This window comes from Sulfitobacter sp. 1A12157 (assembly GCF_043557345.1).
In the GTDB taxonomy this organism is placed as follows: domain Bacteria; phylum Pseudomonadota; class Alphaproteobacteria; order Rhodobacterales; family Rhodobacteraceae; genus Sulfitobacter.
The window spans coordinates 1-57,165 of record NZ_JBIFFV010000007.1 but is presented as its reverse complement, the minus strand read 5'-3'; the positions used below and the strand labels follow the sequence as shown (position 1 = coordinate 57,165).

Sequence of the window (57,165 nt, the reverse complement as noted above, 5' to 3'; positions counted from 1 at the left end):
GGCCAGCGGCATGTCGGGCGCGAGGGCCATGTCGGTCGTCACCACGGCCAGACCGAAGCGCGGGCCGATCCATGGCGCCTGCAGGATGTCGTCCTCCATCACAGCCAGCCCCGCCGCCACGGCCAGTTGCCCGAGGCTCACGTCGGAGGTGGTGGCCGAATGCACCTTGGCCGCGAAGCCCAACTGGCGGATGTATTCGGCAAGCACGGTGGCGTTCTCGGTGCTGCGCAGGCAGGCGCGCTCGACTTGCGCGTCCATGATCCAGTCGCTGCCCGGCTCGCCCGCGCGCGGATCGCGGGGGTAGGCGGTGAGGATCACCAGCGCATGACTGTGGCCGTCGATCGGGGTTTCTGGCGCATCCACGGCGTCGCGCAGGTTGGCCATGATGACATCGACGCCCGCCGCCAGCGTCTTGGTCTGGCGGCTGCGCAGACCTTCGGCCAATTGCGCGGTGCCTTGGCTGCGGCGCGGGCAGGGCAGCACCGCTTCGCGCGGCAGGGCGCAGACGCCCATCATCGAGGCATCGTTGTAATAGCCAAAGGATTTCAGATGGTTGGCCCGCTCCTCCGGGCTGTCGGGGATCACTGCGCCCGCCCTATTGACCGGCCCGTCGCGCAGCAGGTCCATCATGGCCTGAAAGGGCGCCATGGCGTTGCAGATGCTCTGCGGCGTCTCGGGCCGCTCGAACCGCAGTTCCGGCTCGGGCGTCTTGGGCAGCCGGTCATGCGGTGCCTGCAACCGGCGCAACCGTTCCAGCGGAAAGGGGCCGAGATGCATGGGGCGGGTCTTGGACGAAAAGAGCTTCATGGGCAAATCGATGCCACGCTTTGGGGCGATATGCCAGTCTTGGTTGTATTGGTAAGCTCCGCTCTCGCTTGACTTTTTGCGCCGCCGCCGCCCATGCTGCGGCAAAATTGGAGGAGTAAGATCATGACCCTGTTCACCCGCCGTCAGGCCATCGCAACTCTGGGCGCCGCAACGGCTGTGGGGCTGGCAGCACCGGCTCTGGCGCAGAACCGCAAGATCACCCTGGGCGCGCTGCGTTTCACCAGCCACGCAGGCAGCTTCGTCGGCTTTGAACGGGACTATTTCAAAGAGGCCGGTCTGGATGTCGAACTGCGTTTCTTCGAGGCCGCGCAGCCGATGGCCGTGGCGATTGCCAGCGGCGATGTGGACTATGCGATCACGGCAATTTCCGGCGGGCTGGTGTCGCTGGCGCAAAAGGGCGCGGTCAAGGTGATCGGCGGCGGTCTGCAAGAAGAGCAGGGCATCGACGGGCAGAAATTCCTCGTCTCCGACGCCGCCTATCAAGCGGGCATCACCGCGCCGGGCATGTTGGACGGCAAAAGCTTTGGCATGACGCAGGCGGGGTCGTCCTTCCACTACATGGGCTCCAAAATGGCCGCGGCCGAGGGGATCGACCTCAAGTTCAAGCCGCTGCAAAAGGTCGGCGCGGTGATCGGCGCACTGAAGTCGGGCCAGATCGACGCATGGTCGATCGTGCCGCATATCGCCAAGCCTCTGGCCGGGTCGGGTGCAGTGCATATCATCGGCGATGTGGCGACCTATCTGCCGGATTATCAGGTGACCACGGTCTTCACCTCGACCAAGAACGCCACGGATGAGCAGGAGATGACCAAGAATTTCCTTGCCGGTTATTCCAAAGGCGTTGCCGATTACAACGCGGCGATGATCGCCAAGGAAGGCGGCGATGCGGGCGTCGACGAGATGGTCGACCTGATCCACAAATATGTATACACCGACCGCCCGCGCGACAAGGCGGCACCGTCGATCATCAACGGCACCATGCGCCTGAACGAAGGGGCCAAGCTGAACGTCGCCTCGGTCCGCGATCAGTTGGAGTGGTTCCAGTCTGAAGGGTTGGTCGATGCCGACATCACCTTGGAAACGCTGATCGACACCTCCTATGTCGAGACGGTGGGCAGCTAAACGGTGGGCAGCTAAACGCCCGCCCTTCTGAATGCCACGCAGTGCAAGGCGCGCCCCCCACGGGCGCGCCTTTTGCTTTCAAGTCCGCGAGGGGATTTCCGCCGCGCATGACTGGCAATGCCGCCGTGCCAAGATACCTATGACACTGATAGGGGGCCAAGCCCCTGTGCAGAATATGGGAAACGACGGTGAGCGACGGCAGTTTTTTCGCCCTGAACGGCTATCATTTCGCATTGGGGGCCGTGGGTGCGGTGGTCATCCTTGCCCATTGGCTGCCCCGCTTTTTCAGCCGTCGTGAGCCTGCGGCCTCGGGGTTGTTGATTCTGTTGGGCATGGCGGTCTTTGCCCTTGTCCCCGGTATGCCGAGTTTCCCTGACCCCCGCGCGACGCCCTTCCCATGGGAAGTCGTCTCGGAGCTTTGCGTGATCGTCGCGCTTTTCGCGACGGGGCTGCGGATCGACCGGCTTTCGGATTGGTCCCGCTGGGGGCCGACGGCGCGGTTGCTGGCCCTGACCATGCCGTTGACGATCCTGTCGGTTGCGCTGATGGGCTGGGCCTTTGCGGGGATGACCGCGGCGGGCGCGATCCTCTTGGGGGCGGTCATGGCGCCGACCGATCCGGTTTTGGCCGCCGATGTGCAGGTTGGCCCGCCGCATGAGGGCGGCGAGCATCCGGTGCGTTTCGCCCTGACCACCGAGGCGGCGCTGAATGACGGTTTGGCTTTTCCTTTCGTCTACCTTGGTATTCTGGTCGCGGCCGAGGGGTTGGCCCCGGCGTCTTGGGGCGTGGAATGGCTGGCGCGCGACGTCTTTTGGCGCATCGCCGTGGGTGCCGCCATGGGGGCTGCGGGGGGCTGGGCCTTGGGGCAGGTTCTCTTCGCCGTGCCGCGCAATGCGGTACTGGCGGAAACCTCCTCGGGCGTGGTGGCCTTGGCCGGGGTGCTCTTGTGCTATGGCACCACGGAATTGGCCGAGGGCTATGGCTTTATCGCCGTGGCGATGGCCGGTCTGGTGATCCGGCGGGTCGAGGCCGATCACGCATTTCACCGCCGTTTGCACGACTTCACTACCGCTGTCGAACATGCGCTGACGGCGCTTTTGCTGGTGGCGATCGGTGCCGTGCTGCCTGCCTTGCTGAGCGATCTGACCCTTGCGGGCGCGGTGATCGTGCTGGCGCTGATCTTTGTCGTACGCCCCTTGGCGGGGTGGCTGTCGCTTATGGGCACGCCACTTGAGACCCGCCCCCGCTGGGTTGTCGCGCTCTATGGCATACGGGGGATCGGGTCGATCTACTACCTTGCCTATGCGGCGGGGAAGGTTGAGTTTCTGGATGAGGAGCCGCTTTGGGCGATGGTGGGTTTTGCCATCCTTCTGTCGACCTTGGTGCATGGGTTCACTGCCGGGATTGCGGTGGATGGGCTGCGCGGCAAGGAAGGGTCGCCCTCCTAACCGGCACGGGCGGGCAGGGGAGGGCGCGCCCTCTTGCGGATCGCACATTGCGCGCGGGGCAATTTTGCTGAAAAAGGGCGGCATGGACCTCAAGCTTTCCTCCGTCAGCCATTACTATGGCGATACCCAAGTGCTGCGTGACATCACGCTCGACATTCCTTCCGGCCAGATCGTTTGCATCGTCGGCCCGTCGGGCTGTGGCAAATCCACCCTGCTTCGGATGCTGGGCGGGTTGGAACGCCCCAGCGAAGGCCGCGTGTTGCAAATGGGCGATGCGCCTGAAGGCTGTCTGAACCCACTGACCTATATCTTTCAGGACTTCGCCCTGCTGCCGTGGCGCAGCGTGCGCGGCAATGTGGCGCTGGTGCTGGAGGGGCATGGGCTGGGCAAAGCGCGGCGCGAGGCGATCATCGCCGATGTCTTGGCGCGCACGAAGCTCACCGATTTCGCCGATGCGCTGCCCAAGCAGTTGTCGGGCGGGATGAAACAGCGGGTGGCGATTGCCCGGGCGCTGGCGGTGAACCCTGCCGTGATGCTGATGGACGAGCCGTTGAGCGCGCTCGACAGCCAGACCCGCGAATTGCTGATGGATGACCTCGTGGCGCTTTGGACGCGCCAGCCCTTCACGGCGGTCTATGTGACCCACAACCTCGCCGAGGCGGTGCGGCTGGGGCATAAGATCGTCGTCCTGTCGCGCCGTCCGGGCGAGCTGCGCGAGGTGGTGGAACTGGACATGCCGCTGGCCGAGCGGCGCCACGGCGATCCGGTATTGGAGGCGCAGCAACAGCACCTTTGGGGCTTGATGCGTGATGAGGCCGCGGCGGCGGATGCGGAGTTGATCGATGGCTGAAATGACGGATGCAAATGCCCGCGAGGTGACCTTTCGCGGCGGCGGCTTCCGGCCCGGCACGCGGCGCGGCGTGGGGCTTGCGGTTTTCGTGGTGCTGATCCTGCTGGCGGAATGGGGCACGCGCAGCGGTTTCATCTCCCCTCTGACCCTGCCGCGGCCCAGCGATGTCTTGCTGACCTTTCAAGAGCTTTACCAGTCGGGGATGCTGTTCAAACACCTCGGCCCCTCGCTGACCCGTCTGGCGGTCGGCGCGTTGATCGGTGCGTCCTTGGGGATCGGCATCGGCGTGTTGATCGGGTTGTTCTCCTTGGTCCGCGCGGGGCTGGTGCCGCTGGTGGCGGCGATCTTCCCCATCCCCAAGATCGCGCTGCTGCCGCTCTTCGTGATTTGGTTCGGTATTGATGAGGCCAGCAAATACGCGCTGATCGCCTTTGGCACCTTCACGCCCACGGTGGTGGCGACCTATGCGGCGGTGGACAATGTGGACCGGGTGCTGATCCGCATGGGGCAGAGTTTCGGCCTCGGCTGGTGGTCGATCGTGTCCAAGATCGTGGTGCCCGGCGCGATGCCGGGGATTCTGTCCGGCTTGCGTATTTCGCTGACCATTGCGATCATTCTGCTGGTGGCGGCCGAGATGCTGGGCGCGGAATATGGGATCGGGGCGTATATCCTACAGGCCGGGAGCCTGTATGATCTGGAGCGGCTGTTTGCAGGGGTGGTGATCTTGTCGCTGCTGGGCGTGGCGGTGTCTGCTGCTGTGGCCTTTGTGGAGCGGCGCGTGTTGAGCTGGCGGGTATAACACAAGGGCCATCGCCTGCCCGCGGGTGGGCGATCCAAACGGCGGTTCATGCCACTTTATGGCTCAACCGTGATAAGACCTCGCCAGGGCGGGCCTAGCCTCACCAAATCGCCTACCCGTCCGGGCGGGCAGGCGATGGCCCGGCGCCTGCGGCTTGATTCCGGGCTTGGGGTGGTAGTCAATACCGGGGGAGGGCCGGGCGCCAAACACTCAGTTCCGGGCCGGGGTGGTAAGAGCGCATCATTTGCGTATGAATACCGCAACCGCCCTCACCAACGGACCCCCACCATGACCGAACACACCACCACCCACGCCGCCGACGAAGACGCGCGCAACCGCGACATCAAGATCTACGTCAATGGCGACATCGTACACCGCGACGAAGCCAAGGTCTCGGTCTATGACGCGGGCTTCATGTTGGGCGACGGCATCTGGGAGGGTATGCGCCTCTACAACGGTACATGGGCCTTCTTCGATGAGCATATGGACCGCTTCTTCAACTCCTGCAAAGCGATCTCGCTCGACGTGGGGATGGATAAGGCCGGGATCGCCGACGCCCTGCGCCGCACGGCGGAGGCCAATGACATGCACGAGGACGTGCACTGCCGCCTGATGCTGACCCGCGGGATCAAGGACAAACCCTTTCAGCACCCCTCGCTCAGCACCACCGGGCCGACGCTGGTGATTATCATGGAGCATTCCAAACCCGTCGACCGGCTGCAATCCAAGGGCATCCGTTTGGCTTCGGTCCCACAGGTCCGGGGCCTGCCGCACAGTCAAGACCCGAAGCTCAACAGTCACTCCAAGCTCAACTGCATCATCGCCTGCCTTCAGGCCGAGGAAGCGGGCGCGGATGAAGCCCTGATGCTCGACCCGCATGGCTTCGTGAACACCACCAATGCCTGCAACTTCTTCATCGTGCGCCGGGGCGAGGTTTGGACCTCGACCGGGGACTACTGCATGAACGGCGTGACGCGGCAGAAGGTCATCGACCTCTGCCATGAAAACGGCATTCCGATGCGGGAGAAGAACTTCTCGCTCTACGAGGCTTACGGCGCGGATGAGGCTTTCCTCACGGGCACCTTTGGCGCGCAGACCCCGGTGGCCGAGATCGACGGCAAACCTATCGGTACGGGCGAGCGGCCTGTCACCAAACGCATCCAAGCGCTGTACAAAGAGCTGATCAAACAGCACACGGCCTGAACGCCGCGAGGGTGCCCGCCCCCGCAAAGGGGCGGGCGGCATCTTAGGAGACCATGCGCTTCAGCGCCGGCACGCGGCGCAGCAAGAGCCAATCCAGCAGACCCACGACCAGCAGGGTGACCCCCGCCATCGGAAAGGCCAGCGCCACGGCCAGACCGACCACAACCGCGCCTTTCCACAGGGTCATATTGCGCGGGGCAGGCGGGGCCGAAAGCCAACCGGCAGGGTTTGCCGGGCGGCGTTTCCACCACATCACCACGCCCGAGACGCAAAGAAAGATCACCGACAGACAAAACAGCGTATTGGCCACAACGCTCGGCCAACCCAAGGTGCCCATATGCAGCGCGATGCCCACGGCCATCGCCTTCCCGGCCAGCGAATAATCCGCATAGCGCACATCGGCGAGGATCTTGCCCGTGTGCCGGTCGATATGCACCGTCCGGTCGCTGGTGGGGTCTTCGGCATCGGTGTTCATCGAATCCCGGCTCAGCGTCCAAACACCGTCTTCACCGCGCGGCAGGTTCATCTGATAGCGCGCGTCAAAGCCGATCTGCCGGGCCAGCGCGTCGATACTGTCGAGCGTGGCGGGCATGCCTTCGGCCAGCCCTGCGACACCGGCATCGCTGCCCGAGGCGGGCATCGGGGTCTGCTCCAGCGCCCATGGCACCTCCTTGGGGCCGTGGTTCATGTCAGCGTGGATGTCATCCGACAGCGGGGCCTCCCATTTCTCCGCCGGGAACTGGCTCCATGCCTGCACGATCTTTTCACCCCAGATACCGGCCCAAGAGAGGCCCGAGATCAGGAAGAAGATTAGCACGACAGAGACCCAAAGCCCGATCGCCCCGTGCAGGGATTTCCACAGCGCCCGCCCACGGCCCAGTCGCGGCAGCAGCGCCGCCCGCAAACCGGTGCCGCGTGGCCACCAGAGGTAGAGCCCCGTGGCGATCAGCACCATGCCAAGCGAGGCCGCAATCTCGATCATGCGGTCGCCGGTGACGCCCAGCAGCAGGTTGGCGTGAATGTTGTCGGCCATGTCATACCAGCCGCTGCGGCGCGGGAAACTGGCGAGGACTTCGGCCGTATAGGGATCGACGGCGACCATGGTCGCCACGTCATGCGCGTCCACCCGAAAGATCGCGGCCAGATCATCGGCGCGGGGGGCGACATATTGCACAAGGATGCCGCCTTCGATGCTGGCCTGCGCGGCGGCGGCCTGATCGGAGAGGGCGAGGGGCGCGTCTTGGGGCGTGACGGCTATTCGCTCTCCGTCCCGCCCGCCGATAAAGGCGATCCAGAGCATCACAAGCCCGGTCAGGGCGAGCATGATGAAGAAGGGGATGACGTAGACCCCGGCATAGAAATGCCAGCGCCAAGCGGCGCGGTAAAAGCTGTTCGCACGTTGCGTGTTGTCGTTTTGCAGGGCTGTCGCGCCTGCAGGATCGATGGAAACCATATGTTTGGTCCTCTGACTGAATTGATAAGGGATTTGGAGGTCAGAGAACCCGTGGCGGCGCCCTTGCGCGTTTGACTGAGGCGCGGCGCTGTTTGGGCTCTGTGGCAGGGGCAGGGGGCGGCGCTGGCGCCGGGTGAAAGGTGACGGCCAAGGGCTGCACCGCCAGCCCCCGGCGTAGGGCCACGAGGGAGTGTTGGTTCCAGTCGCAGGGCTTGTGCTCGGGCTGCTCCGGTTCGCCATCCGGTCCGATTGTCACTGTCTCCACCCCGTGGCCCGTGCACAGCACCATGGTCAGCGCGCCCTGTTGGCGCTCTGGCATGGTTCCGGGCGCGAGCGCCGAGAACGCCCCAAACAACAACACCACCGCCCAGAGGCAGAGGTGTTGAAGCGGGCCGGTCAACGCCTTGCGGCCCATCCTGCGATGGGCTGGAGCTTAGTGTTTAGGCGCGTGTGAGGAGTGATCCATTCCGCCCGCGTCATGCCCGCGGCGGCTTTCCACCTTGAACGTCACATTCAATGTCCCGGCCTTTTCGAATGTCAGGGTGGCAGGGATTTTCTCGCCTTCCTCAAAGGGGTCACCGTCGAGGCCCATGAACATCACATGCAGCCCCCCGGGTTTGAGGGTGACGGTCTCGCCCGCGGGCAGGTCGATGCCGTCCACATGCGACATGCGCGCGACGCCCATGTCATCGGTTGTGGTCTCATGGAGAGAGACTTCGTCGAAGCCCTCGGCGCTGATGCTGACAAGGCGGTCGGCGGTGTCGCCGTCATTGGTGATCGTCAGATAGCCGCCGCCCACCCGGGCGGTTTTCGGGGTCTCATAGGCCATCGGGTGATCGACGGTCAAAGCGCCCGCGGTATATTCATGCGCGGCGGCGGGCAGGGCGAGAAGGGCAGCCAAGGCTGCGGTATAGAGAGATTTCATTATCATGTTCCATTGTCTGAGAATTGCAAGATGGTGGTGGCTCAGACGAAGGGAGGCCCCCGGACAGGCGGTGGCGCCCCGGCGGGGCTGCGCGGTGCGCCCAAGGCAAGGGCGACGCGGGGCGTGGCAAAGCGGAGCGCCGCGCGCGGCAGCAAGACCTCCGCCGGGCTGGGCAAGATCAGCGCGTTGACGATCCGGCAGGCTTCGCAATCCAATGCCCCGTGGCTCTGCCCCTCGAGCGGCCCGTCGCAAAGATCGCTCATGGCGCCGCCAGCTTGAATAAAGGCGATGAACGCTGGATCTTGCTGCACCTGCGCTGTCGCCCGATGCGCGAAAGGCAAGCTGGCAAGGGCCAGCAACAGCAAAAGGGTCAGGCTGACCCGAAGCGAGGATATGCGCGAAACGGCGGACATGCGCCCTGATACCCCGGCTGTCGCGGCAAAGCTATAGGGCGCTTTGATCTGCGACGCGATGTCGTAGCCTTGGCGCTGCGCGGGGGTTTTTAACTAGCGGGGGGGGGAGTGTTGGCTGGGATGGTAGGATTCGAACCTACGGTACACTGTACCAAAAACAGTTGCCTTACCACTTGGCTACATCCCAACACAGGGCGCTAACTAAAGTTCTCTGGCCCCGGGTGCAAGACCCGTTTTCAAGAAATTATCCTATTCTTCGGCCGCATCAACAGAGAGCAGGTCTTCGCTGGGCAATTCGGCACGTTCCTGCGCGACGATGCGGGTCAATTCACGCTCGGTTTGGGGCTCGACGGGCTGTACGGTGGCGGGATTCGTCTGTGCGGCTGCCGTTTGGGGCGAATCGACGGGCGCGTCGGAGGGCGATTCGCTGTGAGAGATCAAGTGATAGGCCGGTGGCCCAGCAGTGAGGCCCGCCGCGTCGAAGGCCGAGAGGGTCAGGCGAATCGCTTCGCTGCGGGCGGCGACCAGATCGGTGCTCTCTTGGTTGATCCAACCGGCGAATTGCATGTTGATCCAGTGATCTGCCACTTCCTCGACCCAAGCGGCGGCTTCGGGGCTGGACAGAACGAAGGGAAGACCGTTCAGCACCTCCAGCGCCAGATCACGGGCGCGGGTTAGATCGGCGTCGCTGGCCACGGAGAGGGTAAAGGTGAACCGCCGCTCGGCGTTGCGCGAAAAGTTGATGATCCGGCTTTTAAAGACAGTGGCATTGGGGATGCGCAGGTGGTTGCCGTCGAAGGTCAGCAGGATCGTGGCGCGGCTGGTCAGACGGATCACCTTGCCGGTGTCGCCGTCGATCTCGACCGTGTCGTTGGGGCGAAAGGGCTGGCGGATCGACAGCATGACCGAGGCGATGAAATTCTCGACCGTGTCGCGCACTGCGAAACCGATGGCGAGGCCGACGATCCCCGCCGCGCCGAGGATGCCCGACAGCAGCGCCGTGGCGCCGAGGATATCCAGCGCCACCACGAGGGCTGCGATGACAAAGGCCAGCCGGATGATCTGGCGGTAAATGTCAGCGATAAAGGCATTGGGGGCGAGCCGATCCCACGGGTTGCGCAGCCGCGCCAGCGCCAGTCCGGCGACGACAATCAGGCCAAAGACACCAAGCGCCACCAAGGCCAGCGGCAGGAAGGCCACGGCCTGCGCCATCCGGTCGCGGAAGCGCTCTACGGCGGGGTTGAGCCGCTCGGCCACATCGGTGCTTTCGCGCACCTCGTTGCGGATCGCCACCACCCCTTCGACGCGGCCCGCCAAATCGTTCAGCCGCGCGGCGCTGGCGGTGTCGAGCGTGGTGCCGGTCAGCGTGACGATGCCGGAGGCGACAGAGACGCGGACCTTCTCGAACCCCTCAAGCTCGCGCAGGATGGCGCGGATGCGTTTGGCGATGGCCGCGTCCTCTGTGGCATCGCCTTCAATGGCGATGGTGCCTTCGGGTTGGTCGCTGGTTTGCGCAAAGGCCGGGGTGAGGGGAAGTGCGCAGCTCAGCAGCAGGCAGAGGAGCAGGCGGGGCAGGGCGGCGGTGAGGCGCATGGTGGGAACTCCGTCAGCGGGATGGGCCGCCGCCCTCGGGCGTCGGGGGCGGCAGCTTGGCCACTTAGCGCGCTACCCCCGACAATCGAGCAGCACCGCCCCGCTGCGCTGTCCGGCCTCGACCAATTCATGGGCGCGGGCGGCCTCAGAAAGCGGCAGGACCGTGTCGACGGGGCAGCGCAGGGCGCCGTCCTCCAACGCGTGGTGTAACCGGTTGATCGCCTGTTTGCGCGGCCCTGCGGGCAGCAGGTAGATTAGGATGATGTCGATGGTGACCGCTTTGAACAGCAGCGGATAGAAGGGCAGTGTGGGCGACATTTCCGCCGCCGAGCCATAGGCGGCGATGCGGCCATTGGGGGCGATGACCTCGGTGTCGGTGGTGATGTTCAGGCCAAACTCCGTCTCGACGATGGTGTCGACCGGCTTGCCGCCATTGGCATAGAGCACGGCGGCGGCGAGATCGGGGTCGGCGTAGTTGAACACGGCATCGGCGCCTGCGTCGCGGACCAGATCGCTGTCGCGGGGGCTACAGGTGGCGATCACCTTGGCCCCGCCCCATTTCGCCAGTTGAACGGCGAGATAGCCGACCGTGCCTGCGCCGCCTTGGATCAGCACCGTCTCCCCAGCCACCCCGCCGCCGCCAAAGACGGCGTGGCAGGCGGTCAGCCCCGGGATGCCAAGCTGCGCGCCGACCTCGGGCGAGACGCCTTTGGGCAGGGGCACGGCCTGATGCGCGGGCAGGGTGATCTGCTCAGCCGCCGTGCCAAAGGCGCGTTGCCACTGGCCGTTCCAAATCCAGACCTTCTGGCCCACCCGGCCCGCATCGACGCCCGCGCCCACGGCGACGATCTCTCCCGCGCCGTCGCTATGGGGGATGACCTGCGGGAAGGGCGGTTTGCTGACGCCGGGGCGGGTGCCCGCGCGGGCTTTGACGTCCGAGGGGTTCACGCCGGAATGGCTGAGCGCCACGCAGACTTCTCCGGCTTGCGGAGCGGGGTTGGCGATCTCCGACAGGCGCAGCACGTCGGCGGCGGCTCCGAATTGGTCATAGGTGATGGCTTGCATGGCGCACTCTCCGGCTTGGGCTTTGCGGGCAGAGTGGCGCATGCGCCGGGATCATGCAATTGCGGCGCGGGCGGGCGCTACTCGCGCAGTTCCTTGGGGCCGACGCCCCAGAGCCGCACCTTGGGCGCCCAGCCGGTAAAGCCGCCCGAGCGCAGCTCGCACCATTCCAGCGTGCATTCGCCCAGCCGTGCTACGACGCCCAGTTCCAACCGTGCCACCACGGCGGCTTTGGGGTCGGGATTGATGCGCAATTGCAGCATGTCCTGTTCGACCAGCACCGTGCGGGTGCCCGACAAAAGCGAGTAGTGGACCCAGCCGCCCATGCCGTCGCGGTCTTCGACCCGGCGCCAATGGCCATGTTCGGCGGTGATCCTCAGCGGCAGGTCGCGGCGTTTGTAGACCCAGTCGATCCGGTGCGAGAGCGACGGGCCGCGGCGCACATTGCCTTCGGAGGCTTTCATCGAAACGAAACGGGGCAGGGGGAGGTTCGTGACCTGACCACGCGCCTCTTCTGCGACGCCGGCGGTCGGCTGTGCCAAAAGCAGCGCGCCCACAATCAGGGCGCTGCGAAAGAAAGCGGTTATCATTGAATTGCCTGCTATGCGGTTCACTGCTGTGGGTCGGTGCTGTGCAAATCTGCGGGTTATTGTTGCTCTTTTTCCGGCGCGAGTTCTTGTGCCTCGTCGCTGCATGAGACACCATGCCTGCGAAACGAGGCGACGCCAAGACCGGGAGAGCAGGCATGTCAAAGAAGCGGTTGAGTGTTGTAGTGACGCGACGGTTGCCAGAGGCCGTCGAAACACGGCTGTCAGAGCTGTTTGACGTGACCCTGCGCGAGGATGACAGGCCGATGACCCGCGAGGAATTGGGCGCGGCGATGCGTCAGGCCGATGTGCTGGTGCCCACCATCACCGATGAGATCGACGCGCCGCTGATCACCCAAGCGGGCGAGCGGCTCAAGCTGATCGCCAATTACGGGGCCGGGGTCGATCACATTGATGTCGCCACCGCGCGCCAGCGTGGCGTGCTGGTGTCGAACACCCCCGGCGTGCTGACCGACGATACTGCCGATATGACCATGGCGCTGATCCTTGCCGTGACCCGCCGCATGCCCGAGGGCATGGCGGTGATGCAATCGGGCAATTGGGATGGCTGGGCGCCGACGGCCTTGATGGGCGGACGGGTCGGCGGGCGCCGTCTGGGCATTCTGGGCATGGGCCGGATCGGTCAGGCCGTGGCGCGCCGGGCGCGGGCCTTTGGCATGCAGGTACATTACCACAACCGCAAACGCTTGCGTGAAGAGACCGAGAGCGCGCTAGAGGCCACCTATTGGGAAAGCCTCGATCAGATGGTCAGCCGGATGGACGTGATCAGCATCAACTGCCCCCATACCCCCAGCACCTTCCATCTGATGAACGCCCGCCGCTTGGGTCTGATGAAGCGTGACGCGGTGATCGTGAATACCTCCCGCGGGGAGGTGATCGACGAGAACGCCCTGACGCGGATGCTGCGCGCGGGCGATATCAAGGGCGCGGGGCTGGATGTCTATGAACATGGTCGCGAGATCAATCCGCGCCTGCGCGAGTTGAAGAACGTCGTGCTGCTGCCGCATATGGGCTCCGCCACGCTGGAAGGGCGAATCGAGATGGGAGAGAAAGTCTTGATCAATATCAAGACCTTCGATGATGGCCACCGTCCGCCGGATCAGGTCGTGCCCTCCATGCTTTGACCCACGGACGGCGGCGGCAACGCGGGCCTTCCGGGTGATTTATTTACAACGATGCCGCCGCAGGATTTTGCGGCGTAAGGATGCTATTGGGAGATAAGACGTGACCAAAATCGCAGATTTGCCGCGAAATGAGGCGGGGATCGCCGCCGCGCTGGATGAGTTGCAACAAGCTTTCGGGGACAATCTGCTGACCGGCCGAGCCATTCGCGAACAGCACGGCCACACCACCACATGGATCGACACGCAGGCGCCCGACGCGGTGGTCATGGCGCGCTCGACCGACGAGGTGGCGCAGACGGTGCGGATCTGCGCCGCCCATCGTGTGCCGGTGATCCCCTTCGGCACCGGCACCTCGCTTGAGGGCCATGTGAACGCTCCGGCGGGCGGGATTTGCATAGATGTCATGCAGATGGACCGCGTGCTCGAGGTCAATGCAGGCGATCTGGATTGCCGGGTGCAGCCCGGCGTGACCCGCGAGGCGCTCAATACCCATCTGCGCGATCAGGGGCTGTTCTTCCCGATCGACCCCGGGGCCAATGCGTCGCTCGGGGGGATGACCGCGACGCGGGCCAGCGGCACCAATGCGGTGCGCTATGGCACGATGAAGGACAACGTCCTGAGCCTTGAGGTGGTTCTGGCCGATGGCCGGGTGATCCGCACCGGCGGGCGGGCGCGGAAATCTTCGGCGGGCTATGATCTGACGCGGCTTTTCGTCGGTTCGGAAGGGACGCTTGGAATCATCACCGAGATCACCCTGCGCCTGCAAGGCATCCCCGAGGCGATGTCCTCGGCCCGCTGTTCTTTCCCAACGGTGCAGGCCGCCTGCGAGACCGTGATGGCGGTCATCCAATACGGCCTGCCGGTGGCGCGGATCGAGCTTTTGGATGCCGATGTGGTGAGAGCCGTGAACGCCTATTCCAAGCTGACCCTGCCCGAAACGCCGCTTTTGCTGCTGGAATTCCACGGCTCCGAAGCCGGGGTGGTGGAACAGGCCGAGACCTTTGGCATGCTTTCAGAAGAGTTCGGCGGCAGCGGCTATGCCGCAACGACGACCCCCGAAGAGCGCAGCAAGCTGTGGCAGGCCCGCCATGACGGCTATTGGGCGGTGCTGGCGCTGCGACCGGGCTGCAAGGCGGTGGCCACGGATGTCTGCGTGCCGATCTCGCGCCTCGCCGATGCCGTGGTGGCGGCCCAAGCGCGGGCGGAAGAGTTGCAGTTGATCGCCCCCATCGTGGGCCATGCGGGCGACGGGAATTTCCACGCATCTTTGTTGATCGACATGGACGACCCCGAGGAAGTCGCGCGCGGCGAGGCATTCGTCAGTTGGTTGGCGGAACTGGCGATTTCGATGGAGGGGACCTGCACCGGCGAACATGGGATCGGGCAGGGCAAGCGGCCCTATCTGCGCAAGGAATTGGGGGCTGCGATAGATGTGATGGCGACCGTGAAGGCGGCGCTGGATCCGCAGAATATTTTGAACCCGGGGAAGATTTTGCCGGGGTGAGATGGGGTGTTTCGCCCTGATCTTGTGCGGCGGGAGGGCGCGTGCAGGGTATTTGGGAAAGGATGAAGGTGGGGCGGTGTGGTCTGCCTTGATGTTGTGCGGCGGGAGAGGTGGTGCAGGGTATTTGAGAAAGGATGAAGGTGGGCGCGCGCGTTTGGGCTGAGGTGGCGCTTTGGGGGAGCGGGTAAGGTCGGTTTTTGGCGATGTTGGGTCGGCTGCTGCCTGCGGGGCGTGGTGCTGCTGCGTACAACGGGAGTGGGCCTAGCGCAGAGGGATTGGCAGATGAAAACGCAAGTCAAAGCATTGGTTGTCGGGGGCGGCGCGGTTGGCACGTCGATCGCCTATCATCTGGCGAAGGCCGGTTGGGACGATGTGATGCTCTTGGAGCGGGACGAGTTGACCTCTGGCTCGACTTGGCATGCGGCGGGGCTTTTGCCCTTGTTCAACATGTCTTACGCGACCACCCATATTCATCAGTATTCGGTCGAGTTTTATAAGACGCTGGAGGCGGAGACGGGGTTGAACGCGGGCTTTGCCGTGGTGGGCAATCTGCGCATGGCCCAGACCGACGCCCGGATGGATGAGTATATGCTCTATGCCTCTACCGCCGAGACCTGTGGCGTGCCTTATCAATGGCTAACCCCCGATGAGATCAAGGCGAAGTGGCCTTTGATCGAGACATCGGATTTGAAGGGGGCGCTTTATCATCAGACCGACGGCTATATTAACCCCGCCGATGTGACCATGGCGATGGCCAAGGGCGCGCGGCAGCGGGGTGTGGCGATCGCGCGCAAGTGGCAGGCGGATGCCTTTGCGTGGAACGGCAGTCACTGGGAAGTGACCTGCACCAAGATGGTCGAGAAGGGCGGCAACCTTGTGCCGTCGGACGAGCAGATCGTCATCACGGCGGACCATGTGGTGACCGCGAGCGGCAACCATGCGCAGCGCACGGCGCGGATGCTGGGCATCAAGATGCCAGCGATTCCCGTGGAGCATCAGTTCATCGTCATGGACCGCGATCCGGCCTTGGTCGACTATCGGGCGGCGGGGCATGGGGAGCATCCGGTGATCCGCGACGCCGATGCCCAAAGTTATGTGCGCGAAGAGCGCGGCGGCTGGATCCTTGGGGTCTATGAGAAGGGCGCGCCGGCGCGGTTTGAGTATGGGGTGCCGGACAGTTTCCGGGCCGATCTGTTTCAGCTCGATCTTGACCGGATCGAAGAGCAATATATGGCGATGAACCACCGCATCCCCTCTGCGGAGGAGTGTGGGTTGAAGGACGATTTCAACGGGCCGATTTGCTATACGCCCGATGGCAATCCCTTGGTGGGACCAGCGCCGGGGCTGCGGAATATGTGGTTGGCGGAAGGGTTTTCCTTTGGGATCACGGCGGCGGGCGGCACCGGCTATTATCTGGCGCAGATGATGGTGGAGGGCGAGGCCGAGATCGATATGGCGAGCCTCGATCCCAAACGCTACGGCGATTGGATGACCACGGAATATGCCGCGCGCAAGAACGAGGAAGCCTACGACCACGTTTATATCCTGCACCATCCTGATGAGGAGCGTCCGGCCTGTCGCCCTCTGCGCACCTCTCCGGCCTATGACCGGCAGGCGGCGCGGGGGGCGCAATTCGGGCAGGTGAATGGCTGGGAGCGCCCGAATTATTTCGCGCCCGAGGGGTTTAGCGATCATGACAGCCGCGCGTTCCGGCGCGGGGGCTGGTGGCAATATGCGGTAGAGGAAGCGCGGGCAATCCGCGAGGGTGTGGGGTTGATCGATGCCACAGCCTTTACCAAACATTTGGTTCGTGGCCCGGGGGCGACGGCGTTTCTGGACTGGTTTACCTGCAACAAGCTGCCTTCGGTGGGGCGGATCAACCTGACCTATGCCTTGACCGGGGTGGGGACGACGCGGACGGAATATACCATCGTGCGTTTGGCGCAGGACGAATATTACCTTGTTTCGGCGGGGGCATGGACGGCCTATGACAGCGATTATCTGCGCAAGGCGATTGCCGATAAGATGCCTGAGCTGGGGTATATCGAGTGCCATGACGTGACCACGCAGTGGGGTGTCTTCGCGATTGCCGGGCCGAAGTCGCGGGAGGTTTTGGGCGCTTTGGTGCGGGATGCGGCGCCGGAGACGGTGTTGGGCAACAAGCGGTTCCCGTGGCTCACCATGCGCGACATCGAGTTGGGCATGGTGCCGGTGCGCGCAATCCGGGTGGCCTATACCGGGGAGCTCGGCTGGGAGTTGCATCACCCGATCGAAATGCAGAACCATCTGTTCGATCAGTTGGAGAAAGCAGGCGCGCCGCATGGGATGAAGCTGGTCGGCGCCCGGGCGCAGAACTGGCTGAGGCAAGAGAAGAGCTACCGCGCCTTTGGCCATGAGCTGGGCCGGGATGCGACGCCCCTGGAGGCGGATTTGCCGCGCTTCGTGGACCTGAACAAGGAGTTTCACGGGAAGCAAGCGATGCTCGAGCACGGCATCCGCGCGAAATGCGTGACCGTGCTGATCGACGGGCCGGAGGATGCCGACCCTTGGGGTCGCGAGGTGCTTTACAATGGCGAGACCCGGACCGGGCGGCTGACCTCGGGGGGCTATTCCGTGGCTTTCGGCAAGAGCATCGGTATGGGCTATGTCAAACCCGAGGATGCGGTGGTAGGCACGAAGCTGAAGGTAAAGATGCTTGATCAACTGTGGGAGGCCGAGGTGGTCGAAGACAGCCCCTATGATCCAAAGAACCAGCGCATCCGGGCGGACGGTTGATCCGCCGGGGGCTGCTTGCGCTTTCCTGCGTGCTGGCGCTGACGGCGGCGCTGTTGCGGGACAATCCCGTGGTCGGCGCGGCGCAGGGCTATGCCGCGGATGTGGCGACCACGGCGGCGGCCTCCTATGTCACGTTGCGCACGTTGAATGCTTTTCTTTCGACCGCGCAGGAAATCGAGGTGGGGCTGTCCTTCATCGCCTCGGGCTCGGCGCGGCCTCTGAAGGTGTTGGAGCCGATTGACGACACGGTCGAGCGGATCGCGGGGCTGGTTTTCGGTGTCATGGTGGCGACGGGGGTGATCGCCGTGGCGCTTGGTCCGGTGAGTGCGATCGGGTTGGGGCTCTTGTCCCTGGCGCTGGCGGTTTGGGCGCTCAGCAAGCGCGGCCATGCCGGGCTGCCCCGGCGGCTGGCGTGGTATGGCGGGTTTCTGGGGCTCGCGCTTCCGCTTGCCTTGGTTGTGTCTGAGCCGCTGGCGGGGCAGCTCACCGAAGGGGTCTATGTGCGAAATATGGAGGTGATCGAGGAGATCACCGCGCATGTGGGTGGCAGCGAGGCTTTGGGTGAGGAAGAACCGGGTTTGACGGAGTATCGGCAGCTTGCCAGCAACCTTTGGAGCCGCGCGGATGAGTTGATTGGCGCGCTGTTGGCGGTGCTGGGGGTGCATGTGTTTCGGATATTCTTGTTGCCGCTTTTGCTGGTGGGCGGGCTGTTCGTTGTGGCGCGGTATTATGCGCGGGGGTGAAGGTTGGCCTGACGTCTGGGGCAGGCGTTGCGCAGAGGTATTTGGGAAAGGATGAAGAGGGCGGGATGTCGCTTCTGTTGGAGGTGGTTGGTTTGGGGGTAACCGACAGTGTCGCCTTTGCGGCGGGGTGGCGCAGAGGTATTTGAAAAAGGATGAAGGAGGGGGAGGGGCGCTCCCCCGTTGGTTTTAGCGCAGGGCGCGGGTGGCGACCCAGTTTTGCCAGTCTGCGCGGCTGCCGGAGAAGGCGTTGAGGTCCACGTCGCCGCCGATGCCGGGGACGATCCCCGTGGCGCTATATTGCCAGAAGCGCCATGTTTGGCCGGGGTAGGCTTCGGCTGGGGTTTTGGCGGTGGTGCGCAGCCAGAAGTCGTATCCACGGAAGTTACCGAGGTCGTTTTCACGGTAGAATTTAGGTGTGGTATAGATGATGGGGCGTTGGCCGTAATGCGCTTCCACCACGCCCAGCCAGCGGCGCATTTGATCGCGGACGTCGGCAGCGGGCGGGCGGACATGGGCGCAGGTGGGGGAGAAGGGGTTCCATTCCATGTCGAGCACCGGGGGCAGCATGCCGCTTGTTTTGGGTACGTTGCGGATGAACCAGCGGGCCTGATCCTCGGGCGGGGTGCAGAAGTAGTAGAAATGATAGGCGCCGCGTTTCACGGCGGCTTGGCCCGCGCCTTGCCAGTGGCCTTCGAAGTTGGTGTCTTTGAGGTCGCCGCCTTCGGTGGCTTTGATGAAGGCGAAGTTCACGCCCGCGCGTCGGGCGGTGTTCCAATCGATATCCTTTTGGAAACGGGCCACGTCGATGCCGTGGACGGGGTAGGCGGCGGGGGTGCGGCCTTTGAAACTCACCGGATCGCTGTCGCCGAAGGCGGCGGGGAAGAGCACGCCCGGGGCCGCCGGGGGCGGGCTGCCGGGGCTGCCGCAGGCGGCGAGGGCGAGGAGCGACAGGATCAGGACGCGGCGGAGGATCATGGGCTGGGCTTTCTGGCGATGAAGGCGAGGTTGTTGGCGGGCATGTCCACTTCGTCGATCGGGCTGAGGGCTGCATCGCTGAGCCAGCGGGCCATCTCGGTATTGTCCTTATAGCCGATCGCGGGGTCGGCGGCGCGCAATTGCGCGTCAAAGCGGGTATCGCCGGGGGAGGTGGTTTGGCCGCCGCGTTTGAACGGGCCGTAGAGGATCAGCGTGCCACCGGGGGCGAGGGCCGTGCCGGCCTCATCGATGAGACACCGGGTGGCGGGGGGCGATATGAGATGCAGCAGATTGACCAGCATGATCAGGTCAAAGGGGCCGTGTTCGCCCGCCCAGCCGGGCTGGGTCGCGTCGAGCGGCAGGGCGGGCGCGATATTGGGCAAAGCAGCCTCGGCTGCATAGGCGTTGATGCTGGCGCGGCGGGCGGTGTCGATGTCGCTGGGTTGCCATCTGAGGCCCGGCAGGCGTTGGGCGAAGCCCACGACATGCTGACCGGTGCCGCTGGCGATTTCCAGCGCACGGCCCCGGGGCGGGGCGTGGGTGGTGAGCAGGTCGCAAAGCGCGTCGAGATTGCGTGCGGCTGCGGGGGCGAAGAGGCGGTCGGCACCTGCATCTTCGGCGACGCTGGCATTGGGGGGCAGGCGGTTCATGCCTGCACTTCCAGCCGGTTGGTGGCATGTGCTGCCGCCCAAGCCACAGCAGGCGTGCTGAAATGAGCGATCTCGGCCTCGATACGGGCGTCGAACATCACGCAAGAGGCTGTCGCAGCCGTGCGGCCGCCAAACTGCGTGACGCCGAGGGCGCAGCGGCAGGCTGGGGTGCTATCGCGGCTGGTGAGCATCTGGGTCATGCAAGATTGGTGGCATGGCCTTTGCCCGTGCGCAATGGCTTTGCGGGGGGCAGGCGGCGGGGCGCTCGGGGACTGCGCGCATGAGCCCCGTTCGGGGCGGCGACGAAAAAGGGGCGCGCGGTTGCCCGTGCGCCCCTGTCGCCTGTCAGCCGGTGTGGCTTACTCAGGAATGGTGCCTTCGATGCCTTCGACATAGAAGTTCATGCCCGCAAGCGTGCCGTCATCTGCGGTCTCGCCTTCGGCCAGCCATGTGGAGCCGTCCTGTTTGTTGATCGGACCGGTGAAGGGGTGGTATTCGCCCGATGCGATCTTGTCTTTCAGTTCCAGCGCTTCGGCTTTCACCTCCGCGGGCACGGCGTCGGAGATCTCACCAATGCCGACCATGCCCGGCCCGATGCCGTCCCATGTGTCTTGGCTTTCCCATGTGCCATCCATCACAGCTTTGACGCGGTCGATGTAATAGGGCGCCCAGTTGTCGATGATCGAGGACACGCGCGGCTTGGGCGCATATTGCGCCATGTCGGAGGCCTGGCCAAAGGTGATCACGTTGCCCGCTTCCTGTGCAGCCGCTTGGGGGGCTGTGGAATCGGTGTGTTGCAGCACCACGTCGGCGCCCTGTTCGATCAGTACCTTGGCGGCGTCGGCTTCCTTGGCTGGGTCAAACCAGGTGTAGGCCCAGACGATTTTGAACTGAACGTCGGGGTTTACCTTTTTGGCGTGGATATAGGCGGAGTTGATGCCGCGGATCACTTCCGGGATCGGGAAGGAGCCGATGTAGCCGATGATGTTGCTCTCGGTCATGGAGCCCGCGATGTGGCCCTGAATGGCGCGGCCTTCGTAGAAACGCGCGGAATAGGTCGAGACGTTGTCGGCGCGTTTATAGCCGGTAGCGTGCTCAAATTTCACATCGGGGAATTTCTTGGCGACGTTGATGGTCGGGTCCATGTAGCCAAAGGAGGTGGTGAAGATCAGGTCGGCACCGTCGAGCGCCATCTGCGTCATCACACGTTCGGAATCGGGGCCCTCGGCGACGCTTTCGACGAAGACGGTTTCGACCTTGTCACCGAACTCTTCTTCGACGGCCAAACGGCCTTCGTTATGCTCATAGGTCCAGCCGCCGTCGCCCACGGGGCCGACAAAGACAAAGCCGACCTTGGTCTTGTCTTGGGCCACAGCGCCCGAAGCAAGGCCGAGCGCAAGGGCCGCGCTGGTCATAAGGGTGGATAGTTTCATGAGGTTTCCCCTGTTTGCGTGCCCCTTGCCGGGGCTTGATGTGCGGGCGATGCCGCGTGACGTGATGCCCCTAGTTCGAGGCGTGGAAGGTACGGCCCAGCGACGCCGGCGCGGCGCTTTTGTCCGCCGACAGCACCACCAGAACGATGATGGTGATGATATACGGCGACATTGCCAGATACTCTACAGGAATGGCAACGCCCGCGCCTTGCAAGTTCAACTGCAACTGGGTGATGCCGCCGAAAAGATAGGCACCCAAAAGCGCGCGCCATGGCTTCCATGAGGCAAAGACGACGAGGGCGAGGGCGATCCAGCCGATCCCGGCGGTCATGCCTTCGGTCCATTGCGGCACGCGAATGAGGCTGATGTAAGCCCCGCCCAAGCCCGCGCAGGCGCCGCCAAAGAGGATTGCCGCAGTGCGGATGCGCTTGACCTTGTAGCCGAGCGCATGGGCCGCATCGTGGCTTTCGCCAACCGCGCGCAGGATCAGGCCCGCGCGGGTGAATTTCAGCACCGCCCAGACCCCGGCAACCAGCGCGATGCCGAGGTAGAGGATGATGTCATGGGTGAAGAGGATCGGCCCGATCACTGGGATATCGGCCAGCGGGCCGAAGTCGATGTCACCCAGACGTGGCGGTTTGATCCCGACGTAGCTTTGCCCGATCAACGCCGATAGGCCGAGGCCGAAGAGCGTCAGCGACAGGCCCGAGGCGACCTGATTGGCCAGCGCCACTTGGGTCAGGAAGGCGAAGAGCAGGCTGAGCACGGCACCGCCCACAGCGGCGGCGGCGAAGCCCAAAAGCGGCGATCCGGTCTCGACCGCCGTGGCAAAGCCGCAGATCGCGCCGGTGATCATCATGCCTTCGACACCGAGGTTCAGTACGCCGGATTTCTCAACCACCAGTTCACCGATGGCGGCGAAGATCAGCGGCGTCGCGGCGACGAGGAAGCCTGCGACGAACAAAAGCGGGTTGATTGCGGAAAGATCCATCAGGCAGCCTCCGCCGCGCCGAAGCGCAGCCGGTAATGAGTGAACACGTCCAACGCGAGCAGGAAGAACAGGAGCATGCCTTGGAACACCTGAATGGCGGCGGCGGGCAGGCCGAGGTTGGACTGCGCGATATCCCCGCCGATATAGGTCAGCGCCATCAGCGCCCCGGCAAGCAGGATGCCGATCGGATGCAGACGGCCAAGGAAGGCCACGATGATCGCGGTGAAGCCATAGCCCACGTTAAAGTCGATGGTGATCTGACCCGATGGGCCAGCGACCTCGAACATGCCCGCAAGACCGGCGAGCAGGCCAGAGGTGCCAAGGCAAAACAGCACCAGCCGGGCCGGGTTCACGCCCGAGAAACGCGCCGCGCGCGGCGCCTCGCCGGTGATGCGGATGGCAAAGCCAAGCCGGTGCCGCGCCAGCAGTACATAGGCAAAGATCACCGCGATCAGTGCTGCGACCACGCCCCAGTGCATGCCGGAACCGGCAAAGAGTTCGGCGTTATGGGCAGAAGCGTATTGTTGCAGGTTGCGCGAGCCGGGAAAGCCGTAGCCTTCGGGGTTTTTCAGCAATCCCAATGACATGGAGGCAAGGAACTGTTCCGCCACATAGACCAGCATCAGCGAGACGAGGATTTCATTGGTGCCGAACCGCACCTTGAGAAGCGCCGGGATCATCGCCCAGAGCCATCCGCCGAGCGCCCCGGCGAGGACCATCAGCGGAAAGATATACCACGCCTCAAGCGGGTAGAAGGCCAGCCCCACGCCCGCGCCAAAGAGGGCGCCCATGATATACTGCCCCTCGGCCCCGATGTTCCAGATGCCCGCTTTGAACCCAAGGCTGAGGCCGATGGCGATCAGCACCAAGGGCGCGCCTTTGATCAGCAGTTGCGGGCGGTAGTAAAAGGCGTAATCGCCAAACAGGGGCTGCCAGAAGATCGTTTGCAGCGCCTCGATCGGGTCTTTGCCCAAGGCCGCGAACAAAAGCCCGCCAAAGATGAAAGTGGCCAGCACCGCCATGATCGGTGTCGACAGCGAGAGGGCCCGGCTGGGCTGCGGACGCTTTTCAAGGCGGATCACAGATCACCCCCAATGGTCAGAGTGAAAGAGGCAAGGCTCGGCTTAGACATGCGCGACCTCCATACCATGTGCCCCGCCCATCATCAGGCCGATCTCTTCGACGGTCAGCCCCTGCGCGGGGCGAGACGGTGACAGGCGGCCTTCGTTCAGGGCGGCGAAATTGTCGGAAATCTCCATCAGCTCATCAAGGTCTTGGCTGATGACGATCACGGCGGTCCCGCCCGAGGCGAGATCGAGCAGCGCCTGCCGGATCGCGGCGGCGGCAGAGGCATCGACCCCCCATGTGGGCTGGTTCACCACCAGCAGCTCGGGCCGTTGCAGCACCTCGCGCCCGATGACGAATTTTTGCAGGTTGCCGCCCGAAAGCGAGCGCGCCGCATTGGCGGGGCCGGGGGTGCGCACGTCGAAGGTCTGGATGATCTTCTCGGCAAAGCTGCGGGCCTTGCCCCAGTCGAGCATACCGCCGCGCTCCAGCCCCTCACGGGCGGCCCCGGTCAGCATGGCGTTCTCGGTCAGCGACATATCCGGCACGGCGGCATGGCCAAGCCGCTCTTCGGGGGCGGTCAAAACTCCAAACGCGCGGCGGGCGGTGGGGCCGAGCAGGCCAATGTCGCGCCCGTCAAAGGTGATCATGCCCGCGCCGACCAGTGTTTCGCCCGACAGCGCGTTGAGTAGTTCGTCCTGCCCGTTGCCCGCAACGCCGCCGATGCCCAGCACCTCGCCGCGCCGCACTTCGACGGAAATATCGCGCAGCGGCATGCCAAAGGCATGGGCCGATCGGGCCGAGAGGTTGTTCAGCGTCAGCGCCACCTCGCCCGGTTCCTTGCTGTCGCGGGTGGGGGTTTTCAGCGCAGAGCCCACCATCATCTCGGCCATGTCGCGGGCCGACGTCTCCCGCGGGGTGCAATGGCCGACGACCTTGCCCAGGCGCAGGATCGTGGCGCTGTCGCACAGGCTGCGGATTTCTTCGAGCTTGTGCGAGATATAGAGGATCGCGGTGCCCTCAGCGCTGAGTTTGCGCAGGGTTTTGAACAGGATTTCAACTTCTTGCGGCGTCAGAACCGAGGTCGGCTCGTCCATGATCAGCAGTTTCGGCTCTTGCAGCAGGCAGCGGATGATCTCGACCCGCTGACGTTCCCCCGCCGAGAGGTCGCCGACGGTGCGGTCCGGCGCAAGCGGCAGGCCGTAGGTGTCCGACACATCGCGGATCTGTTGGCTAAGTTCACGCATCCGCGGCGGGTTTTCCATGCCAAGCGCGATGTTTTCCGCCACGCTGAGCGCGTCGAAAAGCGAGAAATGTTGAAACACCATGCCCACACCGGCCTGCCGTGCGGCGTGCGGGTCGGTGGGGGCAAAGCTTTCGCCCCGCATCAGCATCTGGCCCGCATCTGGTTTGACCAGCCCGTAGATCATTTTGACCAAAGTGGACTTGCCCGCGCCGTTCTCGCCCAGCAGGGCGTGAACCTCACCCGGGGCAATCCGCAGGGACACGTCATCGTTCGCGACGACGCCGGGGTAGGCCTTGGTCAACCCGGTGAGGTCGAGAAGTGAATCAGTCATGCGGAAACCTTTGTCTGGGTCCGGGCGATGAGGGCGATCAGCGCGCCATGGGCAATTTGCGCAGGCAGCTTGCCCAGCGATTTATCGCCAATTGGACAGGTGATGCCAGAGGGATCCAACCCCATGTCACGCAAGCGGCGGGAAAACCGTGACTTTTTTGTGTCAGAGCCGATCAACCCGATGCTCGCGGCGCCGCGATTGAGCAAGGCGGCGCAGAGCGCGAGGTCGATGTCATGCGAATAGGTGAAGATCAGGTGGTGCGCGTCGCGCGGCGCATGGGCGGCGAGGCGCGGCATGTCGGCGGCGGGGATGGCGGTGACATGGGGCGGGATGTCGTCGGGGAAACGGTCGCGGGCGCTGTCGATCCAGGTGATCTCGAATGCCCGGGGCGGGCAAGCGGCCACCACCGCGCGGCCCACGTGCCCCGCGCCCCAGAGCCAGAGCGGCACGTCGCTCTGCACATCCGGCAAGGGTAGGGGGGTGGCCGCGTCCAGCGGGCGCGGCGTCGTGGTGTAACGCAGGCTGACCGCGCCGCCGCAGCATTGGCCCAGACCGGGGCCGAGCGGCAGGGTCTGGGTATCTTCGGCTCGGCCCTCGGCCAGCATCTGGCGCGCATGGGCGATGGCCTGATGCTCCAGCGCGCCGCCGCCGATGGTGCCCGCGATTGCATCGGGCGTGACCTTCATCGCCGTGCCCGCATCCCGCGGGGCCGAGCCGCGCGTGGCGGTGACCTCGGCGAAGATCGCGGTCATTTTGCCGATCCGCCGCTTTGCGCCCGCCCGACCGCCGCCAGCACCGCCTCGGCCGTGGCCGGGGCCTGCAGGTCACCGTAATGCGGGCCGCAGGCCGCCACGGCATCCGACAGCGCCATGAAGGCCGAGATGCCCAGCATAAACGGCGGCTCGCCCACGGCCTTGGAGCGGTAGACCGTCTGCGCCGGGTTCGGCTGGTCCCAGAGCGCCACGTTGAAGACCGGCGGGCGGTCCGAACAGGCGGGGATTTTGTAGGTCGAGGGCGCATGGGTGCGCAGGGTGCCACTCTCGTCCCACACCAGTTCCTCGGTCGTGAGCCAGCCCGCGCCCTGCACGTAGCCGCCCTCGATCTGGCCGATGTCGAGCGCGGGGTTCAGCGAGGCGCCGGCGTCGTGCAGGATGTCAGTGCGCAGGATGCGGTTCTCGCCGGTGAGCGTGTCGATCACCACCTCGGTGCAGGCCGCACCATAGGCGAAGTAGTAGAACGGCCGCCCGCGCCCGGCGATCCGGTCCCATTCGATCTCGGGCGTCTTGTAGTAGCCGGTGGCGGAAAGGCTCACGCGGTTCTCATAGGCCGAGGCGGCTGCGGCGGCGAAGGTGATCTCCTCGCCGCCGATCCGCACCATGCCGTCGGCGAATACCACCTGATCGGGCGTGGTCTGGTAGCGCTCGGCCAGATGCGCGGCCATACGGTCGCGGATCGTGCCGCAGGCGTTCTGCGCCGCCATGCCGTTGAGGTCCGAGCCCGAGGAGGCCGCCGTGGCCGAGGTATTGGGCACCTTGGCGGTGTCGGTGGCGGTGATCTTGACCAGTTCCGGCGAGACGCCAAAGCGCGAGGACGCGACCTGCGCCACCTTCTGGAACAGCCCTTGCCCCATTTCGGTGCCGCCGTGGTTCAGGTGGATCGAACCGTCCTGATAGACATGCACCAGCGCGCCTGCCTGATTGAGGTGGGTGAGCGTAAAGGAGATGCCGAATTTCACCGGCGTGATCGCGATGCCGCGTTTCATCAGCGGGTTTGCGGCGTTCCACTCGGCGATGGCGGCGCGGCGCGCGTCATAGTCGCAGTTCTCGACCAGACGGTCGGTCACGGCATTGATGATGCAATCGGTGACCGGCTGCTGGTAGGGCGTGGTCTGCACGTCCGAGGGGGTGGCCGGGATCGACGGTTCCGCGTCGGGCGCAGGGGGCGCGCCGCGCGACGATAGATCGGCCTCGGCCTCCGGCGGGGTGCGGTTGTCGATCGCGGTGCCGGTGTTTTCCACCTTGGTCGGACGGTGGGCATTGTCGCTGTAGTAGTTGGCGCGGCGCACGGCGAGCGGGTCGAGGCCCAATTCATGCGCGATATGGTCCATCACCCGTTCGATCCCGACGATCCCCTGCGGGCCACCGAAGCCGCGGAAGGCCGTAGCGCTGGCGGTATTGGTCCGCAGGCGGTGCGAGGTGATGCGGATGTCGCGCAGGTGATAGGCGTTGTCGGCATGCAGCATGGCGCGGTCGGCGACCGGCAGCGACAGGTCCATCGACCAGCCGCAGCGGGTGTAATGGGTGACGTTGAGCGCGGTGATGCGGCCATCGTCATCGAAGCCCACGTCATACGCGACGCGGAAATCATGCCGCTTGCCGGTGATAATCATGTCGTCATCGCGGTCATAGCGCATCTTGCAGGGCTTGCCGGTCATTGCCGCAGCGACCGAACAGGCCACCGCCAGCGCGTTGCCCTGGCTTTCCTTGCCGCCAAAACCGCCGCCCATGCGCCGGGTCTCGACCCGCACGGCATGCATCGGGCGGCTAATGGCATGGGCTACTTTGTGCTGAATCTCGGTCGGGTGCTGGGTCGAGGAATGCACCAGCATGTCGCCGTTGTCCTGCGGCAGCGCCATGGCGGCCTGACCCTCGAGGTAGAAATGCTCCTGCCCGCCCATCTCGATCTGGCCTGAGAGGCGGCGGCTGGCTTTCGACAGCGCGGCCTCGGCATCGCCCTTTTGGTAGATGCGCGGGCCGTCCTCGAAACGGCTGTTGGCCGCGAGCGCCTGTTCTACCGTCAGGATCGGATCGCGCGGGGTGATCTGCGGCTTGCCGAGCTGTGCCGCACGGCGCGCGGCGAGGTGGCTGGTGGCCACCACCAGATAGAGCGGCTGGCCCGCGAAATGCACCTGATCGGTCGCCAGCAGCGGCTCGTCATGGTTCGAGGGCGATGTGTCGCAATCATGCACGAGGTCGTCGGCGGTCAGCACCGCCACGACGCCGGGGGCGTCGCGCACGGACGAGAGGTCGAGCCCGGTCAGCGCGCCCGCCGCGACGGGGCTGAGGCCGAAGGCCAAATGCAGCGTGCCGCGCGGGGTGGGAATGTCGTCGACATAGCGCGCGGCGCCGGTGACATGCAGCTTTGCGGCGTCATGGGGAAGGGGCTTTGCGACGCTCATGCCGAGACCTCCGCTAGGTTCGTGGGGGTGCCATTGGCATCGTGGAAATAGCGCAGCAGCATGTTTTGCGCGGCCTGCATCCGGTAGGCGGCCGAGGCGCGCATGTCCGACAGCGGGGTGAAATCTTGCGTCATCGCTTCCATCGCTTTGCGGATGGTGTCTTCGCTCCACGGCTGGCCGATCAGCGCCGCCTCAGCCGCGGCGGCGCGTTTCGGGGTGGCGGCCATGCCGCCGAAGGCGACGCGGGCGGTGAGGATCTCGGTCCGGTTACCGGTGATCGAGATGCAGCCGCAGACCGCCGAGATGTCCTGATCGAAACGTTTCGACAGCTTGTAACAGCGCAGCGTGTCCTCTTGGCGCGGCACGGTGATCGCCTCGACAAATTCGCCCGGGGCGCGGTCCTGCTTGCCGTAGTCGAGGAAGAAATCCTCCAGCGGCAACTCGCGCCGGGTGTCGCCGCGGCGCAGGTGCAGGGTGGCCCCGAGCGCAATCAGCGCGGGCGGGCCGTCACCGATGGGCGAGCCGTTGGCGATATTTCCGCCCAGCGTCGCCGCGTTGCGCACCTGCGTCGAACCGTAGCGCCGCAGCATCACGCCCAAACTGGGGAACAGCGGGCTGAGCTTTGCCTCGACTTCGGTCAGGGTCGCCATGGCGCCGATGCGCAAACCGGTCTCGTCCTCCGTGATGCCGCGCAGATCGGCGCAGCGGTTGAGGAAGGCCACGGCGCCCAGATCGCGGAAGCCCTTGGTGACCCAGAGACCCACGTCCGTCGCGCCCGCGATCAGGGTCGCGTCGGGGTGGTCGAGATACCATGCGGCCAGTTCGTCGCTGCTCTCAGGTTGCACATGCGGCGCGCCCTCAGCCTTGGCGGGAGCGGGGACGTCCTGCGCGAGCTTCGACTTGAGGCCCAGCAGATGCTCCGGCACCGGCTTGTCCTTTGCTGCCTCGGCCGCGCGGATGATCGGCGCGTAGCCGGTGCAGCGGCAAAGGTTGCCCGCGAGTTGCACGTCATGATCGGTGGCACCATTGAGATGCGCGGTGGCCATCGAGACCACGAAACCCGGCGTGCAGAAGCCGCATTGGCTGCCGTGATGGGTGACCATCGCCTCCTGCACCGGGTGCAGATTGCCGTCGGCGCTGGCCATGCCCTCGACTGTGGTGACGGCCTTGCCGTTGATCTGCGGCAGGAACAGGATGCAGCCGTTCAGCGCGCGATGCCCGCTCTCGTCGCTGATCATGACCGAGCAGGCCCCGCAGTCGCCCTCGTTACAGCCCTCCTTGGTCCCCGTCAGGCCACGCTCTTCGCGCAGCCAGTCCAGCAATGTCGTGGTGGGGGATACGTTGGAGAGCGACACGACTTCTCCGTTAAGAAGAAAAGTGATGTCCATTGGTTCTCATCCGCCGCGGTACAAAGTGGCCCGTAAAAATGCGCGGGGTTCGATGCGGCGTAGAACCGGGCGCGGGCGAGGTAGAGGTCAGGCTAGCGGGGCGGGGGGCGTTTTGGCAAGAAAAAATACCTTGGGCGAAAAATGCGCTGACGGCGATCCGGTGCTGGTGACTTTGGGGTGGGTGGCGTAAAAATGCCCCATGTCAAATGCTCCCCGATTCATTCACCTGCGCAGCCATTCCGAGTATTCCCTGCTGGAAGGCGCGCTGCGGCTGAAAAAGCTGCCCGGCATGTGCGTCGACGCGGAAATGCCCGCGCTGGCGCTGACCGACACCAACAACATGTTCGCAGCACTCGAATTCTCAGTCGCTATGGCCGGCGCGGGCGTGCAGCCGATCATCGGCTGTCAGGTGGATGTCGCTTACGTTGAGGTCCAGCCGGGCGAGAAGCCGCGCCCGCCCGCGCCGGTGGTGCTGCTGGCGCAAAGCGAATTGGGCTACGAAAACCTGATGAAGCTGAACTCCTGCCTCTACCTCGACAAGGGGGGCGCGGTGGCCGAGGTGACGCTGGCCGAGCTGGAGGCGCTGAGCGCGGATCTCATCTGCCTCACCGGCGGGCCTTCGGGGCCGGTGGGGATGCTCTTGCAGGGAGGCCAGCGCCCGGCGGCGGAAGCGCTGATGGCGCGGTTGCAGCGGGCCTTCGGGGACCGGCTCTACGTCGAGTTGCAGCGTCACCCGGAAGACGGCGGCCAGCCCGAGGCCGAGCGCCTGACCGAGCGTGGCTTTGTCGAGATGGCCTATGCCATGGACATTCCGCTGGTCGCCACCAACGACGTCTACTTCCCAAAACCTGACATGTACGAGGCCCATGACGCGCTGATCTGCATCGCCGAGGGCGCCTATGTCGACCAAAGCCAGCCGCGCCGCCGTCTGACCGCGCAGCATTACTTCAAGTCCCAAGCCGAGATGGCGACCCTCTTTGCCGACCTGCCCGAGGCGCTGAGCAATACCGTTGAGATCGCCAAGCGCTGCGCCTTCATGGCCTATCGCCGCGATCCGATCCTGCCCAAGTTCGCCGACGACGAGGTCGCCGAGTTGCGCCGCATGGCCAATGAAGGCCTGCAGGCGCGACTGGCGGTGATCCCCCATGCGGTGAGCGTGGAGGAATACCAAAATCGCCTCGATTTCGAGCTCGGCATCATCGAAGGCATGGGCTTTCCCGGCTACTTCCTGATCGTTGCCGACTTCATCCAATGGGCCAAGGACAATGACATTCCAGTGGGGCCGGGGCGGGGCTCCGGTGCGGGCTCGCTGGTGGCCTATGCGCTCACGATCACCGACCTCGACCCGCTGCGCTATTCGCTGCTCTTCGAGCGTTTCCTCAACCCCGAGCGGGTCTCCATGCCCGACTTCGACATCGACTTCTGCATGGACCGCCGCGAGGAGGTGATCCGCTACGTGCAGGAGAAATACGGCCGGGACAAGGTGGGGCAGATCATTACCTTCGGTGCGCTGCTGTCGAAGGCGGCGGTGCGCGACATCGGGCGGGTGTTGCAGATGCCCTACGGGCAGGTCGACCGCCTGTCGAAGATGATCCCGGTGGAGGGGGTGAAGCCCGTCTCCATCGAGAAGGCGCTGGCGGACGAGCCGCGCCTGCGCGAGGAGGCCAAGAACGAAGAGGTCGTCGACCGTCTGCTGACCTATGGCCAGCAGGTCGAAGGGCTCTTGCGCAACGCCTCGACCCACGCCGCGGGCGTGGTGATCGGGGACCGGCCGCTCGATCAGCTGGTGCCGCTTTACCAAGACCCGCGCTCGGACATGCCGGCGACGCAGTTCAACATGAAATGGGTTGAACAGGCCGGTCTGGTGAAGTTCGACTTTCTCGGCCTGAAGACCCTGACCGTGATCCAGAACGCGCTCGACCAGATCAAGGCGGGCGGGCGGCATCTGCATATCGCCGCCGACGGGCGCCAGATCTATGAGCCGCCCGAGGGCCATGTCGACGACGTGGCCACCATCCCGCTCGACGACAAGGCGACCTACGACCTCTATTCCAGCGCCAAGACCGTCGCGGTCTTCCAGGTGGAATCGAGCGGCATGATGGACGCGCTCAAGCGCATGAAGCCCACGTGCATCGAGGACATCGTCGCCCTCGTGGCGCTCTACCGCCCCGGCCCGATGGAGAACATCCCGGTCTATTGCGAGGTCAAGAACGGCAAGCGCGAGCTGGAATCGGTGCATCCCAGCATCGACTACATTCTCGAAGAGACCCAAGGCATCATCGTCTATCAGGAACAGGTGATGCAGATCGCGCAGGTCATGGCGGGCTATTCGCTCGGCGGTGCGGACCTGTTGCGCCGCGCGATGGGTAAGAAGATCGCCGAGGAGATGGCCAAGGAGCGTCCCAAGTTCGAAAAAGGCGCGATGGCCAATGGCGTCGACAAGAAGAAGGCGGCGGAGGTCTTCGACCTTCTGGAGAAATTCGCCAACTACGGTTTCAACAAGTCCCACGCCGCGGCCTATGCGGTGGTCTCCTACCAGACCGCATGGCTGAAGGCGAACCACCCCGTGGAGTTCATGGCCGGGGTGATGAACTGCGATATCCACCTCACCGACAAGCTGGCGATCTATTTCGAAGAGGTGCGCAAGCATCTTGAACTGCCCTGGGTGCCGCCCTGCGTGAACCGCTCGGATGCGACCTTCAAAGTGGTCGATGGCGCGTTGGTCTATGCGCTGGGCGCGTTGAAGAACGTCGGGCTCGAGGCGATGAAACTGGTGACCGAGGGGCGCAAGGTGGATGGCGTCGACAAGCCCTTCGCGACGCTTTTTGACCTCGCCCGGCGGGTGGACCTCAAGCGCGTCGGCAAACGCCCGCTCGAGATGCTGGTGCGCTCGGGCGCTTTCGATCAACTCGACAGCAACCGGCGACGGGTGTTCCAATCGCTCGACGGGCTGGTGAACTATTCGGCGGCGATCCACGAGCAGAAGGCCTCCAATCAGGTCTCGCTGTTTGGCGAGGCGGGCGACGACCTGCCCGAGCCGCGCATCCTGCCCTGCGACGACTGGCAGTCGGCCGAGCGTCTGGCCGAGGAGTTCAAGGCCGTGGGCTTCTACCTCTCGGGCCATCCGCTGGACGACTACATGCCGCCCTTGAAACGCAAATGGGCGCGCGAGACCGGTCTGCCCTTCCTGACGCTGGATGAACTCAACGAAAAGGTTTCGACCCGTGGCGCGATGAACGCACGGCTCGCGGGCGTCGTGGCCGGGCGGCAGGAGCGCAAGTCGGCACGCGGCAACCGCTTTGCCTTTGCGCAGTTGTCGGACCCCACGGGCGGCTACGAGGTGACGATCTTCTCCGATGTGCTCGAAGCCTCGCGCGATCATCTGGAAGTCGGCTCCAAGGTCGTGGTCACCGTCGAGGCCACGATGGAGAGCGACCAGTTGAAGCTGCTGGCCCGCGGTATCGGGCCGATCGACGCCGCGGTGGCGGACGCGGGCAGCATGGGGCTGCGGGTCTTTATCGACGGGCCGGGGGCGATCCAATCAGTGGCCGATGTGCTTGCCGGGGCGCGGCAGGCGGTCAAGGCGGCGGGCAAGGGGCCGGTGCAATTCTGCCTGATGGACCCAAGCCTGCCCGGTGAGGTCGAGGTCGATCTGGGCCGCGAATTCCCGGTGACACCGCAGATCAAGGGCGCGATCCGCTCGCTCGACGGGGTGATGGAGGTCGAGGAAATCTGACCTCCGCGCCGCCCGCTGCCGCATCCAGTGGACGGCGGCGGGTGGCCGCACTACCTGCCTGACAAGCAACGGGGAGCAGAGCATGAAACAACGCATCGGCCTTTTGATCATGGGGACGCTGCTGTCCGCCTGCGCCATGGCCCCTTCCGCGCCGAACCCGGAGGTGGCCGAGGTGTCATTCGGCACCGTCCTGCCGTTTGGAGAGGTGGCCCGCGTCTGCGATCTCGATCGAGGTGAATTGGGGCAACTGGTCGAAGAACCGGCGGCGCGGGGCTACCGGTTGTTCGATTCGCAGCCGGGCAGCGGTGGCGCGCGTAGCTTCTACATCACCGGCTTTGCGGACGATTGCGCGCGTCAGTTGACGGCGGCCAATGTGCTGTTCGGCACGCCTTCGGTCTATGAGCAACTGCACTACGGCCCGGGGGGAGAGAACCTGCCCGCCGCCGAGACCGACGCGGCCTATGAGGCGATCAAGGCCCGCGTCTGCGGGGCGGGGCGCGGCAAACCCTGCGGACGGCAGATCGGCACGCTCGACAAGACGACCTTTTTCGTCAGCGCCTATGAGCGTTTGGGCCAGACCGCGCGCTGGTCCGAGGTGCTGGTGCATGACGGGGCCGTCGCCGCCGTGGCCATGAAATCAGCCAATTGACGGGGGCGCGGTGCTGCCGCTCAGTAATGCGGGGGGCGCTCATCGCCCAAAAGGACCGCGCCACCGCCCGAGGCGTCCCGCTCGCCTTCGCGTTGCATCAGCATATGGACGCGGCGGTTCAGGGTGACGATCTCGGCCTCCTGACGGGTGACGATCTCTGACATATCGTCGACCGCGCGGGTCAGATGGGCGATCTGCTCTTCGAGGCGGCTGATTTGGTCGGCTGTTTGGTCTTTAGTGTGGTCGGGGCTTTGGTCGGTCATGGCGCGCATCCTTTTTGCGCGATCTAGCACGGACCGGCGGCGCGGGACAGGGGCGGGATGCCGCGTTGCTTGCTCTTGCGGGGGGCTTGGGCTAGACGCGAGGCCAATTGATGCACCGAGGATCCTTGCCATGGCAAAGCCCAAGAAAACCCCCCGTCCCAAGGCGCAAACCCCGAAAGGGTTCCGCGATTATTTCGGGACCGAGGTGACCCATCGGGCCGAGATGCTGAACAAGATCGCCGCCGTCTATCACCGCTATGGTTTCGACGCGCTGGAAAGCTCGGGCGTGGAGACGGTCGAGGCGCTTGGCAAGTTCCTGCCCGATGTGGACCGCCCGAACGAGGGTGTCTTTGCCTGGCAAGAGGATGCCGAGGGGGACAAGCCCGGCGATTGGCTGGCGCTGCGCTATGACCTGACGGCGCCTTTGGCGCGGGTCTATGCCCAGCACCGCAACGAGTTGCCGATGCCCTATCGGCGCTACGCGATGGGCCCGGTCTGGCGCAACGAGAAGCCGGGGCCGGGGCGGTTCCGGCAGTTCTACCAATGCGACGCCGATACCGTGGGTGCGCCATCGGTGGCGGCGGATGCGGAGATCTGCGCCATGCTGGCCGATTGCCTCGAGGAAGTGGGCATCGCGCGTGGCGATTACGTGGTGCGGGTGAACAACCGCAAGGTGCTGAACGGCGTGCTCGAGGTGGCGGGCCTTGCCGGCGACGACAAGGAGGCCGAACGCGGCATCGTGCTGCGGGCCATCGACAAGCTCGACCGGCTGGGGCCCGACGGCGTGCGCGCGCTTTTGGGTGAGGGCCGCAAGGACGAAAGCGGCGATTTCACCAAGGGCGCCGGGCTGGACGATGCGCAGGCCGATGTCGTGATGGGCTTCATGCAGGCCAAGCGCGAGACCGGGGCCGAGACCGTGGCGCGGCTGCGCGACTTGGTGGCGGGCTCCGACGTGGGCGTACAGGGGGTGGATGAGCTTCAGCTCATCTCGGACCTGCTGGCGGCGGGCGGCTATGGCCCCGACCGGGTGGAGATCGACCCCTCGGTCGTGCGCGGCCTTGGCTATTACACCGGCCCGGTTTTCGAGGCCGAACTGACCTTCGAGATCAAAGACGAGAAGGGCCGCGCGCGCAACTTCGGCTCGGTCGCGGGCGGCGGGCGCTATGACGATCTGGTGAAGCGTTTCACCGGGCAGGAAGTGCCGGCAACCGGCGTCTCCATCGGTGTGGACCGTCTGCTCGCTGCACTGGCCGCCAAGGGGCGGCTTGAGGCCGAAGCGACCGGCCCCGTCGTCGTCACCGTGATGGACCGCGACCGCATGGCCGATTATCAGGCAATGGTGGCCGAGCTGCGGCAGGCGGGCATCCGGGCGGAGGTTTACCTCGGCAATCCGAAGAACTTCGGCAACCAGATGAAATACGCCGACAAGCGGCAAAGCCCCGTGGTTGTCATCGAAGGCGGTGACGAGAAGGACCGCGGCGTGGTACAGATCAAGGACATGGTGCTGGGCGCGCAATTGGCGCAGGAGGCGAGCCACGACGAGTGGAAAGAGCGCCCCAACCAATATGAGGTGCCGCGCGGCGATCTGATCAAAGCGGTGCGCGACATTCTGGATCGGACAAGCTGATGCCGACACGTTCCGAAACACTGGCGCGCGCGGCCTCCCTGCGCGCGATTTTCGAAGGGCAGGGCGCCGTTCTGGTCGAGCCGCCGATCCTGCAACCGGCCGACACGTTGCTGGACCTCTACGGCGAGGATATCCGCGCGCGCGCCTATGTCACTTCGGATGCGCTCCGGGGCGAGCAGATGCTGCGGCCCGATTTCACCGTGCCCGTGGTGCAGATGCATATGGCGCATGGGGCCGAGCCCGCCCGCTACACCTATTCAGGCGAGGTTTTCCGCCGTCAGGAGCACGACCCAAACCGCGCCAACGAGTATATTCAGGTGGGTTTCGAGGTTTTCGACCGCGCCGATCCGGCGGCGGCGGATGCCGAGGTTTTCGCCCTGATCGCCGAGGCGATGCAGGGGCTGCCGGTACGCCCGGTGACCGGCGACATCGGCGTGCTGATGGCGGCGGTGCAGGGCTTGGGCACATCGCCTGCGCGCAAACAGGCGTTGATGCGTCACATCTGGCGCCCGCGCCGCTTTCGCGCGCTGCTTGACCGTTATGCGGGGCGCAGCCCGGTGCCTGCGGGGCGCAAAGCGTTGCTGGCCGAGGCCGAGGTGACTTGCGACGCGCCGATGGTGGGGCTGCGCTCTCGCGCCGAGATCGAAACCCGTGTCGCGGCCCTGCGCGAGGATGCGAAGACGCCGCCGATCTCTGCGCAGCAGGTCGATCTTTTCGAGGCGCTGTTGGAGGTCAAGGAAACCCTGCCCAACGCGCTGAGCCGCCTGCGCGATCTGGCCGTCGACATGCCTGCCATCGGCGATGCCGTGGCCCGTGTCGCGGCCCGCGCCGAAGCGATGCGCGCCCGCGGCATCGACACCGATGCGCTGCTCTTCGAGGCCAGCCATGGCCGGTCTTCGATGGAATATTACGACGGTTTCGTCTTTGCGTTCCGCGCCACCACGCGGCCCGATCTGCCCAGCATCGCCACCGGCGGGCGCTATGACGCGCTGACCCGGCGGCTGGGGCAGGGCGATGAAATCCCGGCGGTGGGCGGTGTGATGCGCCCCGGTCTGATGCTGGAACTGGAGGCCGGGCAATGACGCTGAAACTGGGTGTGCCGTCCAAGGGGCGGCTGATGGAGAAGACCTTTGAATGGTTCGGCGCCCGCGGCGTCAGCTTGCAGCGCACCGGGTCAGACCGCGAATATGCGGGCAAGGTCGAGGGGATCGAGGATGTCTCTCTCGTGCTGCTCTCGGCGGGTGAAATCCCGCGTGAACTCTCGGCGGGGCGGATTCACCTTGGTGTCACCGGCACCGATCTTGTGCAAGAGAAGCTGGCGCTTTGGGATCAGCTGGTCGAGCCGCTGGAAGAGTTGAACTTCGGCCATGCCGACCTGATCATCGCCGTGCCGCAGGCTTGGGTCGATGTCGACACGCTGGACGATCTCGACGCCGCCGCCGCCGCCTTCCGCGCCGAACATGGCTTCCGCCTGCGCATCGCCACCAAGTATCACCGGCTGGTGCGGGAGTTCCTGCGCACCCACGGCGTGGCCGATTACGCACTGGTCGACAGCCAAGGCGCGACCGAGGGCACCGTGCTCAATGAGACCGCCGAGGCCATCGCCGATATCACCTCCAGCGGCGAGACTCTGCGCGCCAATCACCTGAAGATCCTCAGTGACGGCCTGATCCTGCAATCGCAGGCAACGCTCTGGCGCTCGCGCATGGCGCCCCTAGAGGATCACAGCCGCAAGGCGCTGAAAGCCCTGATCGCGCAACTGACCTGACGTAGCGTCACAGCCACGGGTTTTTCCCTTGGCTTCCATGGCATTGCACCTTCCGAGCCGCTCCGGCGCGGGGGCGCTTTGCCGCGTGGCTTATCGAAAGACTTGCGAGATGCCGCGCTTCGGATAGGGTGAAAGGGTCAACAGGCCGATACCATAAGCACCGCCAAAAGGGGCAGGGGTCGGGACATAGGGAGGATCCGTCGATGATCGGATGTCACGCGCCCCTTGCGGGGGGCCGCAGCCGTCGCCGCATGGGAGTGGGCGATTGCTGAGGGTTGAGGATTTGCATCTGTCCTTTGGCGGCATCAAGGCGCTGCAGGGGGTGAATTTCGAAGCCAAAGCCGGAGAGATCACCGGGGTGATCGGCCCCAATGGCGCGGGCAAAACCTCACTTTTTAACGCGATTTCAGGATTTTACAGGCCCGACCGGGGCAGCGTATCCTTTGACGGGGAGGATATCACGACCCTCAGCCCCGACAAACGCGCGGGCCTCGGGCTGGCGCGGACCTTTCAGAATATCGCGCTGTTTCGCGGCATGACCGTGCTCGACAACATCAAACTCGGCGGCCACACGCGGCTCAAGACCAATGTCTGGCAGGCGCTGCGCTATTTCGGCGCGGCGCAAAGGGCCGAGCTGGAACTGCGCCGCGAGATCGAGGAACAGGTGATCGATTTTCTCGAGATCGACCACATCCGCAAATACCCGATCACCATGTTGCCCTACGGCTTGCAGAAACGGGTCGAACTGGGCCGGGCGCTGGCGATGCGCCCGCGCGTGCTGCTCTTGGACGAGCCGGTGGCGGGCATGAACCGCGAGGAGACGGCCGACATGGCGCGTTTCATCCTCGACGTGCAGGAGCAGTTCGGCACCACGATCCTGCTGGTGGAGCACGACATGCACATGGTGATGGACATCTGTAGCCGCATCGTCGTGCTGAACTTCGGCCAGCAGATCGCCAGCGGCACGCCCGAGGAAGTCTCCAACAACCCCGCGGTGATCGAGGCCTATCTGGGGGCGGCGGCATGACGATTTCTTTGAAAGAAATCGGCCCGGAATCTTTGAAAGACTCCGAGGCTAAGGACAGGGAGGCGCTCTGATGGGGCAGTTCGTGCAGTTTGCGATCAACGGGCTGATGGCCGGGGCGATCTACGCGCTGATCGCCGTGGGTATCGTCAGCGTCTACAAGGCCACCAAGGTGGTGAACTTCGCCCATGGCTACCTGATCATGTTCGGCGCCTATTTCTATTTCACCTTTGCGGTGATCATCCCGGCCCAACCCTGGGCGCCCGGCTGGCTGGCTTCCTGGCAGCCCGGCTGGATGGTCGAGATGCGGGGCGAATTGCCGATGTTCTCGCCCGTGGCGGCGGTGCTTGACTGGGTGGCGAACCTGCCGCGCATTCTGCTGGGGCTGGCGGGGGCGCTGGTTTGCAACGCGATCCTCGGCCGCGTGATCGAGCGGGTGCTGATGCGCCCGCTGATGGGGCAGTCGATCTTTGCCATGATCATGGTCACGGTGGGCTTGATCTCGATCCTCTCAGGCGCAGCACAGCTAATCTGGACGGCGGATGCGGCAAGCGTGCCCTATATCGCGCCCAACATGCCGATCCGGTTCGAGCTTTTCGGCACGATGATCTTCCTCTTCGGCACCGATCTGGTGAACATGGCCGTGGCGCTGCTGCTGTTCGGCGGCATCGTGGCCTTCGTCAAGTTCACCAAGGGCGGCATCGCGATCCGCGCCACCGCTGAGGACCAGTCCACCGCCTATTCTATGGGCATTTCGGTGCCCAAGGTCTTTTCCCGCGCCTGGGTACTGGCCAGCACCACCGGGGCCATCGCGGGCGCGATCCTCGCCACCCGCAACGGCATTTCGCCGAGCCTCGGGCTCTTCGGCTTCTCGGTGCTGGCGATCGTGCTGATGGGTGGGCTTGATAGCTACGTGGGCGTGCTGATCGCCGCGATGGTCGTGGGCGTGCTGGAGGCCATGACCCAGTGGCAGATGGGCGGCGGCTGGGCCGAGATCGTTCCTTACGTCACCGTGTTGGTGGTGCTGATCTGGCGGCCGCACGGGCTGATGGGGCAAAAGGAGGTCGAGCGGATATGATCAACGCCAACCTGAAGTCCAGCTACGCCGCCGACGAGCGGGTGCTGAACAACCGCTACAAACAGGCATTTGTCTACGGCTCGATCCTCGCGCTGGCGCTGTTTACCCTGTTCGGCAATGACTATCTGATCCTGATCGCGAGCCAAATGGGCATCCTGCTGATCGCCGTGGTGGGGATCAACATCCTCACGGGCTACACCGGGCTGGTGTCGCTGGGCCACGGCGCCTTCGTCGCCATCGGTGCCTATGCAGTGACAATCTTCGGCAATCTCGGGGCGGGGGTGATCCCGGCGGGGCTGATGCCCTTCGTCTCGGTCCCGCTTGCGGTGGCGCTGGCGGCGGCGGTGGGCGTGCTGGTTGGCCTGCCGAGCCTGCGGGTGAAGGGGCTATACCTCGCCGTGGCGACGCTGGCGGCGAATTTCATCGTGATCTTCCTGATCGAGGAGGAAATTTTCGCGCCCTGGACCGGCGGCATGGTGGGGATCAACACCAATGTGCCGAACCTGCTGGGCTGGGAGCTTGACACCAAGCGCGAGATGTTCGGGCTGATCGCCGTGGTGGGCCTCGTTTCGCTGCTGGCGGCGCAGAACCTCATTCGCACCCGTGTCGGCCGCGCCTTCATCGCGATCCGCGACCGGGACTATTCGGCTGAAATCCTCGGTATCTCGCTTTTGCGCTACAAGCTGATGAGCTTTGCCCTTTCGGCGGCCTATTGCGGCCTTGCCGGGGCACTCTTTGCCTATTTCTACGCCCGTATCCTGCCTGAGCAGTTCGAACTGGCGCTCTCGCTCAACCTTGTGGCGGCGCTGATCATCGGCGGCATGGGGCGCACGATGGGGCCGGTCTTTGGCGTGATCATCGTCGTCATGGTGCCCGAGGTGATCAAGGTGCTCTTCGGCGCGCTTGCCGGGGACAGCGCCGGGGCGGGGCAGTTGCGCGCGCCCTTGCAGCAGATCGCCTTTGGCGTGCTGCTGGTGCTGTTCCTGCTCAAGGAACCCTTGGGCATCAACCAGATCGTCGACCGTATCCTGCGCGCCGCAAACCGTTGGCCGTTTGCGCGCGGGTAATCAAAAGGCCACATCAGGGAGAAGACAGATGACCATGAACCGCCGATCCTTCCTCGCCACCACGGCCGCCGCGACGGCCGCCATCGGCACGCCGATGATCCTGCGCGCCCAGCCCAAGGAATACGTGCTCGGCGCCTCGCTGCCGCTCACCGGGCCTTTCGCCACCGCGGGCCAGCTTGTCGCACCGGCCTTCGCCATGGCGACGAAGCTGTTTAACGACGAGGGCGGCGTCGCCGGCGTGCCCATTCGCTTCGTCACCGAGGATTCGGGCTACGTGCCGCAGAACGCGCTCAACAACTACCAGCGCGCGCTGGCCTCGGAAGGCAAGAACATGATCGGCTATTTCGCCGACAGCACCGGCGCGATGAAGCTGATCGCGCCTGAACTGAAGGGCGAGAACGCCCGTATCATGGGCTCGACCTCCTTCGCCTCTGAACTCGCCAACCCCGAGACGCATCCCTACCAGTATCTCTCTGGCCCGACACCAGAGCCAGTTCGACATTCTGCTGCAGAACATCAAGAACGAGGGCGGGCAGAAGGTGGCCTTCATCTTCTCCAACACCGAGTTCGGGCGCGATCCGATCGAACACGGCCGCAAGACCGCCGAGGAGCTTGGCCTTGAGGTCGTGCTGGAGGAAAGCACCAAGGCCGAGGGCGCGGACATTCCGACCCATGTCACCAAGCTGGCGCAGTCCGGCGCCGATCACTGCATCCTGCAAGGCTATGTCACCGGCGTCTGGCCACAGCTCATCGGCGGCGCGCGGCAATTCGGCCTGCCGGTCAAGTTCAAGGGCACCTTCTGGGGCATGGAGAAGCTGATCGCCGACCGCATCACCGCCGAGGCCGGACCCTTCCTTGCGGGCTACGAGGGTGTCATGCCCTACCGCTATTTCTACGACCGCGAGGAGGCACCGCGCTACCAGCAGTACGCCGAACTCAGCAAGCAGATGTTCGCGGGCACGCCGCTGGAGAACTACATGTCCACATGGGCGATCCAGACCATGTGCGGGCTGGAGATCGCCATGAAGGCCTTCCGCGACACCGCCGAGGCCGGGCTGGAGCTAACCCCCGATAATATCGCCGAGAAGCTGGCGGGGATCACGGACTGGGAGTCGGGCGGCTTCTTCGGCGGGCCGGTGAGCATGGAGAACAACGCCATCGGGACGGGCCGCGTCTATGGCTACAACCCCGAGGACGGGCTGTTCACGCCGAAATCGGACTGGTTCACCGTTTGATAAACGCGGGGCGTCCGGCGGGCGCCCCAAACCCCAGAAAGAGGACGCACCCTTGCTGACCATCGAGAACATCGAAGTGACCTATCACCACACGGTGCAGGCGCTGCGCGGGCTGTCGCTGGAAGTGCCGGACGGCAAGATCGTCACGCTTCTGGGCACCAATGGCGCGGGCAAGACGACGACGCTGAAGGCGGCGAGCAACCTACTAGCGCTGGAGAACGGCGAGGTGGGCGAAGGGCGGATTAGCTTCAAAGGCCAGTCGATCATGTCGATCCAGCCCGACCGTCTCGTGCAGCAGGGGCTGTTTCACGTGCGCGAGGGGCGGCGGGTCTTCAGCGAGATGACGGTGGAGGACAACCTCATCGCCGCCTCCTATGCGCTGGACCGGCGGCAGGCGAAACCCGATTACGACAAGGTCTATGCTTTCTTTCCCCGGTTGAAGGAGCGGCGGCGGCAGATCGCGGGCTATCTGTCGGGCGGGGAGCAGCAGATGCTGGCCTTTGGCAGGGCGATGATCGCGCGGCCCGAACTCATCCTGATGGACGAGCCGTCGCTGGGGCTGGCGCCCAAGGTGGTGGCGGAAATTTTCGACACGATCAAGCGGCTGAACCAAGAGGACGGCACCGCGATCCTGCTGGTGGAACAGAACGCCGGGGTGGCGTTCTCGGTCGCGGATTACGGCTATATCATGGAAAGCGGCCAGATCGTCATGGAGGGCGATGTGGAGAAGCTGCGCGGCGACAAGGATATCCAGTCCTTCTACCTCGGCATGGGCGAGGAGGGCGGCGCGCGGCAGTCTTTCCGCGACGTGAAACATTACAAGCGCCGCAAACGCTGGCTCAGCTAGGGAGGCCCGTGATGGCATTCGACGAGTTCAAGGGCGATTTCGCGCCGCTGGTGCGCATGGTGCACAACCACGCCAAGAACCGCCCCGAGGGCGTGGCGATGCGGCAAAAGGAATTCGGCATCTGGAACGAGATCACCTGGGCGGGCTTGCAGGAGATCATGCAGGCGACGGCGGCGGGGCTGGTCGATCTGGGGCTGAACGCGGGCGATCATGTCGGCATCCTCAGCGAGAACCGCGGCGAATGGGTGCAGGCGCAATTCGGCATCAACGCGGCGGCGGGCGTGGTCGTGGGCATGTATCCCACCAGCCCGGCGGCGGAGTTGGATCATCTGATCAACGCCTCGGATGCCACGGTGCTCTTCATCGAGGATCAGGAGCAGCTCGACAAGATCAAGGAGTTGGGCGGGCGGGTGCCGCAGCTGCGCCAGCTGGTGATCTTCGACCCAAAGGGCACGAGGGGCGAGGATCTGCTGGGGCTGATCAGCTTTGACGATCTGCTCGAACGGGGCCGGGCGCGGCTTTCGGAATTGCAAGACGACCTGCGGGCGCGGCAAGCGGGGATCACGCCCGACGACACCGCGATGATGGTCTTCACCTCCGGCTCCACCGGCCTGCCCAAGGCAGCGGAAATTTCCTACGGCAACATCCACGCGGGCGTGGGCGTGGCGCAGGATGTCTTCGGCGACTACCCGCCCGGAACGGATGTGCTGAGCTACCTGCCGCTGTGCCATATCGCCGAACAGGCAGTGACCGTGATCAATGGGCTGGCGCAGCAATTCGTGATGAACTTCGGCGAGAGCCTGAGGACCATCACCCTCGACCTGCGCGAAGTGGCGCCGCAGGTGTTTTTCGGCGTGCCGCGGATCTGGGAGAAGATGCAGGCGGGCGTGCTGGTGCAGGCGCAGACCGCGGGGCGGATCAAGGGGCCGATGACGCTGATGGCGCTGAAGGGCGCGCAGCGGCGCGGCATGATCCGGCGCGACAGGTGGCACGCCGTGGACCGGCTGGCCCATGCCTTCTGGGACGCGCTGATCTACCGGCATATCCGCAGTTATCTCGGCCTCGGGCGGACGACCTTTGCGATCTCAGCCGCCGCGCCGATCAGCGCCGAGCTTCTGGGCTTCATGCGCGGCATCGGGGTCAATATCCGCGAGGCCTGGGGCATGTCCGAAACCTCGGGCGTGGGCACGATCCAGCGTTCATGGGGCCAGTGCGACGGGCGCATCGGCTTCCCGGTCAGCGGGGTGCGCACCCGGATTGCCGAGGATGGCGAGGTGCTTTTCTCGGGCGGGACGATCTTCAAAGGGTACTACAAGAACCCCAAGGCCACCGCCGAGACGATCCGCGACGGCTGGCTGCACACCGGCGACGTGGGGCGTGAGGAGGCGGACGGGTCGATCACGCTGATCGACCGCAAGAAGGACATCATGATCAACGCCGCGGGCAAGAACCTCGCGCCCGCGCATATCGAGAATGTCATCAAGGCCAGCCCCTTCATCAAGGAGGTCGTCGCCGTGGCCGACAAGCGGCCCTATGTGACCGCGCTGGTGCAGATCGACATGGAAACCGTGCGGCTCTGGGCCGAGGGGCAGGGGATCGCCTATACCACCTTCCGCTCGCTCGCCGAGCACCCCAAGGTGCAGGAATTGATCGACGCGGAAGTGGCCAAGCAGAACCGCGATCTGGCGCGGGTCGAGCAGGTCAAGAAGGTCTGGCTGATGCGCAAGGAGCTTGATCACGACGATGGCGAGGTCACGGCGACGATGAAGGTGCGCCGCGCCAAGATCTACGAGCTTTACGGGGACCAGATCGAGGCGCTCTACGCCGATTGAGGCTCAGAGCACACCGATCTCGGCCAGCGCGCGGTTCAACTCCACGGGCAGTTCCGCCTCGACCTCGCGGCCCTCGGGCAGGTCGGGCGGCGCGTCCTCGGGCTTGAGGTAGCGCCAACCTTGGAAGGCGCGGCGCAGGCTGTTCTGGGTGCGGACGATCTCGGGGTCCAGCACGATGGCGCAGCGGCGGATGCCATCGGCGCGGGTGATCTCCTCCAGCCGCACGATGCGCTGGCGGGCCTGGATCACGCCCTTGATGACCCAGTAGATCGAGCCGCCGTTGAGAATCTCGGCCTCGCGCTTGGGCCACATGCGGGTCACATGGCGCGGCAACCCGTCATGCGTGCGCACGTCCTTGCGCGCCTGCCAGCGGACGAGGCTTTCGACGCCTTCGGTGCCGACCGAAAGTTTGATTAGATTGATGTAGTTATCCAAAAGATCCCCCGGAGCGCTGCCTGAGAATGCGCCTTTATATAGTAGTTTCTCCTTCGGAGCTAGCAAGGTATTGTGGTAGGCTGAAGAATAAATTCCAGCCGATCTGCATTTTCGGCGTTGAGAAATCAGCCCGGCCTGTTGTATCGATGCCAACTCTTAAGTCGCATTCGTGCTGCCCTCACGACTCAAAGGAACCGTTGTATGTCCCGCTTTACCGCCCCGATCGCCGAACAAATCTGGGATATGAAATACCGTTTTAAAGGGGCCGATGGCACCCCGAAGGACGTCACGGTGGAGGACACATGGCGCCGCATCGCCCGCGACCTCGCACAGGTCGAATCGAAGGCGGATGTTTGGGAAGACAAATTTTTCAACGCGCTGGAGGATTTCAAATACCTGCCCGCGGGCCGCATCACCGCAGGCGCCGGCACCGCGCGCCGCGTGACGCTGTTCAACTGCTTCGTCATGGGCACCGTGCCCGACAGCATGTCCGGCATCTTTGACATGCTCAAAGAGGCGGCGCTCACCATGCAGCAGGGCGGGGGAATCGGCTATGACTTCTCCACCATCCGCCCGCGCGGCGCGGATGTGCTGGGCGTCTCGGCGGATGCCTCCGGCCCGCTGTCCTTCATGGATGTTTGGGACGCCATGTGCCGCACCATCATGTCCGCAGGCTCCCGCCGCGGTGCGATGATGGCGACCATGCGTTGCGACCACCCGGATGTGGAAGATTTCATCGCCGCCAAGTCCGACCCGGCGCGTTTGCGCATGTTCAACATGTCGGTGCTCGTCACCGACCCCTTCATGGAGGCCGTAAAGGCCGATGGCTCGTGGGATCTGCTTTTCGGCGACAAGGTCTACAAAACCGTGCAGGCGCGCGATCTGTGGAACAAGATTATGCAGGCGACCTATGATTATGCCGAGCCGGGCGTGATCTTCATCGACCGCATCAATGCCGCGAACAACCTGAACTATTGCGAGACCATCGCCGCCACCAACCCCTGCGGCGAGCAGCCGCTGCCGCCCTATGGCGCCTGCCTTCTGGGCTCGATCAACCTTGCCCGTCTGGTGGCGCAGCCTTTCGAGGATGACGCCCATCTTGACCAAGACGCGATGAGCGAGTTGGTCGCCACCGCCGTTCGCATGATGGACAATGTGGTCGATGTGTCGAACTTCCCGCTGCCCGAACAAGCCGCCGAAGCGCAGAACAAGCGCCGCATCGGTCTGGGCGTCACCGGCCTTGCCGATGCGCTCTTGATGGTCGGCCTGCGCTACGGCTCCGACGAGGCGGCGGCCCAGACCGAGGCATGGCTCAAAGCGATCGCCCGCGCCTCCTATCTGGCGAGCGTGGAACTGGCCAAGGAAAAGGGCGCCTTCCCGCTCTTTGATGCCGAAAAGTTCCTCGCCTCCGGCACCATGCAGCAGATGGACGACGACGTTCGCGAAGCGATCCGCGAGCACGGCATCCGCAACGCGCTTTTGACCTCCATCGCCCCCACCGGCACGATCAGCCTCTATGCGGGCAACGTGTCTTCGGGGATCGAGCCGGTCTTTGCCTATGCCTACACCCGCAAGGTGCTGCAAAAAGACGGCAGCCGGACCGAGGAAGAGGTTGTCGATTACGCCGTGCAGATGTGGCGCGAGCTCAAAGGCGACGCGCCGCTGCCCGACTATTTCGTCAACGCCCAGACCCTGCCGCCCGCCGACCACGTCAAGATGCAGGCCGCGGCGCAGAAATGGATCGACAGTTCGATCTCCAAGACCATCAACTGCCCTGAGGACATCTCCTTCGATGCCTTCAAGGACGTTTACATGCAGGCCTGGGACACCGGCTGCAAAGGCTGCACCACCTACCGCCCCAACGACGTAACCGGCTCGGTCCTGAGCGTCTCTTCCGAGAAGAGCGACAAAGCCCCCGCCGACAGCCCCGATCAGGTCAGCGAAGGCGGCGAGATCGTCTATATGTCCGACCCGCTGGACCGCCCCGCCGAGTTGGAGGGCAACACCTACAAGGTCAAATGGCCCGACAGCGAGCATGCGCTCTATATCACCATCAACGACATCGTGCTGAACGGCCATCGTCGCCCCTTCGAGGTCTTCATCAACTCCAAGAACATGGAGCATTTTGCCTGGACCGTGGCGCTCACGCGCATGGTCTCGGCCGTGTTCCGCCGTGGCGGCGATGTGTCCTTCGTGGTGGAAGAGCTGAAAGCCGTCTTCGACCCGCGCGGCGGGGCTTGGATGCAGGGCAAATACATCCCCTCGATCCTCGCGGCCATCGGCGGCGTGATCGAGCGCCACATGATCGCCACCGGCTTCATCGCGGGCGAGGGCATGGGGCTGAAGACCGACCCGCAGGCGAAGGTCGTGGGCTTGGATGCCCCGCGCGGCAAGTCCTGCCCGTCTTGCGGTCAGTTCGACATGCGGATGGTCGAGGGCTGCATGACTTGCGGGAGCTGCGGGCATAGTAAGTGTGGGTGAATTCTGGGGGCGTATTGTAGTCAGAGGCAGTCCAAGGAGAAACATGCGCAAAGAAAACTTAAAAGCGTGCGCAAAACCTTGGAGGTGCTTGGGTTTCTACATCACTCAGTCACAAGTCACTGAAAAAAGGGGAAAAGAAGCGCAGCCTTCGCTCTTTTCCCCTTTTACGATGCAGTAAAGAGTGCTTAAAGGTCCGTTGGTATGTCTGAGCGCAGGTAAACATTCCCATACTCTTCCCCAACGGGGGAGAATGGGTTGACCGATTAGGGCCCTCACTTTGGAGGACAGGTTCTGCCAGCTTATGTCTAAGGACAGGAGCATCGTGCGCGGCTTGAAATACCGTTCGTTGAAATACGCGGCATCCTCATCGGTGATCTAGTACTGCAGGCAGTGAAACGAGATGCGGTCGCACGATCCTCGAATAACGACCCTGCTCGGCATCATACTTCGCAATTCAGCTATACTGCCGAACCGGAATGGTTCGCTACGAAACTGTAAACAAGAAAGGCGGAGCATTCAGCCCCGCCCACCTCTTGGAGTTAATCCGCAGTCTTGACCGACTGCTGAGTCCACCTCTGCCCGGAGAAAAAGTTTTCCATAATTAATGCCGTCAGGGCTGAACGGGTAAACGCCAGCGGCAGAAAGTAAGGCGGACATCTGTTGCCAAGATTTTCCATGCGCTCTGGACATGGTCCGGTAGGTGTAGAACTTCTCGTGGAACTGAACCGTGTCCACCTCAGCGAAATACCGTTGAATGGCGCGGGTTCGGGGGTTCCGAATTAAGGTCGCTGTTATATGTCCATTCGAGATCAGTCGGTTCAGAAATACCGGCTGCCCGATACCCACGGTCTTTCCAAAAATCTCCAAAGACATGGCGGCCGGCCCATCATCAGAGAGAGCCGCCGAAACTTCGTCGTGATAGACGTAGATAGCCTTGTACCCATCGAAGTCAGAATGATTGCCCACCCGTCGGACCCGGCCTTGCTGGATTGCCTTTACGATATCGCCGGGTCGAATCTTCAATCGAGCTGCAGATTTTGAGATGTGTTCCCATCCGTGCTGGGCCTGTCGGAGAGGCTCCGCTCCGGCAAGCAAGCTGTCAATGAAGGCCTGCCCTTCCCGGGGATCCCAGACATTTTTCGTGGTGGTGTCCGGCAACTTCGGCGCTAGGACACCATCCTCCGACAGCAGGTTGAACTGGGATCTGGACATGCCGAGACCTTCGGCAAAGGATTTTGCTGGCAGCAGGGTCGTCAGTGAATCGAGCAAGGGCGCGGCAGCTTCCGCGTCGAACACTGCCCAAGCGTCGGGACGGGCGTCATTCAGGATTCCAGCGCTCTCGAGCATCTTCCGCATACGGCGTGAGTCGATCCCCGTTTCCCGGGAGGCCGAACGCACCGAATGTAACCGCCGCCTTTCCACTGGTTCCCCGAGCAGATCATCTCCGGCGTTGAGAGGCCAAGTTTCAAGCAGGTGTTCTCGCAGGATGGCACGGAAAGGAGCATACTCAGGGACATCTGCGTAGCCTCGGGACAAACGGTCATATAAAACCGGATAAATTGCCTTTGGCCCCTGATGTGGGTCGCCGGGTAGGTCCTGCAAGCGTTGCAAGGCGGTCTTGATAAACTTTGGACCATGCCGGGAGACCTCATATCCCATTTGTAGTAGCGCCCAGCGATCCTCCGGGTCGACGTCCGATAACGATGTGGTCTCATGACGCAAGCGGGCACTTCCCAGTAAAAAACAGAAGGTGGAGGCTGCATGCAAAGGATGCAGATCTAACCAGCAGTTTCCTGACCCATCAACAAGCCTGGCTTCCAGCCATTTGTCGAAGTCCGTAAGTTCACGGATCTCGCGGTCAAACTCACCGGCAACAATGGCTGGCGCGATAGACCGGAATTGCGTCACGGTGTCATATCGAGCGAAGGGCTGGGTCTCCCGCCAGAGCGGGACAAGAGGGTGCTTATGCGCAACGCAGATAGTCATGTGCGGAACCAGCCAGTGCCCGCGGATTGCCATCGAATACTCTGGCGATCGTTCCGATGAATTGGCGTCGTGTTTCAGACAGATGGGACAACCCCGGATTTCAGGGTTGCGGATGATTTTTGCAGGATAGATTTCCCCGCAAAGCTCATGGCGACGACCTTCAAGTTTTGTTCCCGACCAGTGTTGCAGGCACTCGTGATCAGTCCCGCCCAACATAGCTAGTGTCCTGATAATATCCGGTTCACCGTTCAGAATGCGCTGGAATGGAATGCCTAGTTCAATGCCGAATTCCCGTAGGTCCACTCTATTTACTGCCGCCAGTCTAGACATATGGGAGAAAGCGGTTTCCCGCGGGGCGGAGGCCGTCCTAAGAGGAAGGGGCGCGACATTGATCATGAGTTACTCTTATTTTTCGTTTCATCACCCAGCTATGCCATGTTTAGTCAACTGCAAGCTAATACCATTGTTTCAATTGCCGTCTCTCGTAAAGCCGGTTACATAGCATCAACAAAGGAGCTTCTCTGGGGTTTCGTCATACATATCCGAATGAGACCAAACCTCATTACCTGAGACGGCCCAGGAAGAGCGCGAGGCGTTTCCAAAGTATTTTCTGCCTCAAGTGCCTGACACGAACGGCCCAGAATGAGAGGCGACGCCCCATCGCAGCTTCTTTGGAGCTGCCATTGATGTTAAGCACAGCATTTTTACCGGACAGACGTCAGCTAAGCGGACATTCCTGCCATTCGCCGCGGGCGCTTAGTTTGCGCTGCAGATGCGAAGTTCTTTGAGATGAAGGGCGGAGAGCTGACCTTTGCTGCAAGTGCGATACGGCGACGTCGGTGATCTAATAGCGGACATTCCTGGATTACCGTCACCGGTCTCATTGCGGCCTTCGCGATTCGAGTGATCAATGTCCGGCGCGGCGGAGCTGGCGCCCCCCCGCGCGCGCCAGGGGGCCTGATCCGGATGGCCGACCGAGGCCCTCAGCCCAGGGAACATTCCGGCCCGACAGGCACGATGCCGGTGGGGTTCAGCGCCTTGATCGAGTAGTAGCCGCGCTTGATGTGGTCAATGCTGACCGTATCGCGCACCCCGGGGATAGCGAGGATACGGGCCTGGTAGCGGCTTAGGGCAGGGTAGTCCGCGATGCGGCGCAGGTTACACTTGAAGAGGCCGTGATAAGCCACGTCGAAGCGCACCAGCGTCACGAAGAGTCGCACATCGGCCTCGGTGAAGCGACCTCCCAAAAGGAACCCGCGACCGTCGCCGAGGCGCTCCTCGAGTTCATCGAGCATTGCGAAAACCTCGCAGAATGCTTCCTCGTAGGCGACCTGCGTGGTGGCGAAGCCCGCGCGGTAAACGCCATTGTTCAAGCTCGGATAGATGCGGTCGTTGAGCGCCTCGATGTCCTCGCGGAGGTCCGCCGGATAGAGATCGATGCTATGGTCGGCCAGATCTCCGAAACCGGAGTTCAGCATCCGCAGAATGTCGGCGGACTCGTTGTTCACGATGGTCCCGCGCTTCTTGTCCCAGAGCACCGGCACCGTGGCCCGGCCCGAGATCGTCGGGTCGGCCCGGGTGTAGATTTCGTGCATATAGGACGCGCCCTCGGCCTCGGTCGGATCGCCGAAGTGCCAGCCCTGGTCGGAGAGATCCGGTTCGACGACCGAGACCGAGATCACGTCCTCCAACCCTTTCAGCTTTCGGGCGATCAGCGTCCGCGACGCCCAGGGGCAGATCAGCGCGACATAGAGGTGGTAGCGGCCCGCCTCGGCCTTGAAGCCGCCCTCGCCGGTCGGCCCGGCGCTCCCGTCAGGCGTCACCCAGTGGCGGAAGCTGGAGGTCTGGCGGACGAAGCCACCCTTGTCGTCCTTGGCCTGGACCGGCTGCCAGTCGGCAACCCATTTCCCGTCTCGAAGCATGATCGTCTCCTTAATTCTTGAGCGTGATTGCGGTGCCCCAGGGATCGCGAACGGTCAGGCCGTTGGCATTCTTGATGCTTTCAAGCCCGGCGCTTTCAACCCGGCCAGCGATGGAGGCAATGTCCGCCGCATCACGGACAACAATCTCGATGGCATCGAGACCTGCCATACCCTCGGGGCGTTTGCTGGCCCGGCGGCTGTTCCAGATATTGCCGGCAAGCTGGTGGTGGTAGCCGCCGCTGCCGTAGAAGCTGGCCCCAGGATAGCGCGCCGCGATATCGAGGCCGAGCACGTCGCGGTAGAAGCGGTCGGCTTCGCCCGTGTCGCCCACCTGAAGGTGGACATGGCCGATGCTGCCGTTCTCGGGGAAACCCGACCATTTGGTGCCTGCGGCGCTTTGCAGCAGACCCTGGAGATCCAGCGAGTCGGTGCTCATCCGGATCTCGCCGTCCTCGCCGTGCCAGGCCGAGACCGGGCGGTCCGTATAGACCTCGATGCCGTTGCCCTCGGGATCGGCGAGATAGAGCGCCTCGCTGACGATATGATCCGAGGCACCGTGAAGCGGCACACCCGCCTCGGCGATGTGAGCGACCCAGCGGGCCAGGTCGGATCGGGTCGGCATCAGGAAGGCGGTATGAAAGAGCCCGGCCTGCCGCGGGTCGAGTGGGGAAAGGCCTGGGTCGCCCTGAAGCTCCAGAAACGGCGTGTCGCCGGTGCCGAGGGTGACGCGATGCTCGCTGGTCGCGACCGGGCTGAGCCCCAGCGCCATCTGGTAGAAAGTGGAGACCGCATCGAGGTCCCGCACCTTGAGCCGGACCGCCCCGATACGCATCGGCGCGGTCGTCATGTCGAAGAAGTGGTCGACGGTGGTCATTGCAGGTCTCCTTGTGAAAGAGTGCGGCCGCGGGAGGTGACCCGCGGCCAGCAAGGGAGGTCAGGCGAACTGGCCGAGGCGTTGGTCGAGTTGCGGCACGCGCAGCGCGAAGGCTCCGCGTCCCAGGACGGCGACGACGCCTTGCACGACCGCCCAGAACAGCGGGTATTCCCAGCCGCCGCCTTCGTTCGAGAAGCTCCAGCCGAAACCGGAATGCGCCCATGTCGCGCCCAGGAGGACAGGGATCAGCGCGATCGAGACGAGGCGTGTGCCGAGACCGAGGATCAGGGCGATACCGCCCGCCAGCTCTGCGAAGATCGTGAAGTAGGCGAGCACGCCGGGCAGGCCGAGGCCTTCGAAGAAGGCGACGGTGCCGGGGATGGTAAAGGCGCTCACCTTCATCCAGCCATGGGCGAGGAACAGGACGCCGGTCGAGATGCGAAGGGCGGCGGCGGCGTAGTCGGTATGGGTCTGCGTGGTCATGTCAGATGCTCCGTGGGGTTGGGGATGTCAGGAAAACTGCCAGCGCGGCGCGATCCCGGTGCCGTGACCGAAGACGTAGCCGAACTGGATGTTGAGGAAGCCGATGGGCTCGAGGTAGCGGGCGTTGGCGAGCGGGCCGGCATCGACCGGCTCGAGGCCGATCTCGGCGGCCAGCGCCTTGACCGTCTCGCGCGCGGCCTCGTCATCGCCAGCGACGAAGGTCTGGATGGGCTGGCCATTGACCTTGAGGCCCGTGCCGTAGTTCTGGGCGAAGACCGTTTTGAACGCCTTCACCACCGTCGCGCCGGACAGGCTGGAGGCGATCTCTTCGGCCGCCGAGGTCTTGTGCCCGACTTGAAGGCCGGAGAAGTCCTCGGTCACCGGGTTCGAGACGTCGATGACGGTCTTGCCGCTGAAGTCGGCCTTGCCGGCAAGATCCGCGATGGCCCCGTAGGGCGTGGCGACGACTACCACCTCCGCCTTGGCGACGGCGGTAGAGAGAGCGTCGTTGCGGCCGATGGTTGTCACTTCGTGGCCGGCCTCGCCCAGAATCCGCGAGAGCCCTGAGCCGACATTTCCGTTGCCGATAACTGCGATACGCATGGCATTCTCCTTCGCTTTGCCGCCCTGCGGCGGCCTGTTGATCACTAAAGCGAAAGTAAGGCTTTCCCATATTCCATAAAATAACGATGTTATGGAGTGACTATCGCGAATTTATTCTCAAAAGGGCGCTCATGGATATTGTCGACGAACTCAAGGCTTTCGTGGCCACCGCACGGACCGGTTCCTTCACCGCAGGGGCCGAGCAACTGGGGGTCTCGAACCGCCTGACCTCGAAATACGTGGCCGAACTGGAGGCGCGCCTCGGCGCGCGGCTGCTCCAGAGAACGACCCGGAAGGTGGGGCTGACGCCAGCCGGCGAGGATCTCCTCGCGCGGGCGCCAGCCGTCCTCGATGAGCTCGATGCTCTGCTGGGGTCTGTGTCAGAGGGGTCGCGCGGCCTGAGCGGGATCATCCGGGTCTCGGCGCCTGTGACCTTCGGCGAAGTCTACGTGGCCGGCATGTTGGCCCGGTTCGCCGAAGCGCACCCGGACCTGACTTTCGACCTCAGGTTGGACGATCGCTACGTCGACTTGGCCGCCGACGGCATCGATCTGGCGTTCCGGATGGGTGTGTCGGAGACGCTGTCACTCAAGACGCGCAAGCTCGGCACGTTTCACAGCTCACTGGTTGCGCATCCAGACTACGTGAATGAGCACGGGGCACCGAGAACACCGGATGATCTCTCTCAGCACGCCTGCATTATCGATACCAACCGGCGCCAACCGCATCGGTGGACGTTTAGCAAAGACGGCACCGCGATCGTCGCCCAGGTGCGGGGCCGGTTCCATGTCAACTCGGCCCGGGCGGCAATCGAGTTGGCCTCGGCCGGCATGGGGATCGCCTATGCGCCGCGGTTCGCGACCGCCGACATCCTGGACACTGGCCGCCTCGTTCCATTGCTCGAGGATTTCGACATGGATGGGGGACCGGTTACCGTCGTTTATCTCGAAGGTCGGACCTTACCTCGAAAGATACGAACCCTCATCGACTTCGCTGCTGAGGATGTTCACGCCATGTCTTGACGAGCCATGAGAGGCAATCCTGGTCGGGTCAACAGCACCGACATGAATGGCACCTTCGGGTAAGTTGCGACGCAGCGAAAACCTCCCTGACGAAGGTCTGGTCTGGGCCCGTGAACGACTGCCTTCCACTTCCGAGAGAAAGGGCGGAAACCAGACCTTCGCCGCGCTCTGGGTGGAGGGCTGCTACGCGGACAAAGCTGCCATTGGTAATTCTGATCTAAACGGCCGCTTTTTGCGGGTTGCGACAGCCGCGAAAATCAGCAGAGGCGGCGCTATCATTTACGGCGCATATGATTGCCGCCGGTTTGATCTCCATAGCGTCCGACTATTCTGCCGCGATCTCTTCCCGCGTCGACAGGATGTTGCTGGTGTTGTCTTCGATCCAGTCTGCGAGCACGCGCACATGTTGTGCGACCTCTTCGCCCATCGGGGTCAGGCAGTATTCAACATGGGGCGGCACGACCTTGAAGTCCTGCCGATGCAAAAAGCCATCGGCTTCCAATGTTTGAAGCGTCTGTGTCAGCATCCGGTCGCTGACCCCGCCGATCGTCCGCCTGAGCGCAGCAAAGCGGATCGTCCTTCCCTGAAGCGCAATCAGCGTCAGAACAGCCCAGCGGCCCGTGACATGCTTGAGGATAATGCGCGAAGGGCATTGCTGCGCTTGCAGGTTCCCGATCAATTTGCCCGAACGAATGTCGTCACTGAGTTTCGGCATGGCGACCTCAAAAGTTTATACTAACAAAAATGTATGTACTTACCTTTTGTAAGTAAAGGGCCTAGCTGTGGCGCATGGAAAGAAGAATGGAGAGATCTGCCATGACAATTGCAGTGACCGGCGCCACCGGCCAGCTTGGCCGCCTTGTTGTCGAGACCCTGAAAACCAAAAGCGCGCCCGAGGGCCTCGTTGCTTTGGCTCGCAATCCCGATAAGGCCGCCGATCTGGGCGTGCCTGTCCGTGCTTTCGATTACGACGCCCCTGAAACGCTCGCCGCGTCTTTGGAAGGCGTCGAGACGCTGCTGCTGATCTCGGGCAGCGATATCGGTCGCCGCGTTACTCAACATGCAGCGGTAATAGAAGCCGCCAAAGCTGCGGGTGTGAAGCATATTGTCTATACGAGCCTGCTGAACGCACCGAACAGCACGCTGGGCCTTGCGCTGGAACATGTGGAGACAGAAAAACTTCTGGCCGCTTCTGGCATCGGCCATACCGTTCTGCGCAACGGTTGGTACACGGAAAACTACACCATGGGGCTGCCCGCGGCACTGGAACACAACGCATTGATCGGTGCCGCCGGGGATGGCCGGATATCTTCAGCCACGCGGCAGGACTACGCCGCCGCTGCTGCGGCTGTCCTGCTGGACACGAGCCTTCAAGGCAAGACCTACGAGCTTTCCGGTGACGACAGCTATACCCTGACTGATCTGGCCGCGACGCTGTCTGCCCAGGCGGGCAGGGACATCCCTTATGTCAATATGACTGAGCCCAACTATGCGGCAGCGCTCACCGGCGCGGGCCTACCTGCCGAACTGGCTGGGTTCCTTGCCCATTGTGACGTCGAGGCGTCTAAGGGCGCGTTGTTTGATGAAGGAACGCAGCTTTCCACGCTGATCGGGCGCCCGACAACGCCACTCGCCTCGGCGGTAGCCACAGCCATCGGATAAGGCCTTTGTGCGGGGCGTCTATTCGCGCCCCGCCTCGAATTCTTGCGCTGCTTTCTGGGCAGCACTTAAGTGCTCCCTCCCTTGCTTCAACCAATGTCGGCTTTCGACGACCACCGGTCACCTGCGGACAGTGCAGCAGCGTTCAAAAAGGGCTCGTTCCTGCCATTAGCTGCATCGAGCACTGAGGCCGGCTTTGCAGGACGAATCGGGCATGGCAGCATTGCATTCTTGTCGCTTGTATTCGGTTCAGCTCCACATATGTAAAAGACAGCACGGTCCTGCAAACTGGAGTATTCACCAATGAAAAAGATCGATGTAAAAAAGGACTACAACCGGACAAAGTTTCTGATTATTGCCATGGTGGCACAGATTGTCGTGGTATGGATTGCCATGGCAATCTATCTGGCGTGGTTGAACTGACTACCAAATCGTGAACCGGGCTGTGCAAGTTGGTTTCCTTAGAACCGCGATGGCGGGAAATTGGAAAGGCGTGACACCTCGAATGCACAAACTGATGCCCGCAACCCGTACAACTCCTTGAATTTATCGATTGGCAACAGCTAATATTCATTGCTGAAGCCGTCGCTGGTGAATCGCGCAACATCAGGCGCTTTGGGCTGATTGTGTTGAAAAACCCTCCTGCAGCGCGCTGAAGCCGATTTCGGCAAAACTAAATTCCAAAGTATGGAAATTTCAACGTCACACCGGGTCTCTATTGGCTCATCGGAGAACAGCTCCCCACATTTTAGAAGTTTGCAGTTGCAGCAAATAGTTTTTCAACGGAATCGGCTCAAAGCCGACCTCGGATGCGGCGCAGCATCATATGGTATGATGTCTTGTCAACGTCGGGTTGTCGATGTGGGA

General features: G+C 63.8%; 49 protein-coding genes, 1 tRNA gene and 1 pseudogene (1 of these 51 only partly in view). 24 read left to right on the top strand and 27 right to left on the bottom strand.

The annotated features are described in order from the left end of the window. A pseudogene (locus ACGYLC_RS12825) lies at window positions 1-807 on the bottom strand (4Fe-4S double cluster binding domain-containing protein); it reaches 2,399 nt to the left of the window's first position. 123 nt (window positions 808-930) lie between these two features. On the opposite strand from ACGYLC_RS12825, the gene ACGYLC_RS12820 reads away from it, so the two are divergent. The 5 genes from ACGYLC_RS12820 (at window position 931) to ACGYLC_RS12800 (ending at window position 6,250) form a co-directional block, all read left to right on the top strand. Further along, the gene (locus tag ACGYLC_RS12820; RefSeq protein WP_394423235.1) at window positions 931-1,950 is read left to right on the top strand and encodes an ABC transporter substrate-binding protein; all 1,020 of its coding nucleotides are present in this window, start codon (window positions 931-933) and stop codon (window positions 1,948-1,950) included. Window positions 1,951-2,138: 188 nt separating this feature from the next. Further along, window positions 2,139-3,398: a cation:proton antiporter gene (locus tag ACGYLC_RS12815; RefSeq protein WP_394423234.1), complete on the top strand. Its 1,260-nt coding sequence runs from the start codon at window positions 2,139-2,141 to the stop codon at window positions 3,396-3,398. An 82-nt stretch (window positions 3,399-3,480) separates the two neighbouring features. Continuing rightward, complete coding sequence (locus tag ACGYLC_RS12810) at window positions 3,481-4,248, top strand: ABC transporter ATP-binding protein (RefSeq protein WP_394399454.1); 768 nt, start codon at window positions 3,481-3,483, stop codon at window positions 4,246-4,248. Continuing rightward, window positions 4,241-5,047 carry an ABC transporter permease gene (locus ACGYLC_RS12805; RefSeq protein WP_394423233.1) on the top strand — a complete coding sequence of 269 codons (807 nt, stop codon included), beginning with the start codon at window positions 4,241-4,243 and terminating at the stop codon, window positions 5,045-5,047. Before ACGYLC_RS12810 ends, ACGYLC_RS12805 begins: the two co-directional genes overlap by 8 nt. 288 nt (window positions 5,048-5,335) lie before the next feature. After that, window positions 5,336-6,250, top strand: a complete 915-nt coding sequence (locus ACGYLC_RS12800; RefSeq protein ID WP_394399449.1) for a D-amino acid aminotransferase — start codon at window positions 5,336-5,338, stop codon at window positions 6,248-6,250. Between the two features lie 43 nt (window positions 6,251-6,293). Here the strand turns inward: ACGYLC_RS12800 and ACGYLC_RS12795 are convergent, their stop codons facing one another. From ACGYLC_RS12795 to ACGYLC_RS12760, 8 genes are all read right to left on the bottom strand, one after another. Then, complete coding sequence (locus tag ACGYLC_RS12795; RefSeq protein WP_394423232.1) at window positions 6,294-7,703, bottom strand: PepSY-associated TM helix domain-containing protein; 1,410 nt, start codon at window positions 7,701-7,703, stop codon at window positions 6,294-6,296. A gap of 40 nt (window positions 7,704-7,743) precedes the next feature. Next, the gene (locus tag ACGYLC_RS12790) at window positions 7,744-8,022 is read right to left on the bottom strand and encodes a hypothetical protein (RefSeq protein ID WP_394423231.1); all 279 of its coding nucleotides are present in this window, start codon (window positions 8,020-8,022) and stop codon (window positions 7,744-7,746) included. A gap of 114 nt (window positions 8,023-8,136) precedes the next feature. Next, window positions 8,137-8,628 carry a copper chaperone PCu(A)C gene (locus ACGYLC_RS12785; protein WP_394423230.1) on the bottom strand — a complete coding sequence of 164 codons (492 nt, stop codon included), beginning with the start codon at window positions 8,626-8,628 and terminating at the stop codon, window positions 8,137-8,139. 41 nt (window positions 8,629-8,669) lie between these two features. Beyond that, on the bottom strand, window positions 8,670-9,041 hold the full coding sequence (locus tag ACGYLC_RS12780; RefSeq protein ID WP_394423229.1) for a polyketide synthase: 372 nt from the start codon (window positions 9,039-9,041) through the stop codon (window positions 8,670-8,672). A gap of 112 nt (window positions 9,042-9,153) precedes the next feature. Beyond that, window positions 9,154-9,228 (bottom strand) — tRNA-Gln (locus ACGYLC_RS12775). Window positions 9,229-9,290: 62 nt separating this feature from the next. Further along, window positions 9,291-10,634 carry a mechanosensitive ion channel domain-containing protein gene (locus ACGYLC_RS12770; RefSeq protein ID WP_394423228.1) on the bottom strand — a complete coding sequence of 448 codons (1,344 nt, stop codon included), beginning with the start codon at window positions 10,632-10,634 and terminating at the stop codon, window positions 9,291-9,293. 72 nt (window positions 10,635-10,706) lie between these two features. Then, window positions 10,707-11,699 (bottom strand): NADPH:quinone reductase, encoded by a 993-nt coding sequence (locus ACGYLC_RS12765; protein ID WP_394423227.1) that lies wholly within the window; start codon window positions 11,697-11,699, stop codon window positions 10,707-10,709. Window positions 11,700-11,776: 77 nt separating this feature from the next. Then, window positions 11,777-12,286: an SH3 domain-containing protein gene (locus ACGYLC_RS12760; RefSeq protein ID WP_394423226.1), complete on the bottom strand. Its 510-nt coding sequence runs from the start codon at window positions 12,284-12,286 to the stop codon at window positions 11,777-11,779. A gap of 155 nt (window positions 12,287-12,441) precedes the next feature. Between ACGYLC_RS12760 and ACGYLC_RS12755 the strand changes: the two genes are divergently transcribed. From ACGYLC_RS12755 to ACGYLC_RS12740, 4 genes are all read left to right on the top strand, one after another. Then, a complete protein-coding gene (locus ACGYLC_RS12755; protein ID WP_394399435.1) occupies window positions 12,442-13,428 on the top strand; it encodes a 2-hydroxyacid dehydrogenase in 987 nt (328 codons plus the stop codon). A gap of 100 nt (window positions 13,429-13,528) precedes the next feature. Further along, complete coding sequence (locus ACGYLC_RS12750; RefSeq protein ID WP_394423225.1) at window positions 13,529-14,932, top strand: FAD-binding oxidoreductase; 1,404 nt, start codon at window positions 13,529-13,531, stop codon at window positions 14,930-14,932. Between the two features lie 282 nt (window positions 14,933-15,214). Then, on the top strand, window positions 15,215-17,707 hold the full coding sequence (locus ACGYLC_RS12745) for an FAD-dependent oxidoreductase (RefSeq protein ID WP_394423224.1): 2,493 nt from the start codon (window positions 15,215-15,217) through the stop codon (window positions 17,705-17,707). Further along, entirely contained in the window at window positions 17,704-18,450 is a 747-nt protein-coding gene (locus tag ACGYLC_RS12740; RefSeq protein WP_394423223.1) for a hypothetical protein, read from the top strand. The genes ACGYLC_RS12745 and ACGYLC_RS12740 overlap by 4 nt, the downstream gene beginning before the upstream one ends. Window positions 18,451-18,636: 186 nt before the next feature. Here ACGYLC_RS12740 and ACGYLC_RS12735 read toward each other — a convergent pair whose 3' ends face one another. The 10 genes from ACGYLC_RS12735 to xdhA form a co-directional block, all read right to left on the bottom strand. After that, the gene (locus ACGYLC_RS12735) at window positions 18,637-19,425 is read right to left on the bottom strand and encodes a GH25 family lysozyme (protein ID WP_394423222.1); all 789 of its coding nucleotides are present in this window, start codon (window positions 19,423-19,425) and stop codon (window positions 18,637-18,639) included. Next, on the bottom strand, window positions 19,422-20,075 hold the full coding sequence (locus tag ACGYLC_RS12730) for a DUF938 domain-containing protein (RefSeq protein WP_394423221.1): 654 nt from the start codon (window positions 20,073-20,075) through the stop codon (window positions 19,422-19,424). Before ACGYLC_RS12730 ends, ACGYLC_RS12735 begins: the two co-directional genes overlap by 4 nt. Continuing rightward, entirely contained in the window at window positions 20,072-20,275 is a 204-nt protein-coding gene (locus ACGYLC_RS12725; protein WP_394423220.1) for a hypothetical protein, read from the bottom strand. The genes ACGYLC_RS12730 and ACGYLC_RS12725 overlap by 4 nt, the downstream gene beginning before the upstream one ends. Before the next feature lie 159 nt (window positions 20,276-20,434). Continuing rightward, a complete protein-coding gene (locus ACGYLC_RS12720; protein ID WP_394399419.1) occupies window positions 20,435-21,508 on the bottom strand; it encodes a BMP family ABC transporter substrate-binding protein in 1,074 nt (357 codons plus the stop codon). Between the two features lie 70 nt (window positions 21,509-21,578). Beyond that, window positions 21,579-22,499 carry an ABC transporter permease gene (locus ACGYLC_RS12715; RefSeq protein ID WP_067263609.1) on the bottom strand — a complete coding sequence of 307 codons (921 nt, stop codon included), beginning with the start codon at window positions 22,497-22,499 and terminating at the stop codon, window positions 21,579-21,581. Then, entirely contained in the window at window positions 22,499-23,581 is a 1,083-nt protein-coding gene (locus ACGYLC_RS12710) for an ABC transporter permease (RefSeq protein WP_394423219.1), read from the bottom strand. The genes ACGYLC_RS12715 and ACGYLC_RS12710 overlap by 1 nt, the downstream gene beginning before the upstream one ends. A gap of 42 nt (window positions 23,582-23,623) precedes the next feature. Continuing rightward, window positions 23,624-25,141, bottom strand: coding sequence for an ABC transporter ATP-binding protein (locus tag ACGYLC_RS12705; protein ID WP_394423218.1), 1,518 nt, complete (start codon window positions 25,139-25,141; stop codon window positions 23,624-23,626). Then, a complete protein-coding gene (gene xdhC, locus ACGYLC_RS12700) occupies window positions 25,138-25,893 on the bottom strand; it encodes a xanthine dehydrogenase accessory protein XdhC (RefSeq protein ID WP_394423217.1) in 756 nt (251 codons plus the stop codon). The genes ACGYLC_RS12705 and xdhC overlap by 4 nt, the downstream gene beginning before the upstream one ends. Further along, window positions 25,890-28,319, bottom strand: coding sequence for a xanthine dehydrogenase molybdopterin binding subunit (gene xdhB / locus ACGYLC_RS12695; protein WP_394423216.1), 2,430 nt, complete (start codon window positions 28,317-28,319; stop codon window positions 25,890-25,892). Before xdhB ends, xdhC begins: the two co-directional genes overlap by 4 nt. Beyond that, the gene (gene xdhA, locus ACGYLC_RS12690; RefSeq protein WP_394423215.1) at window positions 28,316-29,707 is read right to left on the bottom strand and encodes a xanthine dehydrogenase small subunit; all 1,392 of its coding nucleotides are present in this window, start codon (window positions 29,705-29,707) and stop codon (window positions 28,316-28,318) included. Before xdhA ends, xdhB begins: the two co-directional genes overlap by 4 nt. 199 nt (window positions 29,708-29,906) lie before the next feature. Between xdhA and dnaE the strand changes: the two genes are divergently transcribed. Both dnaE and ACGYLC_RS12680 read left to right on the top strand, forming a co-directional pair. Beyond that, entirely contained in the window at window positions 29,907-33,443 is a 3,537-nt protein-coding gene (dnaE, locus tag ACGYLC_RS12685) for a DNA polymerase III subunit alpha (RefSeq protein ID WP_394423214.1), read from the top strand. An 82-nt stretch (window positions 33,444-33,525) separates the two neighbouring features. Next, window positions 33,526-34,092: a hypothetical protein gene (locus ACGYLC_RS12680; protein ID WP_394423213.1), complete on the top strand. Its 567-nt coding sequence runs from the start codon at window positions 33,526-33,528 to the stop codon at window positions 34,090-34,092. A gap of 20 nt (window positions 34,093-34,112) precedes the next feature. Here the strand turns inward: ACGYLC_RS12680 and ACGYLC_RS12675 are convergent, their stop codons facing one another. Beyond that, the gene (locus ACGYLC_RS12675) at window positions 34,113-34,307 is read right to left on the bottom strand and encodes a SlyX family protein (RefSeq protein WP_082851915.1); all 195 of its coding nucleotides are present in this window, start codon (window positions 34,305-34,307) and stop codon (window positions 34,113-34,115) included. A 178-nt stretch (window positions 34,308-34,485) separates the two neighbouring features. On the opposite strand from ACGYLC_RS12675, the gene hisS reads away from it, so the two are divergent. From hisS to ACGYLC_RS12625, 10 genes are all read left to right on the top strand, one after another. Then, window positions 34,486-35,982 (top strand): histidine--tRNA ligase, encoded by a 1,497-nt coding sequence (gene hisS / locus ACGYLC_RS12670; protein ID WP_394423212.1) that lies wholly within the window; start codon window positions 34,486-34,488, stop codon window positions 35,980-35,982. Further along, window positions 35,982-37,064 (top strand): ATP phosphoribosyltransferase regulatory subunit, encoded by a 1,083-nt coding sequence (locus ACGYLC_RS12665; RefSeq protein ID WP_394423211.1) that lies wholly within the window; start codon window positions 35,982-35,984, stop codon window positions 37,062-37,064. Before hisS ends, ACGYLC_RS12665 begins: the two co-directional genes overlap by 1 nt. Further along, entirely contained in the window at window positions 37,061-37,750 is a 690-nt protein-coding gene (gene hisG / locus ACGYLC_RS12660) for an ATP phosphoribosyltransferase (RefSeq protein ID WP_394399396.1), read from the top strand. Before ACGYLC_RS12665 ends, hisG begins: the two co-directional genes overlap by 4 nt. 211 nt (window positions 37,751-37,961) lie before the next feature. Then, window positions 37,962-38,777: an ABC transporter ATP-binding protein gene (locus tag ACGYLC_RS12655; RefSeq protein WP_394399394.1), complete on the top strand. Its 816-nt coding sequence runs from the start codon at window positions 37,962-37,964 to the stop codon at window positions 38,775-38,777. 70 nt (window positions 38,778-38,847) lie between these two features. Next, a complete protein-coding gene (locus ACGYLC_RS12650; RefSeq protein ID WP_394423210.1) occupies window positions 38,848-39,852 on the top strand; it encodes a branched-chain amino acid ABC transporter permease in 1,005 nt (334 codons plus the stop codon). Next, window positions 39,849-40,919 carry a branched-chain amino acid ABC transporter permease gene (locus ACGYLC_RS12645; protein ID WP_394399389.1) on the top strand — a complete coding sequence of 357 codons (1,071 nt, stop codon included), beginning with the start codon at window positions 39,849-39,851 and terminating at the stop codon, window positions 40,917-40,919. The genes ACGYLC_RS12650 and ACGYLC_RS12645 overlap by 4 nt, the downstream gene beginning before the upstream one ends. Before the next feature lie 28 nt (window positions 40,920-40,947). Next, window positions 40,948-41,541: an ABC transporter substrate-binding protein gene (locus ACGYLC_RS12640; protein WP_394423209.1), complete on the top strand. Its 594-nt coding sequence runs from the start codon at window positions 40,948-40,950 to the stop codon at window positions 41,539-41,541. Then, entirely contained in the window at window positions 41,459-42,154 is a 696-nt protein-coding gene (locus ACGYLC_RS12635; RefSeq protein ID WP_394423208.1) for an ABC transporter substrate-binding protein, read from the top strand. Before ACGYLC_RS12640 ends, ACGYLC_RS12635 begins: the two co-directional genes overlap by 83 nt. 52 nt (window positions 42,155-42,206) lie before the next feature. Further along, the gene (locus ACGYLC_RS12630) at window positions 42,207-43,001 is read left to right on the top strand and encodes an ABC transporter ATP-binding protein (RefSeq protein WP_394423207.1); all 795 of its coding nucleotides are present in this window, start codon (window positions 42,207-42,209) and stop codon (window positions 42,999-43,001) included. Between the two features lie 11 nt (window positions 43,002-43,012). Next, window positions 43,013-44,833, top strand: a complete 1,821-nt coding sequence (locus tag ACGYLC_RS12625; RefSeq protein ID WP_394423206.1) for an AMP-dependent synthetase/ligase — start codon at window positions 43,013-43,015, stop codon at window positions 44,831-44,833. A gap of 3 nt (window positions 44,834-44,836) precedes the next feature. Here the strand turns inward: ACGYLC_RS12625 and ACGYLC_RS12620 are convergent, their stop codons facing one another. Further along, window positions 44,837-45,268, bottom strand: coding sequence for a DUF1489 family protein (locus ACGYLC_RS12620; protein WP_394423205.1), 432 nt, complete (start codon window positions 45,266-45,268; stop codon window positions 44,837-44,839). A 201-nt stretch (window positions 45,269-45,469) separates the two neighbouring features. On the opposite strand from ACGYLC_RS12620, the gene ACGYLC_RS12615 reads away from it, so the two are divergent. Continuing rightward, entirely contained in the window at window positions 45,470-47,749 is a 2,280-nt protein-coding gene (locus ACGYLC_RS12615; RefSeq protein WP_394399379.1) for an adenosylcobalamin-dependent ribonucleoside-diphosphate reductase, read from the top strand. 516 nt (window positions 47,750-48,265) lie between these two features. Here the strand turns inward: ACGYLC_RS12615 and ACGYLC_RS12610 are convergent. The 5 genes from ACGYLC_RS12610 to ACGYLC_RS12590 all read right to left on the bottom strand — a co-directional run bounded on the left by ACGYLC_RS12610 (window position 48,266) and on the right by ACGYLC_RS12590 (window position 53,617). Next, window positions 48,266-50,131, bottom strand: a complete 1,866-nt coding sequence (locus ACGYLC_RS12610; RefSeq protein WP_394423204.1) for a TniQ family protein — start codon at window positions 50,129-50,131, stop codon at window positions 48,266-48,268. Window positions 50,132-50,718: 587 nt separating this feature from the next. Continuing rightward, entirely contained in the window at window positions 50,719-51,657 is a 939-nt protein-coding gene (locus tag ACGYLC_RS12605; protein WP_271689133.1) for a glutathione S-transferase family protein, read from the bottom strand. A gap of 10 nt (window positions 51,658-51,667) precedes the next feature. Then, window positions 51,668-52,531, bottom strand: coding sequence for a VOC family protein (locus ACGYLC_RS12600; RefSeq protein WP_394423203.1), 864 nt, complete (start codon window positions 52,529-52,531; stop codon window positions 51,668-51,670). Window positions 52,532-52,591: 60 nt separating this feature from the next. After that, on the bottom strand, window positions 52,592-53,014 hold the full coding sequence (locus tag ACGYLC_RS12595) for a DoxX family protein (protein WP_166125638.1): 423 nt from the start codon (window positions 53,012-53,014) through the stop codon (window positions 52,592-52,594). Window positions 53,015-53,041: 27 nt separating this feature from the next. Then, window positions 53,042-53,617 carry an NADPH-dependent F420 reductase gene (locus ACGYLC_RS12590; protein WP_394423202.1) on the bottom strand — a complete coding sequence of 192 codons (576 nt, stop codon included), beginning with the start codon at window positions 53,615-53,617 and terminating at the stop codon, window positions 53,042-53,044. Window positions 53,618-53,748: 131 nt separating this feature from the next. On the opposite strand from ACGYLC_RS12590, the gene ACGYLC_RS12585 reads away from it, so the two are divergent. Continuing rightward, window positions 53,749-54,639, top strand: a complete 891-nt coding sequence (locus ACGYLC_RS12585) for a LysR family transcriptional regulator (RefSeq protein ID WP_394423201.1) — start codon at window positions 53,749-53,751, stop codon at window positions 54,637-54,639. A 325-nt stretch (window positions 54,640-54,964) separates the two neighbouring features. Here the strand turns inward: ACGYLC_RS12585 and ACGYLC_RS12580 are convergent, their stop codons facing one another. Further along, complete coding sequence (locus tag ACGYLC_RS12580) at window positions 54,965-55,354, bottom strand: winged helix-turn-helix transcriptional regulator (protein ID WP_394423200.1); 390 nt, start codon at window positions 55,352-55,354, stop codon at window positions 54,965-54,967. Between the two features lie 101 nt (window positions 55,355-55,455). Here ACGYLC_RS12580 and ACGYLC_RS12575 point away from each other — a divergent pair, with 101 nt between their 5' ends. After that, a complete protein-coding gene (locus tag ACGYLC_RS12575) occupies window positions 55,456-56,301 on the top strand; it encodes an SDR family oxidoreductase (protein WP_394423199.1) in 846 nt (281 codons plus the stop codon). The last annotated feature ends 864 nt before the right edge of the window (window positions 56,302-57,165 follow it).

Bases quoted from the DNA above. Each gene is read 5' to 3' on its own strand.
- ACGYLC_RS12715 (WP_067263609.1), bottom strand. From the start codon at position 22,499: ATGGATCTTTCCGCAATCAACCCGCTTTTGTTCGTCGCAGGCTTCCTC.
- ACGYLC_RS12730 (WP_394423221.1), bottom strand. From the start codon at position 20,075: ATGAACCGCCTGCCCCCCAATGCCAGCGTCGCCGAAGATGCAGGTGCC.
- ACGYLC_RS12605 (WP_271689133.1), bottom strand. From the start codon at position 51,657: ATGCTTCGAGACGGGAAATGGGTTGCCGACTGGCAGCCGGTCCAGGCC.
- dnaE (WP_394423214.1), top strand. From the start codon at position 29,907: ATGTCAAATGCTCCCCGATTCATTCACCTGCGCAGCCATTCCGAGTAT.
- ACGYLC_RS12705 (WP_394423218.1), bottom strand. From the start codon at position 25,141: ATGACTGATTCACTTCTCGACCTCACCGGGTTGACCAAGGCCTACCCC.
- ACGYLC_RS12575 (WP_394423199.1), top strand. From the start codon at position 55,456: ATGACAATTGCAGTGACCGGCGCCACCGGCCAGCTTGGCCGCCTTGTT.
- ACGYLC_RS12625 (WP_394423206.1), top strand. From the start codon at position 43,013: ATGGCATTCGACGAGTTCAAGGGCGATTTCGCGCCGCTGGTGCGCATG.
- ACGYLC_RS12645 (WP_394399389.1), top strand. From the start codon at position 39,849: ATGATCAACGCCAACCTGAAGTCCAGCTACGCCGCCGACGAGCGGGTG.
- ACGYLC_RS12770 (WP_394423228.1), bottom strand. From the start codon at position 10,634: ATGCGCCTCACCGCCGCCCTGCCCCGCCTGCTCCTCTGCCTGCTGCTG.
- ACGYLC_RS12595 (WP_166125638.1), bottom strand. From the start codon at position 53,014: ATGACCACGCAGACCCATACCGACTACGCCGCCGCCGCCCTTCGCATC.
- ACGYLC_RS12590 (WP_394423202.1), bottom strand. From the start codon at position 53,617: ATGCGTATCGCAGTTATCGGCAACGGAAATGTCGGCTCAGGGCTCTCG.
- ACGYLC_RS12600 (WP_394423203.1), bottom strand. From the start codon at position 52,531: ATGACCACCGTCGACCACTTCTTCGACATGACGACCGCGCCGATGCGT.
- ACGYLC_RS12760 (WP_394423226.1), bottom strand. From the start codon at position 12,286: ATGATAACCGCTTTCTTTCGCAGCGCCCTGATTGTGGGCGCGCTGCTT.
- ACGYLC_RS12680 (WP_394423213.1), top strand. From the start codon at position 33,526: ATGAAACAACGCATCGGCCTTTTGATCATGGGGACGCTGCTGTCCGCC.
- ACGYLC_RS12765 (WP_394423227.1), bottom strand. From the start codon at position 11,699: ATGCAAGCCATCACCTATGACCAATTCGGAGCCGCCGCCGACGTGCTG.
- ACGYLC_RS12720 (WP_394399419.1), bottom strand. From the start codon at position 21,508: ATGAAACTATCCACCCTTATGACCAGCGCGGCCCTTGCGCTCGGCCTT.
- ACGYLC_RS12640 (WP_394423209.1), top strand. From the start codon at position 40,948: ATGACCATGAACCGCCGATCCTTCCTCGCCACCACGGCCGCCGCGACG.
- ACGYLC_RS12795 (WP_394423232.1), bottom strand. From the start codon at position 7,703: ATGGTTTCCATCGATCCTGCAGGCGCGACAGCCCTGCAAAACGACAAC.
- ACGYLC_RS12790 (WP_394423231.1), bottom strand. From the start codon at position 8,022: ATGCCAGAGCGCCAACAGGGCGCGCTGACCATGGTGCTGTGCACGGGC.
- xdhA (WP_394423215.1), bottom strand. From the start codon at position 29,707: ATGGACATCACTTTTCTTCTTAACGGAGAAGTCGTGTCGCTCTCCAAC.
- ACGYLC_RS12780 (WP_394423229.1), bottom strand. From the start codon at position 9,041: ATGTCCGCCGTTTCGCGCATATCCTCGCTTCGGGTCAGCCTGACCCTT.
- xdhB (WP_394423216.1), bottom strand. From the start codon at position 28,319: ATGAGCGTCGCAAAGCCCCTTCCCCATGACGCCGCAAAGCTGCATGTC.
- ACGYLC_RS12755 (WP_394399435.1), top strand. From the start codon at position 12,442: ATGTCAAAGAAGCGGTTGAGTGTTGTAGTGACGCGACGGTTGCCAGAG.
- ACGYLC_RS12785 (WP_394423230.1), bottom strand. From the start codon at position 8,628: ATGAAATCTCTCTATACCGCAGCCTTGGCTGCCCTTCTCGCCCTGCCC.
- ACGYLC_RS12820 (WP_394423235.1), top strand. From the start codon at position 931: ATGACCCTGTTCACCCGCCGTCAGGCCATCGCAACTCTGGGCGCCGCA.
- ACGYLC_RS12610 (WP_394423204.1), bottom strand. From the start codon at position 50,131: ATGATCAATGTCGCGCCCCTTCCTCTTAGGACGGCCTCCGCCCCGCGG.
- ACGYLC_RS12615 (WP_394399379.1), top strand. From the start codon at position 45,470: ATGTCCCGCTTTACCGCCCCGATCGCCGAACAAATCTGGGATATGAAA.
- ACGYLC_RS12650 (WP_394423210.1), top strand. From the start codon at position 38,848: ATGGGGCAGTTCGTGCAGTTTGCGATCAACGGGCTGATGGCCGGGGCG.
- ACGYLC_RS12665 (WP_394423211.1), top strand. From the start codon at position 35,982: ATGCCGACACGTTCCGAAACACTGGCGCGCGCGGCCTCCCTGCGCGCG.
- ACGYLC_RS12585 (WP_394423201.1), top strand. From the start codon at position 53,749: ATGGATATTGTCGACGAACTCAAGGCTTTCGTGGCCACCGCACGGACC.
- ACGYLC_RS12725 (WP_394423220.1), bottom strand. From the start codon at position 20,275: ATGACCCAGATGCTCACCAGCCGCGATAGCACCCCAGCCTGCCGCTGC.
- ACGYLC_RS12655 (WP_394399394.1), top strand. From the start codon at position 37,962: ATGTCACGCGCCCCTTGCGGGGGGCCGCAGCCGTCGCCGCATGGGAGT.
- hisG (WP_394399396.1), top strand. From the start codon at position 37,061: ATGACGCTGAAACTGGGTGTGCCGTCCAAGGGGCGGCTGATGGAGAAG.
- ACGYLC_RS12805 (WP_394423233.1), top strand. From the start codon at position 4,241: ATGGCTGAAATGACGGATGCAAATGCCCGCGAGGTGACCTTTCGCGGC.
- ACGYLC_RS12580 (WP_394423200.1), bottom strand. From the start codon at position 55,354: ATGCCGAAACTCAGTGACGACATTCGTTCGGGCAAATTGATCGGGAAC.
- ACGYLC_RS12810 (WP_394399454.1), top strand. From the start codon at position 3,481: ATGGACCTCAAGCTTTCCTCCGTCAGCCATTACTATGGCGATACCCAA.
- ACGYLC_RS12800 (WP_394399449.1), top strand. From the start codon at position 5,336: ATGACCGAACACACCACCACCCACGCCGCCGACGAAGACGCGCGCAAC.
- ACGYLC_RS12735 (WP_394423222.1), bottom strand. From the start codon at position 19,425: ATGATCCTCCGCCGCGTCCTGATCCTGTCGCTCCTCGCCCTCGCCGCC.
- hisS (WP_394423212.1), top strand. From the start codon at position 34,486: ATGGCAAAGCCCAAGAAAACCCCCCGTCCCAAGGCGCAAACCCCGAAA.
- xdhC (WP_394423217.1), bottom strand. From the start codon at position 25,893: ATGACCGCGATCTTCGCCGAGGTCACCGCCACGCGCGGCTCGGCCCCG.
- ACGYLC_RS12745 (WP_394423224.1), top strand. From the start codon at position 15,215: ATGAAAACGCAAGTCAAAGCATTGGTTGTCGGGGGCGGCGCGGTTGGC.